Annotated in this window: 43 protein-coding genes and 2 tRNA genes (1 of these 45 running past the window's edge); 33 read left to right on the top strand and 12 right to left on the bottom strand. The window is 70.7% G+C overall.

What is annotated here, in order from left to right:
* From ACFYZ3_RS15115 to ACFYZ3_RS15105, 3 genes are all read right to left on the bottom strand, one after another.
* Nucleotides 1–145: the 5' end (the start) of an ROK family protein gene (locus ACFYZ3_RS15115; protein WP_388516975.1), read on the bottom strand. Its footprint begins 1055 nt before the window's first position; only the first 145 of its 1200 coding nucleotides appear in the window; it begins with the start codon at nucleotides 143–145; its stop codon lies beyond the left edge, outside the window.
* Between the two features lie 424 nt (nucleotides 146–569).
* Nucleotides 570–1211: a superoxide dismutase gene (locus ACFYZ3_RS15110; protein ID WP_003976168.1), complete on the bottom strand. Its 642-nt coding sequence runs from the start codon at nucleotides 1209–1211 to the stop codon at nucleotides 570–572.
* A gap of 154 nt (nucleotides 1212–1365) precedes the next feature.
* Nucleotides 1366–2751, bottom strand: coding sequence for an amino acid permease (locus ACFYZ3_RS15105; RefSeq protein ID WP_388516972.1), 1386 nt, complete (start codon nucleotides 2749–2751; stop codon nucleotides 1366–1368).
* A gap of 384 nt (nucleotides 2752–3135) precedes the next feature.
* On the opposite strand from ACFYZ3_RS15105, the gene ACFYZ3_RS15100 reads away from it, so the two are divergent.
* Nucleotides 3136–3717: a biotin transporter BioY gene (locus ACFYZ3_RS15100; RefSeq protein ID WP_388516969.1), complete on the top strand. Its 582-nt coding sequence runs from the start codon at nucleotides 3136–3138 to the stop codon at nucleotides 3715–3717.
* A 78-nt stretch (nucleotides 3718–3795) separates the two neighbouring features.
* Here the strand turns inward: ACFYZ3_RS15100 and ACFYZ3_RS15095 are convergent, their stop codons facing one another.
* Nucleotides 3796–5241 carry an amino acid permease gene (locus ACFYZ3_RS15095; RefSeq protein WP_388516966.1) on the bottom strand — a complete coding sequence of 482 codons (1446 nt, stop codon included), beginning with the start codon at nucleotides 5239–5241 and terminating at the stop codon, nucleotides 3796–3798.
* 208 nt (nucleotides 5242–5449) lie between these two features.
* On the opposite strand from ACFYZ3_RS15095, the gene ACFYZ3_RS15090 reads away from it, so the two are divergent.
* Nucleotides 5450–5935, top strand: coding sequence for a ribose-5-phosphate isomerase (locus tag ACFYZ3_RS15090; RefSeq protein WP_388516963.1), 486 nt, complete (start codon nucleotides 5450–5452; stop codon nucleotides 5933–5935).
* A 111-nt stretch (nucleotides 5936–6046) separates the two neighbouring features.
* Nucleotides 6047–6889: an Fpg/Nei family DNA glycosylase gene (locus ACFYZ3_RS15085; protein ID WP_388516961.1), complete on the top strand. Its 843-nt coding sequence runs from the start codon at nucleotides 6047–6049 to the stop codon at nucleotides 6887–6889.
* A gap of 10 nt (nucleotides 6890–6899) precedes the next feature.
* On the opposite strand, the gene ACFYZ3_RS15080 is transcribed toward ACFYZ3_RS15085, so the two are convergent.
* Nucleotides 6900–8186: a GNAT family N-acetyltransferase gene (locus tag ACFYZ3_RS15080; protein ID WP_388516958.1), complete on the bottom strand. Its 1287-nt coding sequence runs from the start codon at nucleotides 8184–8186 to the stop codon at nucleotides 6900–6902.
* A 162-nt stretch (nucleotides 8187–8348) separates the two neighbouring features.
* Here ACFYZ3_RS15080 and ACFYZ3_RS15075 point away from each other — a divergent pair, with 162 nt between their 5' ends.
* Together ACFYZ3_RS15075 and ACFYZ3_RS15070 are read left to right on the top strand one after the other, a co-directional pair.
* Nucleotides 8349–9536, top strand: a complete 1188-nt coding sequence (locus tag ACFYZ3_RS15075; protein ID WP_361000453.1) for a PP2C family protein-serine/threonine phosphatase — start codon at nucleotides 8349–8351, stop codon at nucleotides 9534–9536.
* 23 nt (nucleotides 9537–9559) lie between these two features.
* Entirely contained in the window at nucleotides 9560–10036 is a 477-nt protein-coding gene (locus ACFYZ3_RS15070; RefSeq protein WP_388516955.1) for an HD domain-containing protein, read from the top strand.
* Between the two features lie 10 nt (nucleotides 10037–10046).
* Here the strand turns inward: ACFYZ3_RS15070 and ACFYZ3_RS15065 are convergent, their stop codons facing one another.
* Nucleotides 10047–11213 (bottom strand): acyltransferase family protein, encoded by a 1167-nt coding sequence (locus ACFYZ3_RS15065; RefSeq protein WP_388516953.1) that lies wholly within the window; start codon nucleotides 11211–11213, stop codon nucleotides 10047–10049.
* 622 nt (nucleotides 11214–11835) lie between these two features.
* Here ACFYZ3_RS15065 and ACFYZ3_RS15060 point away from each other — a divergent pair.
* Nucleotides 11836–12030 carry a hypothetical protein gene (locus ACFYZ3_RS15060; protein ID WP_003976178.1) on the top strand — a complete coding sequence of 65 codons (195 nt, stop codon included), beginning with the start codon at nucleotides 11836–11838 and terminating at the stop codon, nucleotides 12028–12030.
* A 97-nt stretch (nucleotides 12031–12127) separates the two neighbouring features.
* Here ACFYZ3_RS15060 and ACFYZ3_RS15055 read toward each other — a convergent pair.
* Nucleotides 12128–12198: transfer RNA gene (locus ACFYZ3_RS15055), tRNA-Gly, on the bottom strand.
* 163 nt (nucleotides 12199–12361) lie between these two features.
* Here ACFYZ3_RS15055 and ACFYZ3_RS15050 point away from each other — a divergent pair.
* The 5 genes from ACFYZ3_RS15050 to clpX all read left to right on the top strand — a co-directional run bounded on the left by ACFYZ3_RS15050 (nucleotide 12362) and on the right by clpX (nucleotide 17262).
* Nucleotides 12362–12438, top strand: a tRNA-Pro gene (locus ACFYZ3_RS15050).
* A gap of 192 nt (nucleotides 12439–12630) precedes the next feature.
* Nucleotides 12631–14034, top strand: a complete 1404-nt coding sequence (tig, locus tag ACFYZ3_RS15045; RefSeq protein WP_388516950.1) for a trigger factor — start codon at nucleotides 12631–12633, stop codon at nucleotides 14032–14034.
* Between the two features lie 383 nt (nucleotides 14035–14417).
* A complete protein-coding gene (locus tag ACFYZ3_RS15040) occupies nucleotides 14418–15023 on the top strand; it encodes an ATP-dependent Clp protease proteolytic subunit (protein WP_030186848.1) in 606 nt (201 codons plus the stop codon).
* 50 nt (nucleotides 15024–15073) lie between these two features.
* Entirely contained in the window at nucleotides 15074–15784 is a 711-nt protein-coding gene (locus ACFYZ3_RS15035) for an ATP-dependent Clp protease proteolytic subunit (RefSeq protein WP_361000465.1), read from the top strand.
* A gap of 191 nt (nucleotides 15785–15975) precedes the next feature.
* Nucleotides 15976–17262: an ATP-dependent Clp protease ATP-binding subunit ClpX gene (clpX, locus tag ACFYZ3_RS15030; protein WP_076974314.1), complete on the top strand. Its 1287-nt coding sequence runs from the start codon at nucleotides 15976–15978 to the stop codon at nucleotides 17260–17262.
* A gap of 75 nt (nucleotides 17263–17337) precedes the next feature.
* Here the strand turns inward: clpX and ACFYZ3_RS15025 are convergent, their stop codons facing one another.
* Nucleotides 17338–18345, bottom strand: coding sequence for a hypothetical protein (locus ACFYZ3_RS15025; protein WP_388516947.1), 1008 nt, complete (start codon nucleotides 18343–18345; stop codon nucleotides 17338–17340).
* A 138-nt stretch (nucleotides 18346–18483) separates the two neighbouring features.
* Here ACFYZ3_RS15025 and ACFYZ3_RS15020 point away from each other — a divergent pair, with 138 nt between their 5' ends.
* From ACFYZ3_RS15020 to ACFYZ3_RS14965, 12 genes are all read left to right on the top strand, one after another.
* On the top strand, nucleotides 18484–21108 hold the full coding sequence (locus tag ACFYZ3_RS15020; protein WP_388516944.1) for a valine--tRNA ligase: 2625 nt from the start codon (nucleotides 18484–18486) through the stop codon (nucleotides 21106–21108).
* Nucleotides 21109–21324: 216 nt separating this feature from the next.
* Nucleotides 21325–22848, top strand: coding sequence for a bifunctional folylpolyglutamate synthase/dihydrofolate synthase (locus ACFYZ3_RS15015; RefSeq protein WP_388516941.1), 1524 nt, complete (start codon nucleotides 21325–21327; stop codon nucleotides 22846–22848).
* Nucleotides 22849–22854: 6 nt separating this feature from the next.
* Nucleotides 22855–23211 carry a DUF4233 domain-containing protein gene (locus ACFYZ3_RS15010; RefSeq protein ID WP_115742109.1) on the top strand — a complete coding sequence of 119 codons (357 nt, stop codon included), beginning with the start codon at nucleotides 22855–22857 and terminating at the stop codon, nucleotides 23209–23211.
* Nucleotides 23212–23334: 123 nt separating this feature from the next.
* Nucleotides 23335–23748: a nucleoside-diphosphate kinase gene (gene ndk, locus ACFYZ3_RS15005; RefSeq protein WP_003976187.1), complete on the top strand. Its 414-nt coding sequence runs from the start codon at nucleotides 23335–23337 to the stop codon at nucleotides 23746–23748.
* Between the two features lie 318 nt (nucleotides 23749–24066).
* Entirely contained in the window at nucleotides 24067–25086 is a 1020-nt protein-coding gene (locus ACFYZ3_RS15000; protein ID WP_059302343.1) for a rod shape-determining protein, read from the top strand.
* A gap of 182 nt (nucleotides 25087–25268) precedes the next feature.
* Nucleotides 25269–26312 carry a rod shape-determining protein MreC gene (gene mreC, locus ACFYZ3_RS14995; RefSeq protein ID WP_388516936.1) on the top strand — a complete coding sequence of 348 codons (1044 nt, stop codon included), beginning with the start codon at nucleotides 25269–25271 and terminating at the stop codon, nucleotides 26310–26312.
* 13 nt (nucleotides 26313–26325) lie between these two features.
* Nucleotides 26326–26997: a rod shape-determining protein MreD gene (gene mreD, locus ACFYZ3_RS14990; RefSeq protein WP_388516933.1), complete on the top strand. Its 672-nt coding sequence runs from the start codon at nucleotides 26326–26328 to the stop codon at nucleotides 26995–26997.
* Between the two features lie 52 nt (nucleotides 26998–27049).
* Nucleotides 27050–29359: a penicillin-binding protein 2 gene (gene mrdA, locus ACFYZ3_RS14985; protein WP_388516930.1), complete on the top strand. Its 2310-nt coding sequence runs from the start codon at nucleotides 27050–27052 to the stop codon at nucleotides 29357–29359.
* Nucleotides 29356–30552, top strand: a complete 1197-nt coding sequence (gene rodA / locus ACFYZ3_RS14980; protein WP_388516927.1) for a rod shape-determining protein RodA — start codon at nucleotides 29356–29358, stop codon at nucleotides 30550–30552. Before mrdA ends, rodA begins: the two co-directional genes overlap by 4 nt.
* A gap of 138 nt (nucleotides 30553–30690) precedes the next feature.
* Entirely contained in the window at nucleotides 30691–32640 is a 1950-nt protein-coding gene (locus ACFYZ3_RS14975; protein WP_388516925.1) for a TIGR03960 family B12-binding radical SAM protein, read from the top strand.
* 22 nt (nucleotides 32641–32662) lie between these two features.
* Nucleotides 32663–32848, top strand: coding sequence for a hypothetical protein (locus ACFYZ3_RS14970; RefSeq protein WP_388516922.1), 186 nt, complete (start codon nucleotides 32663–32665; stop codon nucleotides 32846–32848).
* Between the two features lie 320 nt (nucleotides 32849–33168).
* Nucleotides 33169–33957: a class I SAM-dependent methyltransferase gene (locus ACFYZ3_RS14965; RefSeq protein WP_388516919.1), complete on the top strand. Its 789-nt coding sequence runs from the start codon at nucleotides 33169–33171 to the stop codon at nucleotides 33955–33957.
* A 523-nt stretch (nucleotides 33958–34480) separates the two neighbouring features.
* On the opposite strand, the gene ACFYZ3_RS14960 is transcribed toward ACFYZ3_RS14965, so the two are convergent.
* Nucleotides 34481–36043 (bottom strand): recombinase family protein, encoded by a 1563-nt coding sequence (locus ACFYZ3_RS14960; RefSeq protein WP_388517853.1) that lies wholly within the window; start codon nucleotides 36041–36043, stop codon nucleotides 34481–34483.
* Between the two features lie 49 nt (nucleotides 36044–36092).
* Here ACFYZ3_RS14960 and ACFYZ3_RS14955 point away from each other — a divergent pair, with 49 nt between their 5' ends.
* The 8 genes from ACFYZ3_RS14955 to obgE all read left to right on the top strand — a co-directional run bounded on the left by ACFYZ3_RS14955 (nucleotide 36093) and on the right by obgE (nucleotide 47230).
* Complete coding sequence (locus ACFYZ3_RS14955) at nucleotides 36093–36215, top strand: hypothetical protein (protein WP_388516916.1); 123 nt, start codon at nucleotides 36093–36095, stop codon at nucleotides 36213–36215.
* A gap of 234 nt (nucleotides 36216–36449) precedes the next feature.
* Complete coding sequence (locus ACFYZ3_RS14950; protein ID WP_388516914.1) at nucleotides 36450–38399, top strand: trypsin-like serine protease; 1950 nt, start codon at nucleotides 36450–36452, stop codon at nucleotides 38397–38399.
* A 232-nt stretch (nucleotides 38400–38631) separates the two neighbouring features.
* On the top strand, nucleotides 38632–39408 hold the full coding sequence (locus ACFYZ3_RS14945) for a TIGR03936 family radical SAM-associated protein (protein ID WP_388516911.1): 777 nt from the start codon (nucleotides 38632–38634) through the stop codon (nucleotides 39406–39408).
* Between the two features lie 274 nt (nucleotides 39409–39682).
* Nucleotides 39683–43684, top strand: a complete 4002-nt coding sequence (locus ACFYZ3_RS14940; RefSeq protein WP_388516909.1) for a ribonuclease E/G — start codon at nucleotides 39683–39685, stop codon at nucleotides 43682–43684.
* Nucleotides 43685–43832: 148 nt separating this feature from the next.
* A complete protein-coding gene (locus tag ACFYZ3_RS14935) occupies nucleotides 43833–44894 on the top strand; it encodes an iron-containing alcohol dehydrogenase family protein (protein ID WP_388516906.1) in 1062 nt (353 codons plus the stop codon).
* A gap of 199 nt (nucleotides 44895–45093) precedes the next feature.
* Nucleotides 45094–45414 carry a 50S ribosomal protein L21 gene (gene rplU / locus ACFYZ3_RS14930; RefSeq protein ID WP_007449531.1) on the top strand — a complete coding sequence of 107 codons (321 nt, stop codon included), beginning with the start codon at nucleotides 45094–45096 and terminating at the stop codon, nucleotides 45412–45414.
* 14 nt (nucleotides 45415–45428) lie between these two features.
* Nucleotides 45429–45683: a 50S ribosomal protein L27 gene (gene rpmA, locus ACFYZ3_RS14925; RefSeq protein WP_003976205.1), complete on the top strand. Its 255-nt coding sequence runs from the start codon at nucleotides 45429–45431 to the stop codon at nucleotides 45681–45683.
* A 110-nt stretch (nucleotides 45684–45793) separates the two neighbouring features.
* A complete protein-coding gene (gene obgE / locus ACFYZ3_RS14920; protein WP_388516901.1) occupies nucleotides 45794–47230 on the top strand; it encodes a GTPase ObgE in 1437 nt (478 codons plus the stop codon).
* A gap of 64 nt (nucleotides 47231–47294) precedes the next feature.
* On the opposite strand, the gene ACFYZ3_RS14915 is transcribed toward obgE, so the two are convergent.
* The 3 genes from ACFYZ3_RS14915 to ACFYZ3_RS14905 form a co-directional block, all read right to left on the bottom strand.
* Entirely contained in the window at nucleotides 47295–50888 is a 3594-nt protein-coding gene (locus tag ACFYZ3_RS14915) for a CDP-glycerol glycerophosphotransferase family protein (RefSeq protein WP_388516898.1), read from the bottom strand.
* Between the two features lie 23 nt (nucleotides 50889–50911).
* Nucleotides 50912–53143, bottom strand: a complete 2232-nt coding sequence (locus ACFYZ3_RS14910; RefSeq protein ID WP_388516896.1) for a CDP-glycerol glycerophosphotransferase family protein — start codon at nucleotides 53141–53143, stop codon at nucleotides 50912–50914.
* Between the two features lie 257 nt (nucleotides 53144–53400).
* Nucleotides 53401–55509, bottom strand: a complete 2109-nt coding sequence (locus tag ACFYZ3_RS14905) for a hypothetical protein (RefSeq protein WP_388516893.1) — start codon at nucleotides 55507–55509, stop codon at nucleotides 53401–53403.
* 288 nt (nucleotides 55510–55797) lie between these two features.
* On the opposite strand from ACFYZ3_RS14905, the gene proB reads away from it, so the two are divergent.
* Nucleotides 55798–56901: a glutamate 5-kinase gene (proB, locus tag ACFYZ3_RS14900; protein ID WP_388517850.1), complete on the top strand. Its 1104-nt coding sequence runs from the start codon at nucleotides 55798–55800 to the stop codon at nucleotides 56899–56901.
* A gap of 135 nt (nucleotides 56902–57036) precedes the next feature.
* Complete coding sequence (locus ACFYZ3_RS14895; RefSeq protein ID WP_388516890.1) at nucleotides 57037–57567, top strand: hypothetical protein; 531 nt, start codon at nucleotides 57037–57039, stop codon at nucleotides 57565–57567.
* Nucleotides 57568–57671 lie beyond the last annotated feature (104 nt).

Raw genomic sequence — 57671 nt, 5'->3', positions numbered from 1 at the left:
CGGTCAGCCGGGCGATGGTGCTGCGCGCCACGGGCCCGTGCTCCAGCACGGAGCGCAGCACCACACCGGCGGTGGCCCGCCGCCGGTCGCGGTCGGCGCCGCGCGGTACGGGGGAAGCGATCAGGGTTGCCGCGGTACGGGGCATGTGGGTCTCCTCCGGAACGGTCCGACACTGCGCCGTCTGAACGGACGGAGGCGCGCCGGGTCCACCCCGCCCGCCTCACGGATCTGTTGACTCGTTGGCCGGGGGCACCCGTGTGGTGGTGCCCCGTCAGCTCACGCGAGGACGGCGACAGGTGGCAGTGCCCTGGCGTCGCAGGTCGACATAGCGACGCGACGTGAAGTTCCGGGCCTGGGCAACCATGTGTTCGAAGCTAGCAAAACGCCACCGCCCTGCCCAGACGGCGACCGACGGGCGAGACGGAGAGCGCCGTCCGGCGAGACGGAGAGCGCCGCCGGGCACGACAGAAGGCCCCCGCGAGTCACGTCCTCGCGGGGGCCCTCCTCATTCCGCCTGCCGGGTGAAGGTTGAGAAGACGATCACGAGGCAGGGCGACCGGGGGCGACTCTCACGGCGCCAGCAGCAGGGTGTTGGTGCGGGACTTGGCGGCCTCGTAGCGCCTGGCCACGTCCTGCCAGTTGACGACGGCCCACATGGCGTCGATGAAGTCGACCTTCTGGTTCTTGTACTGGAGGTAGAAGGCGTGCTCCCAGGCGTCGAAGACCAGGATCGGGGTGGAGCCCTGGCCGACGTTGCCCTGGTGGTCGTAGATCTGCTCGACGATCAGCCGGCCGCTCAGCGGCTCGTAGGCCAGCACGCCCCAGCCCGAGCCCTGGGTGGTCGCGGCGGCCTTGGTGAGCTGTGCCCGGAAGCCGGCGAAGGAGCCGAAGGACTCGGCGATCGCGTCGGCCAGCTCGCCCACGCCGTCCTTGTCCAGGGGCTCGCCGCCGCCGTCACCGGTCATGTTGTGCCAGTAGATCGAGTGCAGGATGTGGCCGGAGAGGTGGAAGGCCAGGTTCTTCTCCAGGCCGTTGATCGAGCCCCACGTCTCCTTGTCCCGCGCCTCGGCAAGCTGCTCCAGCGTGTCGTTGGCGCCCTTGACGTACGCGGCGTGGTGCTTGTCGTGGTGCAGCTCGATGATCTCGGGACTGATCACGGGAGCCAGCGCGGAGTAGTCGTACGGCAGTTCAGGAAGCGTGTAGACGGACATGGCGGATCCCCTCCGACCTCTTATTGCAAAAGGCTTGCAAGTGCACGCTAGCAGCAAGAGGCGCGGGAGGGGTGGAGGGGCGGACCCGGCGCGCATGAAAGGGCCCCCGCACGCCTTCGTGCGGGGGCCCTGGGGAGATGTGCCGGGCGGGTCGCTATCCGCGAGCCGCGCCCCGCCGCTGCCGGGCGTAGCCGACGGCCGCCAGGACCAGCGTCATCCCGCCCGTCGAGTACAGCTGCACCCGCGTGTCCGGCTCGCGGGCCATCAGGACGAACACCGCGGCCATGCCCGCCAGCGCCACCCAGGTCAGCCACGGGAAGGCCCACATGCGCACGACCAGCTTCTCGGGCGCCTCCTGCTCCAGGCGGCGGCGCAGCCGCAGCTGCGCGGCGGCGATGAAGATCCAGACGACCAGGATGACCGCGCCGATCATGTTCAGCAGCCAGGAGAAGACGTCGTCCGGCCGCCAGTAGCTGAGCAGCACGCAGCCGAAGCCGAAGAGGGAGGAGACCAGCACCGCGACCCGCGGCACCCCGCCCGACACCCGGCCCAGCACCTTCGGTCCCTGGCCCCGCTCGACCAGCGAGTAGCCGATGCGCGAGGCCCCGTAGATGTTGGCGTTCATCGCGCTCAGCAGCGCCACCAGCACCACGATGTTCATGAGCTGCCCCGCGCCCGGGATGCCCAGCTCGTCGAGGGCCGCCACGTACGGGCCCTTTTCGACGACTTCGGGGGAGTCCCACGGGACCAGGGTCACGATGACCGCCATCGAGCCGATGTAGAACAGCGCGATGCGCCACATCGCCGTCCGCACGGCGCTCGCCACGCCCCTGACCGGGTTCTCCGACTCGGCCGCCGCGATGGTGACCGTCTCCAGGCCGCCGTAGGCGAACACCGAGGCGAGCAGGCCGATGATCAGGCCGTTGCCGCCGTTCGGCAGGAAGTCGCCCAGGTGGGAGGTGCCGGGGGAGTCGGTTCCGGGAAGGACCCCGCAGATCGCCAGCACGCCGAGCACCAGGAACAGCGAGATCGCGCCGACCTTGAGCGCGGCGAACCAGAACTCGAACTCGCCGAAGTTCTTCACGGCGGCCAGGTTCGTCCCGCAGAACACCACCATGAACAGCGCCACCCAGGCCCACTCGGGCGTGCCCGGCAGCCAGCCGTGCACGATCTGCGCGGCGCCGATGCCCTCGAGGCCGACGGCCGTGCACAGCAGCACCCAGAACGCCCAGCCCGCCGTGAAACCGGCCCAGGGGCCGATCGCCCGCTCGGCGTGCGCGGAGAAGGAGCCGGAGGAGGGATACGCGGCGGACATCTCGCCCAGCATCCGCATCACCAGCATCACGAGGAGACCGGAGACGGTGTAGGCGACGACGATCGAGGGCCCCGCGGCGGCGATACCGGCGCCGGAGCCGACGAACAGCCCGGCTCCGATCACCCCGCCGAGGGCGATCATCGACAGGTGGCGCTGCTTGAGGCCGTGGGAGAGGGAGGCGTCCGCCGGCTGCCGGGGCGCCTTGGCGGTGGTGCTGTTGGACATGGAGCGGCTCGTCCGATGCGTGGGGGGGCGGGTGGAGGTGGGGGTGGAGTGGAGGGTGGGGGTGGGGCTGGGCAGGGCAAAAGCGCCCACAGTTTCCGGTCTCGCGCCGCCCGGCGACAGCGGCGGCCCACGATGCGGACGGACCGGATACGGAACGCGATCATCCGAATACGGCGTTCCGCCTGCCGGTACGCCCGGGTGACGCCCGCCTCACCCCCTCGGTGACCGGTGTCACCCGAGTCGGTGTGTATCCCGCGTCCTTTGTCGGGAGCCCACCAAGTCCACGAGCGGGCCTTTGTCGAGCGCTGCTGGTGATCGGTCCCGCCCGCTGGGATAGCGTCGCGGTGTCCCGACATGTCCACACCACCCCACCGCGGAGTCCCCATGAGCACCGCTGCCGTCCCCGCCCGATCCGGGCAGGTCCTCGCCGACCTCATCCCCTCCTCCCGAGTCCGGGACGTCGCGCTGGTGGCGGGCGGTGCCGTGCTCACCGGCATCGCGGCCCAGATCGCGGTGCCCGTGCCCGGCTCCCCGGTGCCGGTGACCGGCCAGACCTTCGCGGCACTGCTCGTCGGCACCTCGCTCGGCGCCCGCCGCGGCCTGCTCTCCCTCGCGCTCTACGCCCTGGTCGGCATGGCGGGCGTGCCGTGGTTCGCCGAGGGCGGCTCCGGCACCGCCGCCCCCTCCCTCGGCTACGTCTTCGGCATGCTGCTCGCCGCCACCGTCGTGGGCGCCCTGGCCCGCCGCGGCGCCGACCGTTCGGTGCTGCGCACGGCCGGCACGATGCTGCTCGGCGAGGCGCTCATCTACGCCGTCGGCGTGCCGTACCTGGCCCTCGCCGCCGACATGTCCCTCACCGCCGCGATCGCGGCCGGCCTCACCCCGTTCCTGATCGGCGACGCGCTGAAGGCCGCGCTGGCGATGGGCGTCCTGCCCGCCGCGTGGAAGCTGGTCGACAAGCGGTAACCGGCCGCGGGCCCACGCGAAGAGGCTCGCCGGAGCGCGACAGCGCCCCGGCGAGCCTCTTTCGTTTCCCGGCGGAGGTCAGCCCTTCCCGGCGGCGGCCCTCCGCGTCGCGGTGATCCGCTGCTTGACGAAGGCGACGACGAGGACGAGTGCGGCGACGAGCAGCGACAGCAGCACGGTGCTGCGCCCGTTGTGCTCGGTGTCGGTCAGCATGTAGCCGAGCACGAAGACGATGACCGCGGCGGCCGCCCAGGTCAGGTACGGGTACAGCCACATCCGTACGACCAGCTTCTCCGGCGCCTCGGCCTGGATGATCTTCCGCAGTCGCAGCTGCGAGAAGCAGATGGCCAGCCAGACGAAGAGGGCGACGGCGCCCGAGGAGTTGAGCAGGAAGAGGAAGACCGTGTCGGGGAACTTGTAGTTGAAGAAGACCGCGACGAAGCCGAAGACGACGGACGACAGGATCGCCGTCTGCGGCACCCCGCGCCGGGTGGTCCGGGCGAACGCCTTCGGTGCGTCCCCGCGCCGGCCGAGCGAGAAGGCCATGCGGGAGGCGGTGTAGAGCCCGGAGTTCAGACAGGACAGCACGGACGTCAGCACGATGAAGTTCATGATCTCGCCGGCGTTCGGGATCCCGAGCGAGTCCAGCGCGGCGACGTACGAGCCCTGGTCGACGATCGACTGCGAGTCCCAGGGCAGCAGCGCGACCACGACGAAGATGGACCCGAGGTAGAAGACGGCGATGCGCCAGATGATGCTGTTGGTCGCCTTGGTGACGGCCCGCTGCGGGTCCTCGGACTCACCGGCGGCTAGCGTGGGGATCTCGCTGCCCATGAACGAGAAGACGACGAGCAGTACGCCGGTGAGAATCGCCCCGGCCCCGTGCGGCAGGAACCCGCCGTGTTCGGTCAGATTCCCGAGCCCCGCCTGGTCGCTGTCCACGCCGGGCAGCACCCCGAAGACGGCCAGCCCGCCGACCACGATGAACGCGGCGATGGCGACGACCTTGATCCCGGCGAACCAGAACTCGAACTCGCCGTAGGAGCCGACGGAGGCGAGGTTGGTGGCGGTGAGCACGACCATCACGATCAGCGCCCAGCCCCACTGCGGCACGGCGGGAATCCACCCTTCCAGGATCTTGGCCCCGGCGGTGGCCTCCACGGCCAGCACCACGACCCAGAAGAACCAGTAGAGCCAGCCGATGGAGAACCCGGCCCACGGGCCGAGCGCGCGGTCGGCATGTGCGGAGAACGAGCCCGAGGTCGGGTTGGCGGCCGACATCTCCCCGAGCATCCGCATCACCAGCACCACGAGCGTGCCGACGAGGGCGTACGAGAGGAGGATGCCGGGTCCCGCGGTGGCGATTCCCGAACTGGAACCCACGAACAGCCCGGCTCCGATGACGCCGCCGATGGCGATCATCGACAGATGGCGGTTCTTGAGCCCGGCCTGAAGCCCGGACCCGGTTTGCGAGGGGCCCGCGGGCCCCTCCTCCGGTTTGGTCAAGGTCGGCTGCGAAGTCATGGGGGAGGTCTTCCTTTGCGCCGGTCGAGCACTTTCCCGTACGAGCGGTGTACGAGCCGGACCAGTGAAACGGAGGCGAACGAATTCAGGAACCTTTGAATCCGGATCGTTACTTGAGCTTTCCCTGAGCTTTTAAAGCTTCACAAGTCGTTTTCCCCAGTCGCAACCCGAAGCGTCCACCGCTTGGCGCGCGTGTCACACTCGACGCATGCGCGTGTATCTCGGCTCGGACCATGCGGGCTTCGAACTCAAGAACCACCTCGTCGAGTGGCTCACGGCGGCGGGTCACGAGCCCGTCGACTGCGGTCCGCACATCTACGACGCCCAGGACGACTACCCGCCCTTCTGCCTGCGCGCCGCCGAGCGCACGGCCGCGGACCCCGGCGCCCTCGGCATCGTGATCGGCGGTTCCGGCAACGGCGAGCAGATCGCGGCGAACAAGGTGAAGGGCGTGCGCGCGGCGCTGGCCTGGAGCGAGGAGACGGCGTCGCTCGGCCGCCAGCACAACGACGCCAACGTCGTCGCGGTCGGCGCCCGCATGCACACGCAGGAGGAGGCGACGAAGTTGGTCGAGACCTTCCTCGGCACCCCGTTCTCCGGCGACGAACGCCACATCCGCCGCATCGACATGCTCACGTCCTACGAGACGACGGGCGACCTTCCCCCGGTCCCGTCCCACCACCCGCAGCAGTAGCACCCCCGAACCCCCGGCCCACCCTGCCGCCCCCCCCCGCCGTGTGACGCGCGAGCACCGGGGGGCGGCACCGGCCACGCCGGCCGGGCGTCGGGCGAAAGGACACCGCACGTGCCAGAGGGGCACACGATCCACCGGCTGGCGCAGGACTACACCGCCGCCTTCGCCCGCACGGCAGTCCGCGTCACCAGCCCGCAGGGCAAGTTCGCCGACTCCGCCGCCCTCCTCGACGGCACCGTCCTGACCACCGCCGACGCCCACGGCAAGCACCTGTTCCTCGGCTTCGGCGCAGCGGGGAACGCGGCCGAGTACGCGGCCGAGGACGCCGCCTGGGTCCACATCCACCTGGGCCTCTTCGGCAAGGTCGCCTTCGGCCCGGCCCCCGCGCCCCCGCCCACGGACACCGTCCGCCTCCGCCTGGCCAACGACACCTCCTACGTCGACCTCCGCGGCCCCACCACCTGCGCCCTGATCACGGACCCGGAGAAGCAGGCGATACACGACCGCCTCGGCCCCGACCCCCTGCGCCCGGACGCCGACCCCGCGGCCGCCCACCGCCGGATCTCCCGCAGCCGCACCACCATCGCCGCCCTGCTCATGGACCAGAAGGTCATCGCCGGCGTCGGCAACGTCTACCGTGCCGAGGTCCTCTTCCGCCACGGCATCGACCCGTACCGCCCCGGCAAGGACCTCACCCCCGCCGAGTGGGACACCATCTGGCAGGACCTCACCGCCCTCATGCGCGAGGGGGTGCGGAACAACCGCATCGACACCGTCCGCCCCGAGCACACCCCCGAGGCCATGGGCCGCCCGCCCCGCGTCGACGACCACGGCGGCGAGGTCTACGTCTACCGCCGGGCCAACCAGCCCTGCCACCTGTGCGGCAGTCCCATCAGCACCGCCGACCTCGCCGCCCGCAACCTCTTCTGGTGCCCCACCTGTCAGAAACGGTGAGAGTCCGGACTCAGAACCCGTGCGGCAGCCACGGTGCCACGTCCGACCCGAACGCCACCGACGCCTCCGCCAGCGCCCCGGCCCGCACCTCGCGCACCCGCCCGGCCGCGCCCAGCGAACCCAGCGGCACACCCCCCAGGTACGCCGCGCCCAACTCCCGCACGGACAGCGCCAGATCCGCCCCGTCGGACGTACGCTCGCACGAGGCGCCCTTCGGGTCGCCGCTCAGCCGCCAACGCCCCGCGTTCCAGGGGCAGAAGGCGTCCTCGACCTCGAACACCACGTCCACCGGCGTCTGGTAGGTCCGCGCCGCGAGCGCCGCACCCACGTCCACCAGCCGTACGTACAACGCGTCCCGCAGCTCCGGCCGGCACCGCCGGATGTCCGACACCTGGTGCTGCCACGCCTCGTCCACCGGCCGCCCCCGCACCGCCAGCCGGGAGGTCAGGTCGACGTCGTACAGGAAGCGCCACAACGCCGCCTCGGTCGCCGGGTCGAGACCGGCCAGGTCGTCGAGGACCACCGTGCCCCCGGCCCCCTCGGGACCCCAGGCCGGCCGCACCCGGAAGCGCGCGAACCCGGTGACCTCGCCGTCCCGCCGGGCGAGGACGCACTGCAAGGGCGAGGCACCGTCCCGCCCGCTCTCCGGATCCAGCAGCGCCAGCCGCTCCCAGCCGGGCCGCCGGGCCAGCATCCCCGGCCGCCCCGGCACCAGCCGTGCGTACACCGCCTCGCACGCGTCGAGCACGTCGGCGGGCACCGCGTACCGCAGCCGTACGTCATCCGTGCCCGGCGGCACGGACAACCGGACCCGGCTCGTGTCGATCTCCGCGTTGAGCCCGAAGGTCGCGGCGCCGTACCCGAACCGGCCGTAGATCGCCGGCTCGGAGGCCGTCAGGACCGCCAGCGGCTCGCCCCAGGCCCGTACGTCGTCCAGCTGCCGCCGCATCATCGACGTCAGCACGCCCCGGCGCCGGTGCGTGGCGGCGACGCTCACCATCGTCACGCCCGCCGCGCGCACCCGCGCGCCGCCCGGCACGGTCATCCGGAAGTCGAACGCCCCCGTCGTCCCGACGCACGCCTCGTCCTCCCCCTCGCCCTCCCAGACGCCGATCGACCGGTCCACCCGCGTCAGCTCCCGGAACAGCTCCAGCTCCTCGGCCGGTTCCGGAACCCCGCCGAAGGCCCGGATCAGCGACCCGTACCAGCTGTCCCACTCCTCGCGCCGCAGCACCCGAGGCTCCGTCATCGTCATCGTCGTCGTCACGCCGCCGTCATCACCCGTGGACCGTTCCATACGGCATGCGTACCAGGGCCGCACGAGTCGAGCGAGACAATTTCCGCAGGGTTGCGGCGCGGGAGCCGTTCGTGAAGTTCACTGTGAAGTCCGGCCTCGGACGGGGGACAAGTGGGACCTCCCGTGCCAAGCGGCCGGTCCGATGGATAGGGTCCCGAACTAATGGCAGCAGGACGACAGCGGCGCGCGGAGGCCGATACGTTCGCGGCCCGGTGGAAGAAGCAGTGGCACCGGGCCCGCGTCGGCGTGCGCCGAGCCGCCGTCGACTACTTCCGCGGCGACGGCTCGGACTGGATCGCGCTCGCCGGACTGCTCCTGACGATCCCCGTCATCGCGGCCACCACGATGGCCAACTCGGTGTGGTGCTCGCCCTCCGCGCTCGTCATCCCGATCGTCGCGGGCGGGCTGCTGCTGCGCCCGGCGAGCCTGCTCGGCCTGTACGCCGCGGCGGCCACCGCGCTGATCGTGGAGTCGGTGCAGCTCGGCCCGTACACCGAGGGCCCCTCCCGGGTCACGCCCGGCGTGGTCCTGGTCGTCGCGGCCTGCGGCTTCTTCGGGCTCCTCGTCGCCCAGTTCCGCAGCCGGGTCGGCGTGCCCTGGCGGCGCGGCGGCACCATGCTCTTCGACCTGCGCGAACGCATCCGCGTCCAGAGCAAGCTGCCCAAGCTGCCCAAGGGCTGGCACCGCGAGATGGCGCTGCGCCCGGCCGGCGGCCAGTCCTTCTCCGGCGACTTCGTCGTCGCGGCCCGCACCAACGGCGGCCGGACGCTGGAGGTCGTCCTCACCGACGTCTCCGGCAAGGGCATGGACGCCGCCTCGCGCGCCCTGCTGCTGTCGGGGGCCTTCGGCGGACTGCTGGGCAGCCTGCCCCCGCACGCCTTCCTGCCGGCCGCCAACGGCTACCTCCTCCGCCAGGACTGGGACGAGGGCTTCGCCACCTCCATCCACCTCGTCCTGGACCTCGACTCCGGCGACTACGAGCTGTACTCCGCCGGACACCCGCCGGGCCTCCAGCTCAGCGCGGGCACCGGCCGCTGGGAGGAGAAGTCCGCCGACGGACCGCTGCTCGGCGTGTACGACGGCGCGCAGTTCGACCAGGTGAAGGGCTCGCTGCGGCCCGGAGACGTCCTGATGCTGTTCACGGACGGCCTGGTGGAGACCTCCGACCGGGACATCGCCGAGGGCATCGACCGCCTCACCGGCGAGGCCGACCGCTATGTCGCGGGCGGCTTCCACGGCGCGGCCTGGCACCTGATCGAGGCGGTGGCCAAGGACGTCAACGACGACCGGGCGCTGCTGCTGATCTGCCGGGAGGGCCCGACGGCCCAGTCCGCGCCGGCCACGGACTGAGGCCCGCGCCGCATACTGGGCCCATGCCGCCCACGCCCCACGACTCCGGACCGCCCGCCCCGCCGCTCTCCCTGGCCGAGGTCGAGGCCACGGCCCGCGCCGCCCACGCCGGACAGACCGACAAGGCGGGGCGGCCCTACGCCGAACACCTGCGGGCCGTCGCGGAGGGCGTACGGGTGCGCGGCGGCGACGACGAGCAGATCGCGGCCGCCTGGCTGCACGACGCCGTCGAGGACGACGCGCTGACCGAGCGCTGGCTGGACGAGGCGCCGCTGAGCCGCCGTACCAAGGACATCGTCCTGGCCCTCACCAAGCGGGCGGGGGAGCCGCCCGAGGCCTACGCCGCGCGGATCCTGGCCACCCCCGGCGCGCGGCTGGTCAAGGAGGCGGACCTGGCGCACAACGCCGACCCCGCGAGGCTGGCCGTCCTCGACAGGGCCACCCGCACACGACTGACCGAGAAGTACACGCGGATGCGCGCACTTCTCGGTCAGGGGTGACCCACCGGTTCTAGACGGAGATCCTCTCGCCGCCGGCGTTCGACGCGGCGGGCTCGGTGGACGTCTCGCGTGCCCCGGTACCGGTCCGGTCCCGCTTCTCCCGGCCCCGGGCGGCGTCGCCGGGATCCTGTCGGAAGGCCCAGTCCATTCTCGGTTCGACCACGTACCGCAGGACCCGCTGGACGGGCTTGGTGCACAGCAGGGTGATGACGGCGGCGCCGAGGACGGTGAGCCCGATCTCGCCCAGCGGCCGGTCCAGGAAGGGCTGCTGGAACCAACCGGTGTAGTCGCCCTCCTTCACCAGGAAGCCGTGCAGCAGGTAGCCGTAGATCGTGCCGGCGCCGAGCGCGGTGAACCACATGCGCCGGCCGGGCACCCAGGCGAAGAAGCACGCGGTCAGCACCACGGAGCAGCCGAAGAGCGCGAGGGTCAGGACGGGCCCGGACCACCAGGGGGCGCTCGTGTCCTGCACCGAGGCGTTGCGGTAGAACCAGCCGGTCTCCATGCGCGGCACCGACCACCAGGCGATCACCAGCGCCGCCGCGACCACCGGCACGGACCAGATCCGCACCGAACGGCGCCGCACCAGCCGGAAGTGCTCGGGGCGCAGCAGCAGCCCCAGCACGAAGCACGGCAGGAACTGCAGCACCCGCTGCATGTTCAGGTCGTTGCCGACGGTGGGCGTCACGGAGGCCAGCGCGGCGATGCCGAGGGCGATCGGGAGCGGCCAACGGAGCGTCTGCCAGAGGGGGGTGGTCAGCCGCCACACGAACAGCGCGCACAGGAACCACAGGAGATAGGTGGGGTCCAGCAGGCTGATGTCGTTGCCCGGGTCCTCGCTGACGCGGCGGTGCAGCGCGTAGGCGACCTCGAAGACCACGTAGGGGACGACGACACCGGTGATCAGCCGTTTGACGCGCTTGGGGCTCAGGTCGAAACTGCGCGAGAAGTAGCCGGAGATGACGATGAACGCCGGCATGTGGAACGTGTACAGGACCCGGTAGAGGGTCTCCACGGTCCGGTTCCCGTCCAGGATCTGACCCCAGGCGTGGCCCACACCGACCAGGACGATCGCCAGGTACTTGGCGTTGTCGAAGAACGCGTCGCGCTGCCGGCTCGGGCGGGTGCGTGGGGACGGCGACTTCCGGTCGCCGTCGGATCGCAGCGAGCTAGTCATGCAACCCCCCGCCGAAAAACCGGCGAGTAGTCACAGGACCTCGCTGCTCTGATGGGGGACGAGGCAGCGTAGAACATCTGAGGCACCCTAGCGTTCGCCGTCGCATTCCGTAAAACGCTCGACGTCATTCCTGCATTTCGGGTCTTGGAAACGGGGTGAGTACTGTGCGAGTACCCCGTATTCCGGGAACTCGGCCTCCCCGGACGCGTGACGGACCCCATGCGGAACGCCCTGTTTGTCATGACACATCATGACTGAACAGTGCACTTACGGGCTTCATGGGTGATCCTGTGATCTCCCTGTGATCTCCCTGTGGTGGCGCTGTCGGCGCGCCCGTCGATGTGTCCGCCGCGACAATTCGAAATATCCGCGAACGCGTTGTGTGGGCATGGAAACGAAACGGCCCGAATTCCCCGCAGGAGTGGATCGTCGAAATCATGTGCGGGAGGCGACGGCGGGCCGCGCCCGCGTGCGCGGGGGAGCGTGCCGTTCACGGATCCGGCCGGACGATGTGTCACCTGCCGCATGACGGGGCCCGGTTGGTGGCACGATGGTTCTGGCGGGGGTGTGCGGTGCTGCACCTCCGGGCGGGAGTGCGGACCGACCGAGGGTGTGATCAGTTGTGGCCATTTCACTGTCAGTGGTGCTGCTCTTGGGGATCATCCTGGTGGTGCTGCTGCGGGGAGGCTCGATCAAGGCGGGGCCGGCGGTCGTCGCGGTCCTCTTCGGCTTCTTCCTCGCCTCGACCGGCATGGCGGACGACATCCAACGCTTCCTGGACTCGATAGCGGACACGATCAACTCGATCCAGTTCTAGCCCGCGGCCTCCAGGCCCCCGTGCGGTCCGGGCACCCCCGGGACCGCACAAAGGCCTCCGGCCCGATCCCTGCGGGACCGGGCCGGAGGCCTCTCGGAGCGGGCGACGGGAATCGAACCCGCGTAGCCAGTTTGGAAGACTGGGGCTCTACCATTGAGCTACGCCCGCACAGCACGCGCCGCACGTCGGTGACCGCGGCACTGCACGCATCGTAGCGGGTCGTGCCCCCTCACCGCACACCCCTTCCGGTCCGCGCCGGACCTTCACGGACGCTCGGGAAACTCTGCGGTCCCCGGTGCCTGGCGGCATGTACCCTACGTGTCGCACCAGACGGGGTGTGGCGCAGCTTGGTAGCGCGTCCGCTTTGGGAGCGGAAGGCCGTGGGTTCAAATCCCGCCACCCCGACCACCGACCGATCCGCCGACCGACCACCGAGTGATCGCCGGGTGATCGCCTTTTGGGCCGTGTAGTCGCTGCCGTTACTATGCAAGCTGCACGCCCGTGTGTCATCAGCGTCTGAAGTCTCCGGGCGGCGAAATTTGCCGGACACTCTCTGGTTCCGGCAGAACCCAAGAAGTCAGCCACCAAGGAGACCGAACCGTGAAGAGCGCCGTGGAGACCCTGAACCCGACCCGGGTTCGGCTCACTGTCGAGGTGCCCTTCGAGGAGCTCAAGGACAGCCTCGACGCGGCGTACAAGAAGATCAACCAGCAGGTCACGGTGAAGGGCTTCCGCAAGGGCAAGATCCCGGCCCGGGTCATCGACCAGCGGTTCGGCCGCGGTGCGGTTCTGGAGGAGGCGGTCAACGACGCGCTTCCCAAGTTCTACACCGACGCGGTCAACGAGGCCGAGCTGAACCCGCTCGGCCAGCCCGAGGTCGACATCACGGAGCTGAAGGACGGCGAGACGCTGAACTTCACCGCCGAGGTCGACATCCGCCCCTCCATCGAGATCCCGGACTACTCCGGCATCGAGGTCGAGGTCGACGCCGTCGAGGTCACCGACGAGGACGTCGAGAAGTCGGTGGAGCAGCTGCGCGAGCGCTTCGCCTCGACCTCCCCGGTCGAGCGCGCCGCCGCGGACGGCGACGTGCTCACCATCGACCTGCAGGCCAAGGTCGACGGCGAGGTCCTCGAGGACGGCGTCGCCGACGGTGTGTCCTACACCATCGGCTCCGGCGAGCTGCTGGACGGCATCGACGACGCCGTGAAGGGCCTGGAGGCCGGTGGCGAGGCCACCTTCGCCTCCGAGCTCAAGGGCGGCTCGGCGGCCGGCAAGGAGGCCGAGGTCACCGTCAAGGTCACCCAGGTCGCCGCGCGCGAGCTGCCCGAGCTGGACGACGACTTCGCGCAGCTCGCGTCGGAGTTCGACACGCTGGAGGAGCTGCAGGCCGACAGCCGCAAGCGCCTGGCCAACATGAAGCAGTACGACCAGGCCACGCAGGCCCAGGAGCGCGTCCTGGACAAGCTGCTCGAGCTGGTCGAGGTCCCGGTCCCCGAGAAGCTCCTCGAGGACGAGATCAACACCCGCAAGCACAACCTCGAGCACCACCAGCTCGGCCAGATGGGCCTGGACCTCGAGAAGTACCTCGAGCTCCAGGGCAAGACCGCCGAGGAGTTCGAGACCGAGACCCGCGAGGCCGCGGTCAAGGGCATCAAGACCCAGTTCGTCCTCGACGAGCTGGTCAAGCAGGAGAAGCTCAACGTCAGCCAGGAAGAGCTGACCGAGCACCTCATGCGCCGGGCCGCCTCCTCCGGCATGTCCCCCGACCAGTTCGCCCAGGCCGTCGTCGAGCAGGGCCAGGTGCCGCTCCTCGTCGGCGAGGTCGCCCGCGGCAAGGCCCTGGCCGCCGTGGTCGAGAAGGCCACGGTCAAGGACACCAACGGCGAGATCGTCGACCTGGACGACGAGGAGGACGAGGAGACGGAGGCCACCGAGGCCGCCGCCGAGTCCACCGACGCCGAGAAGGCCGACGACAAGGCCGAGGAGAAGACCGAGGGCTGACCCCCTCGCGTCTCCCCGGACGGACGCAGAACGGGCCCCGGACACATCAGTGCCGGGGCCCGTTCCGCATACGGCTGGACAGCCCCGCCAGGGGCGCGGGGCTGTATCACTGTGCGGCTCCGCCGCGTGGGCGCGACGAGCCACGGACGGCCCGCTGCCCGGGAACCGGCGGATCCGCCACGGCGGTGGGGATCTGCGCACCCCGCGGAGCGCTACGCCCCCGGCGAACACCCGCAGAACCGGGATGGCACCGGAGGGTCACCGCGTTAGGGTCCATGAATACGAGGGCAGGGGAGTCCCCGAAAGCGGCTCCAGCCCCGCAGGGAAACGTGAGACGGCCCGGCGCCGTCGTAAGACGAGCAGGTGGATACGTGACGAATCTGATGCCCTCAGCCGCCGGCGAGCCCTCCATCGGTGGCGGCCTCGGCGACCAGGTCTACAACCGACTGCTCGGCGAGCGGATCATCTTCCTCGGCCAGCCGGTCGACGACGACATTGCCAACAAGATCACCGCACAGCTGCTGCTCCTCGCGTCCGACCCGGACAAGGACATCTTCCTGTACATCAACAGCCCGGGCGGTTCGATCACGGCCGGCATGGCGATCTACGACACCATGCAGTACATCAAGAACGACGTGGTGACGATCGCGATGGGTCTCGCGGCCTCCATGGGACAGTTCCTGCTCAGCGCGGGCACCCCCGGCAAGCGCTTCGCGCTGCCGAACGCCGAGATCCTGATCCACCAGCCCTCCGCCGGCCTGGCCGGTTCGGCCTCGGACATCAAGATCCACGCCGAGCGGCTGCTGCACACCAAGCGGCGCATGGCCGAGCTGACCTCCCAGCACACCGGCCAGACGATCGAGCAGATCACCCGCGACTCGGACCGCGACCGCTGGTTCGACGCCTTCGAGGCCAAGGAGTACGGCCTCATCGACGACGTCATCGCCACGGCCGCCGGCATGCCGGGCGGCGGCGGCACGGGCGCCTGAGCCATCCTCCGCCCCGAGCCGACCGCCTCAGCCCCTTTACAGGAGACACTGTGAACGACTTCCCCGGCAGCGGCCTGTACGACCGCATGAACGCCACGCAGGACATGCACGCCGCCTCCCAGGGCCGCTACACCGGCCCCCAGGCCGAGTCCCGTTACGTCATCCCGCGCTTCGTCGAGCGCACCTCGCAGGGCGTGCGCGAGTACGACCCGTACGCGAAGCTCTTCGAGGAGCGGGTGATCTTCCTCGGGGTCCAGATCGACGACGCCTCCGCCAACGACGTCATGGCGCAGCTGCTGTGCCTGGAGTCGATGGACCCCGACCGTGACATCTCGGTCTACATCAACAGCCCCGGCGGCTCCTTCACCGCGCTCACGGCCATCTACGACACGATGCAGTACGTGAAGCCGGACGTCCAGACGGTCTGCATGGGCCAGGCCGCCTCCGCCGCCGCCGTCCTGCTGGCCGCCGGTACGCCGGGCAAGCGCATGGCGCTGCCGAACGCGCGCGTCCTGATCCACCAGCCGTACAGCGAGACCGGCCGCGGTCAGGTCTCCGACCTGGAGATCGCCGCCAACGAGATCCTCCGGATGCGCTCGCAGCTGGAGGAGATGCTGGCCAAGCACTCCACCACGCCGGTCGAGAAGATCCGCGAGGACATCGAGCGCGACAAGATCCTCACGGCCGAGGACGCGCTGAGCTACGGCCTGATCGACCAGATCATCACCACCCGGAAGATGGACAACTCCTCTCTCCGCTAGGCGGGAGGCTGTATCGTCTGCCGCTCCTTGGCACGGTTTGACGCGATTCACGTCAAAGGGAACCGTGCCAAGGGGGGCCCGGACGAGGGGCCCGGCAAGGTACCGTCGGACATAAGGCAGCACCAGGAGTCCGCCCGCCGTTGACGTGACGTCGACGTCCGGGAGTCTCCCAGGCGAAGGGGAAGCACACCGTGGCACGCATCGGTGACGGCGGCGATCTGCTCAAGTGCTCGTTCTGCGGGAAGAGCCAGAAGCAGGTCAAGAAGCTCATCGCAGGGCCCGGTGTGTACATCTGCGACGAGTGCATCGACCTCTGCAACGAGATCATCGAGGAGGAGCTGGCCGAGACCAGCGAGGTGCGCTGGGAGGAGCTCCCGAAGCCTCGCGAGATCTACGAGTTCCTCGAGAGCTACGTGGTCGGCCAGGAGGCGGCCAAGAAGGCCCTCTCCGTCGCGGTGTACAACCACTACAAGCGGGTCCAGGCCGGCGAGAACGGCGGCGCCCAAGGCCGCGAGGACGCCATCGAGTTGGCGAAGTCCAACATCCTCCTGCTGGGCCCCACGGGCTCCGGCAAGACCCTCCTCGCCCAGACCCTCGCCCGCATGCTGAACGTCCCGTTCGCGATCGCCGACGCCACGGCGCTCACCGAGGCGGGGTACGTCGGCGAGGACGTCGAGAACATCCTGCTGAAGCTGATCCAGGCTGCGGACTACGACGTCAAGAAGGCCGAGACCGGGATCATCTACATCGACGAGATCGACAAGGTCGCGCGGAAGAGTGAAAACCCCTCCATCACCCGCGACGTGTCGGGCGAGGGCGTCCAGCAGGCCCTGCTGAAGATCCTGGAGGGCACCACCGCCTCGGTCCCGCCGCAGGGCGGCCGCAAGCACCCGCACCAGGAGTTCATCCAGATCGACACGACGAACGTGCTGTTCATCGTGGGCGGTGCCTTCGCGGGCCTGGAGAAGATCATCGAGGGCCGGGCCGGCGCCAAGGGCATCGGCTTCGGCGCGACGATCCGCTCCAAGCGGGAGATCGAGTCCAAGGACCAGTTCGAGCAGGTCATGCCGGAGGACCTGGTCAAGTTCGGCATGATTCCCGAGTTCATCGGCCGTCTTCCCGTCATCACCTCCGTCCACAACCTCGACCGCGAGGCGCTCCTCCAGATCCTGGTCGAGCCGCGCAACGCCCTCGTCAAGCAGTACGAGCGCCTCTTCGAACTCGACGGTGTGGAGCTGGACTTCGAGCGCGAGGCCCTGGAGGCCATCGCCGACCAGGCCATCCTCCGCCAGACCGGCGCCCGCGGCCTGCGCGCCATCATGGAGGAGGTCCTCCAGGGCGTGATGTACGAGGTCCCGTCCCGCAAGGACGTGGCCCGCGTCGTCATCACCGCCGACGTGGTCCTCTCCAACGTCAACCCGACGCTGATCCCCCGGGATTCGCGGGGCCGGGGTCCGGGCGAGCAGAAGACGGCGTAGCCGGTCAGGCACCACGCACGGGAGGGGCCCGGTCGGATTCGACCGGGCCCCTCCCGCGTTGCCGTTCGACGCGCGTCAGGACTTGACGCGGACCTCGTCCCGCAGCTTCGAGGTGATGTCGATCGCCTTCTCCTTGCCGACCCCGGTACCGGCATTGTCGCCCGGGGAGACCATGGCGATCGTGCTGTAGTCGGCCCAGGCGCAGAACCAGTCGGTCGACTCCTTCTTGGTGAGCGCGTTGGTGGCCTTGGTCGACTGGCACTTGGCGACCGTGCCGTCGATCTCGACCTCCTCGGGCTCGCCGACCAGCTCGGCGTTCTGCATGCCGCCGGTGTCGCTGGTGGAGCTGTCCTTGACTTCCTTCTGGATGTTGGCGAAGAACTTGTCCAGGGTCGCCTGGGGGTCGTCGATCTTGCCGTAACCGCCCACCATGGTGAAGCCCTTGGCGGTCAGCAGCTCCGACTTGTCGGGCAGCGTGGACGGGTCCTCGGGGTCGTAACCGCTGAGGTCGGCGGTCGACCACTGCCCGATCACGGCGGTGCCGTCCTTGACGCCGCTCTTCTCCATGTCCTTCGCGGTGTCGGAGTCACCGCTCTCCTGGCCCTGGACCTTCGTGTACTCGCCGAGCGCCTTCGCCGGCGTCGTCAGCTTGTGCGCGCCGTCGTCCTCCAGGCCGCCCGCGCCACCGCCGCCGCCGATCACGAAGTAGACCCCCACGCCGATCGCCGCCACGACGGCGACCGCGCCGATGATCAGACCGGCCTTCTTCTTGCCGCTGCCGCCCGGAGCCGGGGGCTGGGGCATGCCGTAGGGCTGCTGACCGTAGGGCGGCTGCTGGCCGTACGGGGGCTGCTGGCCGTAGCCGGGCTGCTGGCCGTACGGCGGCGCCTGCGGGGGGACGCCGCCCTGCTGGGGCTGCTGCGGGTAGCCGTAGCCCGGCTGCTGCGGGGGAGGCGTCTGCTGGGGGTAGCCGTAGCCGGGCTGGGGAGCCTGCGGCGGCTGCTGACCGTACGGGCCCGGCTGGCCGTACGGTCCGGGCTGCTGGGGCTGCCCGCCGTACGGGCCCGGCTGGTTGTGACTCATTCCTGGGTTCCCCCTCAGATGCTTTACGTGGTTCTGACATCCTGACTCAGACCTGGCGTGCGCAGGTCACCGGGGGCCGCACCGTTACAGAAGAAACGCGTTTCGGGACAGCGCCGTGACGCCCGTAAACTGACCCCCGTGACCGAGAACTCTCAGCAGCCGCAGCCCGCACCCAGCACCGAACTGCCGACCCAGTACACGCCGGCCGAGGTAGAGGGGCAGCTGTACGAGCGCTGGGTGGAACGGGGTTACTTCGAGGCCGACGCCAAGAGCGACAAGCCGCCGTACACCGTCGTCATCCCGCCGCCGAACGTCACGGGCAGCCTGCACCTCGGGCACGCCTTCGAGCACACGCTCATCGACGCCCTGACCCGCCGCAAGCGCATGCAGGGCTTCGAGACGCTGTGGCAGCCCGGCATGGACCACGCCGGCATCGCCACCCAGAACGTCGTCGAGCGGGAGCTGGGCAAGGAGGGCAAGTCCCGGCACGACCTCGGCCGGGAGGCCTTCGTCGAGCGTGTCTGGCAGTGGAAGAGCGAGTCCGGAGGGCAGATTTCCGGCCAGATGCGCCGCCTCGGCGACGCGGTCGCCTGGTCGCGCGAGCGCTTCACGATGGACGAGGGCCTCTCCCAGGCCGTCCAGACCATCTTCAAGCGGCTCTACGACGACGAGCTGATCTACCGAGCCGAGCGCATCATCAACTGGTGCCCGCGCTGTCTGACCGCGATCTCCGACATCGAGGTCGAGTACCAGGACGACGACGGCGAGCTGGTCTCCATGAAGTACGGGGAGGGCGACGAGACCATCGTCGTCGCCACCACCCGCGCGGAGACGATGCTCGGCGACACCGCCGTCGCCGTCCACCCCGAGGACGAGCGCTACAAGCACCTGGTCGGCAAGCTCATCAAGCTGCCGCTGACCGACCGCTCCATCCCGGTCGTCGCCGACGAGCACGTCGACCCCGAGTTCGGCACCGGCGCCGTCAAGGTGACGCCCGCCCACGACCCGAACGACTTCGAGATCGGCCAGCGGCACGGCCTGCCCTCCATCGCCGTGATGGACGAGCACGCCGTCATCACCGCCCACGGCCCCTTCCAGGGCCAGGACCGGCTCGAGGCCCGCTCCGCCATCGTCGCCGCGCTGCGCGCCGAGGGCCGGATCGTCGCCGAGAAGCGGCCCTACGTCCACAGCGTCGGCCACTGCTCGCGCTGCAAGACCACCATCGAGCCGCGCCTGTCCATGCAGTGGTGGGTCAAGGTCGGCCCGCTGGCGAAGGCCGCCGGTGACGCGGTCCACGACGGCAAGGTCAAGATCCACCCGCAGGAGATGGAGAAGCGGTACTTCGACTGGGTCGACAACCTCCACGACTGGTGCATCTCGCGCCAGCTGTGGTGGGGCCACCGCATCCCCGTCTGGTACGGCCCCGAGGGCGAGGTCGTCTGCGTCGGACCCGGCGAGGAGCCGCCGAGCGGCGAGGGCTGGTACCAGGACTCCGACGTCCTGGACACCTGGTTCTCCTCCGGCCTGTGGCCGTTCTCCACGCTCGGCTGGCCCGAGCAGACCGAGTCGCTCGCGAAGTTCTACCCGAACTCGGTCCTGGTCACCGGCTACGACATCCTCTTCTTCTGGGTCGCCCGGATGATGATGTTCGGCCTCTACGCGATGGACGGCACCCCGCCGTTCCACACCATCGCCCTGCACGGCATGGTCCGTGACCAGAACGGCAAGAAGATGTCCAAGTCCTTCGGGAACGTGGTCAACCCGCTGGACTGGATGGACAAGTACGGCTCCGACGCCCTGCGCTTCACCCTCGCGCGCGGCGCCAACCCGGGCGTCGACGTGCCGATCGGCGAGGACTGGGTCCAGGGCTCCCGCAACTTCGCCAACAAGATCTGGAACGCCACCCGCTTCGCGCTGATGAACGGCGCGACGGTCCAGGGCCCGCTGCCGGACGCGTCGAGGATGTCCTCGACCGACCGGTGGATCCTCTCCCGGCTGAACTCGGTCGTCGCCGAGGTCGACGCGTACTACGAGGACTACCAGTTCGCGAAGCTCTCCGACGCCCTGTTCCACTTCGCCTGGGACGAGGTCTTCGACTGGTACGTCGAGCTGTCCAAGACCACCTTCCAGGCGGGCGGCGAGGCCGCCGAGGTCTCCAAGCGCGTCCTGGGCGAGGTCCTGGACGTGACGCTGCGTCTCCTCCACCCGGTCGTGCCCTTCGTCACGGAGACGCTGTGGACGACGCTCACGGGTGGCGAGTCGGTCGTCATCGCCGAGTGGCCGACCGACTCCGGCTTCCGGGACGCCGACGCCGAGCGGGAGATCGAGACCGTCCAGTCCGTCATCACCGAGGTCCGGCGCTTCCGTGCCGACCAGGGGCTCCAGCCCGGCCAGCGGGTCCCGGCCCGGCTCACCCTCGCGGGCAGCGCGCTCGCGGCCCACGAGGCGGCCGTCCGGCAGCTGCTGCGGCTCCAGCCGGAGGGTGACGCCTTCACGGCGACGGCCACGCTGCCGGTCGCGGGCGTCGAGGTGGCCCTCGACCTCTCCGGCGTCATCGACTTCGCCGCGGAGCGCAAGCGCCTGGCGAAGGACCTCGCCGCCGCCGAGAAGGAGAAGGCCCAGGCGAACGCCAAGCTCGGCAACGAGGCGTTCCTCGCCAAGGCGCCGGACCACGTCGTGGACAAGATCCGCGGCCGCCTGACCAAGGCGGACGAGGACATCGCCCGCATCACCGCCCAGCTGGAAAAGCTGCCGGAGGCGTAGCCAACCCAGGGGCGCGGGGAACTGCGCGACCAGCCACGACGGCGCTGCACTCGCCGTTGAACCCAAGCAGCCCCTCTCCGTGGGCGGCCAAGGGGCGGGTCGCGCAGCCCGGCGCTGAGCGGGGGCCCCCATCGCCCCAGCGGCACGACTGCCCGCGGCTGGGGGGGGGCGCGACTGCCCGCGGTTACGCGGCACGGGGTACGTAGACTGGTCCCCGTGAGCGACATCCCCGGCGAGAACGACCAGCCCGACCCCTCCGACCCCGCCAACGACTTCGACGAGATCATCGCGGCGGAGACCACCCGCGACCCCGACCTCGCCGTCATCGAGGCCGGCAGCCGCACCCTGCGCACCCAGGGCGGCCCCCCGGAGGCCGACGTCCCCGGGCGCCCCGAGGACCCCGAGGTGGACGCGGCCCTGCGCGCCGTCGAGACGGAGCTGGCGACCCGCTGGGGCGAGACCAAGCTGGAGCCGTCCGTCACCAGGATCGCCGCGCTGATGGACGTACTGGGCGAGCCGCAGCGCTCGTACCCCTCCATCCACATCACCGGGACCAACGGCAAGACCTCCACCGCCCGCATGATCGAGGCCCTGCTCGGCGCCTTCGACCTGCGCACCGGGCGGTACACCTCGCCGCACGTGCAGTCGATCACCGAGCGGATCAGCCTGGACGGGGCGCCGATCTCCGCCGAGCGGTTCGTCGAGACGTACGAGGACGTCAAGCCGTACGTCGAGATGGTCGACGGCCAGCAGGAGTACCGGCTGTCGTTCTTCGAGGTGCTGACCGGCATGGCGTACGCCGCCTTCGCCGACGCACCCGTGGACGTGGCCGTCGTCGAGGTCGGGATGGGCGGCTCCTGGGACGCCACCAACGTCATCGACGGGGACGTCGCCGTCGTCACCCCCATCGACCTGGACCACACCGACCGGCTCGGCGGCACGCCCGGCGAGATCGCGGTCGAGAAGTCCGGGATCATCAAGCAGGACGCCACCGTGATCCTGGCCCAGCAGCCGGTGGACGCGGCGCAGGTGATGCTGAAGAAGGCCGTCGACGTCAACGCCACCGTGGCCCGCGAGGGGCTGGAGTTCGGCGTCGTCGCCCGCGAGGTCGCCGTCGGCGGGCAGCTGGTCACCCTGCGCGGGCTCGGCGGCGAGTACACCGAGGTCTACCTGCCGCTGCACGGCGCCCACCAGGCGCACAACGCGGCGGTGGCGCTGGCCGCCGTCGAGGCGTTCTTCGGTGTCGGCGCGCAGCGCCCCGAGTCGCTGGACATCGACACGGTCCGCAAGGCCTTCGCCTCCGTCGCCTCGCCGGGGCGGATGGAGGTGGTGCGGCGCTCGCCGACCGTGGTGCTGGACGCCGCGCACAACCCGGCCGGCGCCCGGGTCACCGCCGAGGCGGTGGGGGAGGCCTTCCAGTTCAGCCGCCTCATCGGGGTGGTCGGCGCCAGCGCCGACAAGAACGTGCGGGGGCTCCTTGAAGCCTTCGAGCCGGTCTTCGCCGAGGTCGTCGTCACCCAGAACTCCAGCCACCGCGCGATGGACGCCGACGAGCTGGCCGCGGTCGCCGTCGAGGTCTTCGGCGACGACCGCGTCCAGGTCGAGCCGCGGCTGCCGGACGCCCTGGAGGCCGCGATCACGCTGGCCGAGGAGGAGGGCGAGTTCGCGGGCGGCGGTGTGCTCGTCACCGGTTCCGTCATCACCGTCGGCGAGGCCCGACTGCTCCTGAGGAGGGGCTGAGAAACCGTGCGTACGCTCTGTGCTTCGACGCTGATCGGCGAGTTCTTCGTGATCGGCTTCGCCGGACTGGTCGCCATGAAGGACCCGGACCTGTCGGTGGGGACGGTGTGGACGGTCAGCGGCATCGCGATGGTCCTCAGCGTGCTGCTGTGCGGGGTCATCACCCGGCCCGGCGGGATCGCCCTCGGCTGGGCGCTGCAGATCGCGCTGATCGCCTCCGGTTTCGTGGTGCCGACCATGTTCTTCCTCGGCGCGATCTTCGCCGCCCTGTGGTGGGCCTCCGTGCACTACGGGCGGAAGATCGACGAGGCGAAGGCGAGGTTCGCCGCCCAGGCCGAGGCGTCCGCACCCGACCCCGCCTGAGTGCGGGACGCGGCCGACGGGCCCGGTATGCCTGACGCTGCGTGACGGATGCCGCGACACGCCCGGTAATCTCAGTCATCACCCGCACGACCGCACATGTCGAACATCTCCAAGGGAGCCCTCGTGACCCAGCGCAGCCTCGTCCTCCTCAAGCCCGACGCCGTCCGTCGTGGCCTGACCGGCGAGATCATCAGCCGTATCGAGCGCAAGGCCGGCTGGCAGATCACCGCGCTGGAACTGCGCACCCTGGACACCGAGACGCTGGAGCAGCACTACGGCGAGCACAAGGGCAAGCCGTTCTACGAGCCGCTGGTCGAGTTCATGGCCTCCGGGCCGGTCGTGGCGATGGTCGTCGAGGGCGAGCGGGTCATCGAGGGCGTGCGCGCGCTGGCCGGTCCGACCGACCCGATCGCCGCCGCCCCGGGCTCCATCCGCGGGGACTACGGTGTGATCGTCCGCGAGAACCTGATCCACGCCTCCGACTCCGAGGAGTCCGCCGAGCGCGAGCTGAAGATCTTCTTCCCGGGCCGGGTCTGATCCTTCTTCGGGACACGCCGGAACGTCTTTTTTCTGACGCCATGTCAGTCGAATGGACCGGGCGGAGCCGGGGCGGTCGCGTAAAAGCGACCGCCCTGTGGCATATGCGCGCCTGATCGGGGGAACGGATCCCACCGTTGGCCCGTCTCCACAAGCGAGGCGGTGCGCCATCTGCTGACAATGGCGAAGACCCTCGCGCAGTGTTCGCGAAAGCGCGTCTACGATGGAAGCCTCCACGCGTCACTGCACCCACTTCGCCTACCTGAAAAGCCCTCAAAAGCTCCTGGGAAGGCCAGTCGAATCCTGATGGGGAACTCAATGTCGTTCATCGGCCGTGACATGGCTGTCGACCTCGGGACCGCCAACACGCTGGTGTACGTCAGGGGTCGCGGGATCGTACTCAACGAGCCGTCCGTCGTCGCGATCAACACCAACACCGGTGGCATCCTCGCGGTCGGCGCCGAAGCGAAGAAGATGATCGGGCGCACGCCCGGCAACATCGTTGCCGTGCGCCCGCTGAAGGACGGCGTCATCGCCGACTTCGAGATCACCGAGCGGATGCTGCGCTACTTCATCCTGAAGATCCACAAGCGGCGGTATCTGGCTCGTCCGCGGGTCGTCGTCTGTGTGCCCTCCGGCATCACCGGCGTCGAGCGCCGCGCCGTCATCGAGGCGTCGTCCCAGGCCGGCGCCCGACAGGTGCACATCATCGAGGAGCCCATGGCCGCGGCCATCGGCTCCGGCCTGCCGGTCCACGAGGCCACGGGCAACATGGTGGTGGACATCGGCGGCGGCACCACGGAGGTCGCGGTCATCTCGCTCGGCGGCATCGTCACCGCCCAGTCCATCCGCGTCGCGGGTGACGAGCTGGACAACGCGATCATCCAGCACGTGAAGAAGGAGTACAGCCTTCTGCTGGGTGAGCGCACGGCCGAACAGATCAAGATCACGATCGGTTCGGCGTACGACCTCGACTCCGACGAGCACACCGAAATCCGCGGCCGGGACCTCGTCTCCGGGCTGCCCAAGACCGTCGTCATCTCCGCCGGCGAAGTGCGCAAGGCGATCGAAGAGCCGGTCAACGCCATCGTCGACGCCGTCAAGACCACCCTCGACAAGTGTCCGCCGGAGCTGTCCGGCGACATCATGGACCGGGGCATCGTCCTGACCGGTGGCGGTGCGCTGCTGCGCGGGCTCGACGAACGGCTGCGCCGGGAGACCGGGATGCCCATCCACATCGCCGAGGACCCGCTGGACAGCGTGGCGCTCGGCAGCGGCAAGTGCGTCGAGGAGTTCGAGGCGCTCCAGCAGGTGCTGGACGCCTCGCCCCGCAGATGACGTAACACTTCGGTTCCGCCGTACGAGACGATCTCCTCTCGTGCGGCGGATCGTTGATATAGAGGGTTGCGGTACCGGATGCGCGTGAAGCGCCCGACGTACCGAATCAGCTGAATTCCTGAACACCGCCACGTACATTCCGAGATTCCCGAATTTCGACGAGGAAGGCACGGCCGCCGCACGTGAGGGACACGAAAGAGAGCCGGCTGCTCCTGGTGCTGCTGATCGCCATCGCGTTCGCACTGATCACGGTGGACATCCGCGGCGGGGAGGACTCACCGGTCGACGGAGCCCGGCAGGCCGCGGCCAACGTCTTCGGTCCGATCGAGAACGGGGTCTCCTCCGCGGTCGACCCGGTCGGCAACGCGGTCTCCGCGATCCGCGACTCCGGCGACCGGCACGACCGGCTCGCGCAGCTGGAGACGGAGAACGCCGCCCTCAAGGCGAAGCTCGGCAGCGACGAGCGCGGCCGCAGCCGGCTGAAGCAGTTCGACAAGATGCTCGGGCTGGCCGGCGCCGGGCAGTACGGCATCAAGGGCGCCCAGGTCATCGCCATAGGAGCGGCCCAGGGCTTCTCCTGGACCATCACCATCGACGCCGGTGCCAACGACGGCGTCAAGCGCGACATGACCGTCCTCAACGGCGACGGCCTCGTCGGACGCGTGACCACCGTCGGCCCGAACACCGCCACCGTGCTGCTCGCCAACGACCCGGACTTCACCGTCGGCACCCGGATGGAGTCCGGCGACGAACTCGGCTTCGCCTCCGGCCAGGGCAGCCGCCCCCTGCGCGTCGAACTCCTCAACGGCAAGGCCGACGTCAAGAAGGGCGACCGCCTCGTCACCTTCGGCTCCCAGGCCGACAAGCCCTTCGTGCCCGGCGTGCCCGTCGGCACCATCACCCGCGTCGACCCCAACGGCGGCGACCTGACCCGCATCCTCGACGTCACGCCGTTCGTCAGCTTCACCAAGCTCGACATCGTCGGCGTCGTCGTCCAGGCCCCGTCGAAGGACCCGCGCGACACGGTGCTCCCGGAGAAGAAGCAGTCCAAGCCCACGCCGACCGTGACGGTCACCGTCACCCCCGGGGCCGACCCCGAGGGCCAGGCCCAGAACGACGAGGCCGGTCAGAACGACGCGACCGGTCAGAACGACGCGACCGGTCAGAACGACGCGACCGGCCAGAACGACCAGACAGAGCAGCAGAACGAGCAGCCCGAGCCGTAGGAGCCTTCACCCCATGCGCGTCAACCGGATCCTGCTGTCCGTCGCCCTCGTCGTCGTCGCCCTGGTGGTCCAGGTGAGCGTCCTCGCCCGCCTCCACCTGCCCGGCGCCGTCCCCGACCTGCTGCTGCTCACCGTCCTCGGCCTCGCCCTGGTCTACGGCCATGTCGGCGGCGCCCTCGTCGGCTTCGGCGCCGGACTCCTCGCCGACCTCGCCCCGCCCGCCGACCACGCCGCCGGCCGCTACGCCCTCGTGCTCTGCGTCATCGGCTACCTCGCCGGACTCGCCAGACCGGACAACGGACGGCTCCGCTCGGCCACCGGCCCCATGGTCGTCGTGGTCGCCGCCGCCGTCGGCACCACCCTGCTCTACGCGGGCGTCGGCGCCCTCGTCGGCGACACCGCCGCCCGCCACGTAGGCCTGCCCAGCCTGCTGTTCACGGCCGCCCTGTACGACCTGCTGCTCGCGCCCTTCGTCGTCCCCGGCATCATGGCGCTCGCCCGGCGCGCCGAGCACGACCCGCTGGCCGACACCAACTCCGCCGCCCAGAGCCCCGACATCTCCTCCGGCTGGCTCTCCGGAGGCACCGGCCTGCGCATCGGCAGACAGCGCAACGCCCTGCGGGTGAAGACGGCCCGCGCCCGCGTGGCCCGCGCCGGACGCATCAAGGGGGTCAAGCGGCTGTGACGACGCGGCAGCATTCCAGCAGCGCACACTTCGTGAGGGGGAGCCAGAACCAGTGACCAATATCCCCGAGACCGGCCGCAGCACCCGCGTCCAGACCCGGCTCGTCGTCATCCAGATCCTCGTCCTCTCCCTCCTCGCCACCCTCGGCGGCCGCCTCTGGTACCTCCAGATCCGCCAGGGCGACGAGTACGCCGAGGAGGCCTCCGGCAACCACGTCCAGCAGGTCGTCCAGCCCGCCACCCGCGGCTCGATCCTGGACGCCCGAGGTGTCGCCCTCGCCGACAACGAGACCCGCCTCGTCGTCTCCGCCTCCCGCACCGACCTGCTGAAGATGAAGGACGACGGCAAGGCCGTCCTCACCAAGCTCGCCGGTGTCCTCGGCATGAAGCCCCAGGACGTCATCGACAAGGTCCGGCTCTGCGACGCCGAGACCCCGCAGCCCTGCTGGAACGGCTCGCCCTACCAGCCGATCCCCGTCACCGACGAGGCCACCGTCAAGCAGGCCCTGCAGATCCGCGAACGCGCCGAGGACTTCCCCGGCATCACCGCCGAACCCATGGCCGTACGCCGCTACGCCGCCCCCGGCAAGTCCAACACCGCCCAGGTCCTCGGCTACCTCTCGCCGGTCACCGACGAGGAACTGCAGAAGGCCCAGGACACCGACTCGCCCTACCTGCGCTCCGACCAGGTCGGCCGCTCCGGCCTGGAGCGCCAGTACGACAAGGCACTGCGCGGCAAGGCCGGCGTCACCCGCTACGAGGTCGACAACCTCGGCCGCGTCATCGGCGAGGCCGAGTCCGACCCGGGCACCCCCGGCTCCAACCTCGTCACCAGCATCGACGCCCGCGTCCAGCGGGTCGCCGAGTACGAGCTGAACGAGGCGATGAAGGCCGCCCGCAAGGAGATGGACCGCAACACCAACCGGACCTACGAGGCCGACGCCGGAGCCGTCGTCGTGATGGAGGCCAAGACCGGCCGCGTCGTCGCCATGGCCTCCAACCCCGACTACGACCCCAACGCCTGGGTCGGCGGCATCTCCGCCAAGGACTACAGGAAGCTCACCGGCAAGGACTCCAACTACCCGCTGCTCAACCGCGCCACCCAGGGCCAGGCCGCCCCGGGCTCCATCTTCAAGGTCGTCTCCTCGGCCGCCGCGGTCGAGGCCGGCTACGACTTCGACGGCAACTACGACTGCTCCAGCGCCTACAACGTCGGCGGCCAGGTCTTCAAGAACTTCGAGTCGGCCAACGAAGGCATGATCACCATCGGCCGCGCCCTGGAGCTCTCCTGCGACACCGTCTTCTACCGCCTGTCCCACCAGGAGTGGAAGAAGGACGGCGGGATGAACCCCAAGAACCCCAACGACTACTTCTACAAGGCCGCGCACCAGTTCGGCCTCGGCGACAAGACCGGCATCGACCTCCCCAACGAGGTCACCGGCCGCGTCCCCGACCGCCAGTGGAAGCAGGACTACTGGGAGGCCAACAAGGACGCCTGGTGCAAGTCCGGCAAGAAGGACGGCTCCTACGTCGAGAAGATCGCGTTCGAGAACTGCCACAGCGGCAACAAGATGCGCGCCGGTGACTCCATCAACTACTCCATCGGCCAGGGCGACACCCTCGTCACCCCCATCCAGATGGCCACCATCTACGCGGCCATCTCCAACGGCGGCACCCTCTACGACCCGAGCATCGGCAAGGCCGTCGTCAGCCCCGACGGCAAGACCGTCCGCGAGATCGAGCCCACGGCCCACGGCAAGCTGCCCATAAGCAAGACCACGCTGGCCAAGATGGACGAGGCCCTCGCCGGCGTCGCCAGCCGCGGCACCGCCGCCTGGCGGTTCGCCCAGGTCGGCTGGCCGCAGGACAAGATCCCGATGCACGCCAAGACCGGTACCGCCGAGGTCTACGGCAAGCAGACCACGTCCTGGTTCGCGACGTACACCAAGGACTACTCGATCGTCATGACGATCTCCCAGGGCGGCACCGGCTCCGGCGCCTCCGGCCCGGCCGTCCGCAACATCTACGACGCGCTGTACGGCGTCTCGGACGACGGCGACATCGACCCGAAGAAGGCGCTGCTGCCCAAGCCGCAGGCGAGCCTCCCGAAGATCAAGACGGACGGCACGATCCTGTCGCCGAAGATGCCGAAGGACATCGTCAAGGAGCTCCAGCCCGACGAGAAGGCATCCCCGGACCAGGAGTACGCCCCCGTCGAGGAGGGCGACCAGCCCGCCACCACCCCCAACCAGAACGGGGACAACCGCGACACCCGGCGCCACCGACGCCGAGGCGGCGCGCGCGGCTCCGGGCGCGGCGCCCGGCCGGGCGGCAGGGGAAGAAGCCGGAGGGCACGCGCATGACCGGCAACAGCTTCCACGTCTCCGGCTACGGTCCCGACAAGGGCGGCTGGACCCGCCTCTTCGCCCGGGACTCCCTGGCCCGGCGGCTCGACTGGCCGATACTGCTGGCCGCCGTAGCGCTCTCCCTCATGGGCTCGCTGCTCGTCTACTCCGCGACCCGCAACCGCACCGAACTCAACCAGGGCGACCAGTACTACTTCCTCACCCGGCACCTGCTGAACACCGGCATCGGGCTCGCCCTGATGGTCGCCACCGTCTGGCTCGGCCACCGCGCCCTGCGCACCGCCGTGCCGCTCCTGTACGGCTTCTCGGTGTTCCTGATCCTGCTGGTGCTCACCCCGCTCGGCTCGACCATCAACGGTGCCCACTCCTGGATCAAGCTCCCCGGCGGCTTCTCCCTCCAGCCCTCGGAGTTCGTGAAGATCACGATCATCCTGGGCATGGCGATGCTGCTGGCCGCACGCGTCGACGCGGGGGACCGGCCGCACCCCGACCACCGCACCGTGCTCCAGGCCCTGGGCCTGGCCACCGTGCCGATGCTCATCGTGATGCTCATGCCCGACCTCGGGTCGGTCATGGTCATGGTCATCATCGTGCTCGGCATCCTGCTCGCCTCCGGCGCCAGCAACCGCTGGATCTTCGGCCTGCTCGGCGCCGGCACCGCGGGCGCGCTCGCCGTCTGGCAGCTCGGCATCCTGGACGACTACCAGATCGCCCGCTTCGCCGCCTTCGCCAACCCCGCCCTCGACCCCGCCGGCGTCGGCTACAACACCAACCAGGCCCGCATCGCCATCGGCTCCGGCGGACTCACCGGCTCCGGCCTCTTCGAGGGGTCCCAGACCACCGGGCGCTTCGTCCCCGAGCAGCAGACCGACTTCGTCTTCACCGTCGCCGGCGAGGAACTGGGCTTCCTCGGCGCGGGCCTCATCATCGCCCTGCTCGGCGTGGTCCTCTGGCGCGCCTGCCGCATCGCCCGCAGCACCCCCGACCTGTACGGCACGGTCGTCGCCGCCGGGATCGTCGCCTGGTTCGCCTTCCAGACCTTCGAGAACGTCGGCATGACCCTCGGCATCATGCCGGTCACCGGTCTGCCCCTGCCCTTCGTCTCCTACGGCGGCTCCTCCATGTTCGCCGTGTGGATAGCGGTAGGGCTGCTCCAGTCGATCACCGTGCAGAGACCGATGTCGGCGTAGCACGGGCACCCGGGGCGGGAGCGGTACGGCGCCGGGGGCGGGAGCGGTACGGCGCCCGGGGGGTGAGCGGTAAGGCGGACCGGTCCGGCCGGGTTAGGCTGGATGGTCCCCCTTGCCAGCACACAAAGGTCCCGTGAGATGCCTGCCGAAGCCTCCCCGGCCGCCGAGTCCGTGTTTCCGCAGCTCGAAGCCCTGCTCCCGCATGTGCAGAAGCCGATCCAGTACGTCGGCGGAGAGCTGAACTCCACGGTCAAGGAGTGGGCATCCTGCGACGTCCGCTGGGCCCTGATGTACCCCGACGCCTACGAGGTCGGCCTGCCCAACCAGGGCGTCATGATCCTCTACGAGGTGCTCAACGAGCAGCAGGGCGTCCTCGCCGAGCGCACCTACAGCGTCTGGCCGGACCTCGAGGAGCTGATGCGGGAGCACTCCGTCCCGCAGTTCACCGTCGACAGCCACCGCCCGGTCGGCGCCTTCGACGTCTTCGGCCTCTCCTTCTCCACGGAGCTGGGCTACACCAACATGCTCACCGCCCTGGACCTGGCGGGCATCCCGCTGGAGGCGAAGGACCGCGGCATCGACGACCCGATCGTCCTGGCCGGCGGCCACGCGGCCTTCAACCCCGAGCCGATCGCGGACTTCATCGACTGCGCGGTCATCGGCGACGGCGAACAGGCCGTTTTGGAAGTCACCGCGATCATCCGCGCCTGGAAGGCCGAGGGCCGCCCCGGCGGCCGCGAGGAACTCCTCCTCCGCCTGTCGAAGACCGGCGGCGTCTACGTCCCCGCCTTCTACGACGTCGAGTACCTCCCCGACGGCCGCATCGCCCGCGTCGTACCCAACCGCTCCGGTGTCCCGTGGCGCGTCAGCAAGCACACCGTCATGGACCTCGACGAGTGGCCCTACCCCAAGCAGCCCCTCGTCCCGCTCGCGGAGACCGTCCACGAGCGCATGTCCGTGGAGATCTTCCGCGGCTGCACCCGCGGCTGCCGCTTCTGCCAGGCCGGCATGATCACCCGCCCGGTGCGCGAGCGCTCCATCACCGGCATCGGCGAGATGGTCGACAAGGGCCTCAAGGCGACGGGCTTCGAGGAGGTCGGCCTGCTCTCCCTCTCCTCCGCCGACCACACGGAGATCGCCGACGTCGCCAAGGGCCTCGCCGACCGGTACGAGGAGGACAAGATCGGCCTGTCCCTCCCCTCCACCCGTGTCGACGCCTTCAACATCGACCTGGCCAACGAGCTGACCCGCAACGGCCGCCGCTCCGGCCTCACCTTCGCCCCCGAGGGCGGCTCGGAGCGCATCCGCAAGGTCATCAACAAGATGGTCTCGGAGGACGACCTCATCCGCACCGTCGCGACCGCCTACGGCAACGGCTGGCGCCAGGTGAAGCTGTACTTCATGTGCGGCCTGCCCACCGAGACCGACGACGACGTCCTCCAGATCGCCGACATGGCCACCCGGGTCATCGCCAAGGGCCGCGAGGTCTCCGGCTCCGGCGACATCCGCTGCACGGTCTCCATCGGCGGCTTCGTCCCCAAGCCCCACACCCCCTTCCAGTGGGCGCCGCAGCTCTCCGCCGAGGAGACCGACGCCCGCCTCCAGAAGCTCCGCGACAAGATCCGCGGCGACAAGAAGTACGGCCGCTCCATCGGCTTCCGCTACCACGACGGCAAGCCCGGCATCGTCGAGGGCCTCCTCTCCCGCGGCGACCGCCGCCTCGGCGCCGTCATCCGCGCCGTCTACGACGACGGCGGCCGCTTCGACGGCTGGCGCGAGCACTTCTCCTACGACCGCTGGATGGCCTGCGCCGACAAGGCCCTGGAGCCGACCGGCGTCGACGTCGACTGGTACACCACCCGCGAGCGCGGCTACGAGGAGGTCCTGCCCTGGGACCACCTCGACTCCGGCCTCGACAAGGAGTGGCTCTGGGAGGACTGGCAGGACGCCCTCGACGAGACCGAGGTCGACGACTGCCGCTGGACCCCGTGCTTCGACTGCGGCGTCTGCCCCCAGTTCGACACATGGCCACAAACGGGCCCGACGGGCAAGAAGCTGCTGCCGCTGACGGTCAAGAAGTCCGGCTGACCAGCGGAAACGGGGCTGGGGGATGAGCGATCCGCTTCACCGCATCGCTGACGCTATGGCTGACATCACAGAGGCGGATGCGGTGGCGGCGCTGACCTCGCTCGGCTTGCAGAAACATCGGCATCAGCCGGTGCAGAAGGCGCTGAGAACGCCGCTGCCGCCGCCTGGCGCCTCTTCGGACGTCTCGTCGGACGTGGAGTGGGTGTGAGGGCCGGAGCGCGGCCTGCGGTGATCTGACGGCACGATCAGTCGGTCATGTGGTCCTGCCCGCGGGGCGGGGGGAGACGCCACCCCAACGCGCGCTTGTCGGCTGCGGCCCCCATCGCGGCCGATGGGACGCCGGTGGAGTGGGGACCTGCGTGGGTGCGGTGCGTCGCGCTTTCCACGAAATCCGGTGGAGACTCAGCGGCCGGAAGTGGTTGGGTCCTGCTCAATGCTTCGCTGACACGGCCCGGCACAGTGCGAGGCGCAAAGTCTGAATCGCAGGCGCGGTCTAGCCCGTGTGTCGTCGAGTGATGGGGTATCGCGGTGGCTGGTTATGGGGCGCTTTCCGACGTATACGAGTGGCTGATCGGGGACGACAAGTTGGCCCCCGCCATGGCAGCCGCGGTGTATTTCAGCGATGTCGTGGGCTCTCTGCCGCCCAACGGGCGCGTCCTCGACTGCGCGTGTGGAACCGGCCAGCTCGCTGTCGGTCTCGCGGGTCTTGGCCTTGACGTGGTCGCTGCGGACGCCAGCAGCGGGATGGTTCGCCGGACCGAGAAGGCCGCCGACGAGCAGGGTGTCTCGCTTCGAGCACTCCGCGCGAGCTGGGACGAGCTGCCCGACCACCTGGAGGACTCAACGTTCGATCTGGTGTTCTGCGTCGGCAACTCGCTCGGGCACGCCAAGGGCGCAGCCGGGCGCCTGACCGCACTGAAAGCGATGGCGCGGCTGCTGATTCCGGGCGGACGCCTTGTGCTCCACTCACGCAACTGGGAGCTCGTGCGCTCCGCCGGCTCACGGGTAGACGTCCGCGATCGACTCATCCGCCGCAACGACCGCGATGCGGTCGTCAGCTACTACTGGCAGATCGAGCAGCGCTGGGAACAGGAACACTTCCTCGAGATCGTGGTCGCCCAGATCGAGCCGGACGGGGCGGTGCGAGCCTGCTCGGAGCGGTTGTCCATCTGGCCCTACCGGTACGAGGACCTCGTGGCGCAGTTGCGCAGTGTCGGGCTCACGGTGCAGTCCACCACCTTCGACCCCGAGAGCGATGAATACCTGGTGGTCGCCGGCCGCGACCAGGCGCGAGGCACGTCTGAGCCGGTCCGCTGATCCGCCTTTCGACGTTGTCGTTGCCGACCTGCCGGCTCGCCACCGCCTGGAAGTCGGTGACATAGCGCTGGAAGCGGTTCGACTGGAGGCTGTCACCGCCGTCCACGGCGAGGCTGGCTGTCTGGACGGCGGGTTCGAGTTCGCCGTTGAGTAGCTGGCTCTGGGCGAGCACCATGCGGCAGAACCCTAGTGTGCGCGTACTTCGGGTCGGTGCTGTCCACGGCTCGTTGTGCCTGCTCGACGCTGAGCAGCGGGAGGACTTCGTGTCGGAAGTAGTGGCGTAAGGCGCGGTGGCCGCCTCCGTACTCGAAGTCGAGCTTCCGGCCACACACCGGGTGCCGCTCTCATCGCTGCCGGAGTCGCTGCGAACGACGAAGCGATGCCTCTGATCGACAGCGAGATTGTGATTGTGGGTGAGGACGGTGCGGAAGAACCGTTTGACCCTGCTACATGGTTCGAGTAACCGACGAAGCCGCCTCCCTCAGATGCAGGAAAGGCGGCTTCGTTCCTGTGCGGGCTGGGATCACAAGGCCTGCGCGAAGTCGTCCTCTCGGATCACGAGTCGCGCGCGTACGTCCTCCGGGATCAGTAGGCGGAGGTGCACCTTCGGGGCTCGGACCTTCGGCACCTTCGTGCGGGTCACCTCGCAGCGGATCCCGACCCGGTACAGGTCCGCGGACATGGCCTCCATGCCGCCTTCCTGCCAGTGCTCACGGAACGTCTTGCCGCCGTGGACGTTGACCCATCGATCCTTCGCCGTCTCGGGGTCGATCGCTTCGAGCTCACCGATGAGCTTGTCCAACGTCGCTTCCGCCTGCTCCTTCGTGAACCGCGTCTTCGTGTACCGGCCCCCGGGTTCGAGATCCTTCATGTACAGCGCGATGGTCTCTTGAAGACGCTTGATCTCCTTGCGGGCCTCAGCCCCCTCGGCGTACTGGCGGACCTGCACCGGGAAGTCTCCGAGGACCTTGAGTACGTCCTGCACCAGGCGCTCGTAGACCCGCTCGGGGTTGGGCGCTCCGAGTCCGCCGCTCTTGCAGTTGCGGCACCGCAGGTACTGGTACGTCCCGTGCGTGTTGTTCGTGATCTGCACGGTCATGTTCGTCTTGCAGTCGGCGCACAGCAGGACTCCGAGGAACTGCGTCGCACCGCCGACACGGCGCGGCGGCTGGCTTTTCTTGCGCTTGTCGAGGGCGGCGCCGAGGGTCTCGAACTCCTTCTCAGTAAAGAGGGGAGGGGCGACTTTGATCGGCCTGCCGTCCTTGCCGAGGAGCGGCTTCGATCGTCGCTGCCCGCCGTTCTTGTCCTCTTCTACCCGGTAGCCGAGGAGCGCGGGGTTGCGCAGGCGTCGGTGGAGCGTTGCCACGGTGAGCCCGTGGGTCATCAGGCCGGACCGCTTCAAGCAGCGCACCATGAACCCGGCGGAGCGTCCCCGGAGCGCCATGCGTCGGGCCCAGTGCAGGGCTTTGGCCGCCTCGGGATCGATGACGAGAACGACCTTCCCCGTGTCGTCCTCGTCCGTGACGTAGCCGTACGCCGGCTTCCCGATGATCCAGTCTTCCTGCGACTTCGCGTAGTCCCACAGGCTCGCGACGCGGGTCGAGGTGTTGGCCGCCTCGATCTCGGCGATGCCACCGATGATCGTGACCATGATCTCTCCGGCGGTCGTCGTGAGGTCGAGGCTGTCGTTCTTCGAGACCAGGTTCTTCCCGCGCTTCAGGCTCCACTCGATCATCGTCGAGAGATCGGAGAGACGACGTACGAAGCGGTCGAGCTTCCAGAACAAGAGCTCGTCGAACTCGGGGGAGCGGTTGTTCAGCCACTCCCCGAGCTCCTTCCGCTTCCACGGCGGAACCTTCGTCGCCGACACGTTCAGGTCTGAGGCGACACCGACGACTCGGCAGCCTCGCTCCCTCGCCAGGATGCGGAGATCGAGCTCCTGCCGTACCGGCGACGTCGTGTCGTCTGTCAGTACGGACAAGCGGATGGATAAGAGCGCCCGGGGTGCGTCCTGGGGGAGTAGGGCCTCAGCCCGTTTGAGCTCCTCCAACAGGGCAAGGTCGGCCTCGGTCCACTCGGCTTCCACGCTGTAGGCCGCTCGGTCTGCCGCGAGTCGGCGCTGTCCTCGTTTCCTCATGTCAGACAGCGTGGCGCAGTTTGCGGACGGTCTTAAGCGCTTTTCCATATGCCCGGCGATGGACACCGAGATTCAGGTCGGCCCGACCGGCAGGAAGCTGCTGCCGTTGACCGTGAAGTGACGCAGGTCACGACGTGTTCGTGACATACGGTCAGTTTGCCTGGCTTCGAACCCGTGGACGAGATCATGAAGCGTCGTCTTGGATGTTGGAGGGGTGCGGGTACGGGGTTCTTCTTGTGAACCTGGGGTGGACGGACTGTGCGTTTCGACGGATCCGGGTGCCCTTCGACAAGTGAAAAGCAGTCGGCGGACCGCAGCCTTCAGCCCGTAAGGCCGGACGATCCCTAGGACTGCGATGAACGCACGTGGCAAGATCGGTACACCTCCGAACCGCCTCAGACGGGGCGCATCCCGGCGTGCCGCCGGGGTCAGGGCCGCGGCGCTGCTCGGCGTGGCGCCGCTGCTGTTCCTGGCCGCCGCGCCGACGCACGCGGTGGTCGGTCAGCCCGACGGCGGGGCCGACTACGGCTTCACCGCCCGGCTCCTGGTCGGCGACCACCAGCGGGGCTGCTCGGGCTCGCTGGTCACCCCCGAGTGGGTACTCACGGCGGCCAGTTGCTTCGTCGACAACCCCGCATCCGACCTGTCGCTGCCGGCCGGGCCGCCCCCGCTGAAGACCGTCGCGACCGTGGGCGACGGCCAGGCCCGTACCGTGGTGGAGCTCCGTCCGCACGGTGAGCGCGACCTCGTGCTGGCCCGTCTCGCGCAGCCCGTGCGGGGTGTGGCGCCCGTTCCGGTGGCCGCCGCCGCGCCCGCCGCCGGGCAGGAACTGACCGTCGCGGGACACGGCCGCACGGCGAGTGAGTGGGTGCCGCTCGAAAGGCACACCGGGACGTTCTCCGTCACGGCCGTCGACGGCGGCGACCTCACCCTCGCCGGGAAGGACGGCGCGTCGGTCTGCCAGGGCGATGCCGGTGGTCCCGCCGTGGGCACGGTGGACGGCAGGCTCGCGCTGGTCGCGGTCAGCAGCCGCTCCAACCAGGTGGGCTGCTTCGGCAACGAGGCCCCGGAGGGGACCGCCGCCAGTGCGGTCAGCACTCGCGTCGACGACGTCCGGGACTGGATCACCGCCACCGCCCGGTCCACCCCGAGGGCCGACTTCAACGGTGACGGCCGCAGCGACGTGGGCGTGCTCTACGACAACGGCGCCACCACCAGCGGGGGCTTCGGCACCACGCTCTGGTCGCTGACCAGCGCGGAGTCCGGCTTCGCCGCGCCGCAGCGCCGGTGGGACAGTGCGGACTTCGGCAGCTGGAACGCGAGCCGCTCGAAGACGTTCGCCGGTGACTTCGACGGCGACGGCCGCAGCGACATCGGCGTGCTCTACGACAACGGCGCGCGACCGGACGGCACCGGCAACCGCACCGCGCTGTGGACGTTCACCAACACCGGTACCGGCTTCGCCGATCCGGTGCGGGTGTGGGACAGCCTGGACGGCGGCAGCTGGACGTGGAGCCGCTCCGAGCCGGTCGTCGGCGACTTCGACGGTGACGGCCGCGACGACGTCGGCGTGCTGTACGACAACGGCGTACGCGCGGACGGCGGCGGCAACCGCACGACGCTGTGGACGCTGAGGAGCACGGGCTCCGGCTTCGCCAAGCCGGTCGTGGCATGGGACAGCGCGACCGGCGGCAGCTGGTCCGGGGACAAGTCGAAGCCGGTCGCCGGTGACTTCGACGGTGACGGCCGCGGTGACGTCGGTGTGCTGTACGACTACGGTGCGCGGGCGGACGGTACGGGCAACCGCACCGGCCTGTGGACGCTGAGGAGCACGGGTTCCGGCTTCGCCAAGCCGGTGAAGGTCTGGGACAGCGGCGACGGCGCCGGCAGCTGGACCTGGAGCAGCTCCGAGCTGGTCTCCGGTGACTTCGACGGCGACGGCCGCGGTGACGTCGGCGTGCTGTACGACAACGGCGTACGCGCGGACGGCGGCGGCAACCGCACGACGCTGTGGACGCTGAGGAGCACGGGCTCCGGCTTCGCGAAGCCGGTCACGGGCTGGGACAGCGCGGTCAGCGGCAGCTGGTCCTGGAGCAGGTCGAAGCCGGTCGCGGGCGATTTCGACGGTGACGGCCGCGGTGACGTCGGTGTGCTGTACGACTACGGTGCGCGGGCGGACGGTACGGGCAACCGCACCGGCCTGTGGACGCTGAGCAGCACGGGTTCCGGCTTCGCCAAGCCGGTGAAGGTGTGGGACAGCGCCGACGGCGGCAGCTGGACCTGGTCGCGGAGCGACCTCGCCTGAGCGACGCGTGCCCTGAACCGAACCGCCACGACGGTCGGACGCCGGACGGCGTCCCGTCGTGGCGGTTCGCGTACCGGCGGGAACCCGCAGCGGCCGGAACGCGTACTCTAGAGGAGAGGGCCGGGCGCCACGCCCCCGTCGAGGTGAGGGTGATGCCCGTCCCGCCGGCCGTACACAAGGAGAAGTTCCCCTGGGCAAGCGACAGCCCGTAGGCCCGCCGCCCGTTCCCGCGGTGCAGCGCATTCGACTGCGCTACACCAAGCGCGGCCGCCTCCGGTTCACCAGCCACCGTGACTTCCAGCGCGCCTTCGAGCGTGCGCTGCGCCGCGCCGAGGTGCCGATGGCGTACTCGGCGGGGTTCACCCCGCACCCGAAGGTGTCGTACGCCAATGCCGCACCCACCGGCACGGGCAGTGAGGCGGAGTACCTGGAGATCGCGCTCACCGAAGCGCGTGATCCGGAGCGGTTGAGGCTGCTCCTCGACGAGTCGCTGCCCACCGGGCTCGACGTCGTCGACGCGGTCGAGGCCCGGACCTCCGGGCTCGCCGACCGGCTGACGGCCTCCGTGTGGGAGCTGCGGCTGGACGGCGTGGAGTCCGCCGAGGCCGAAGCCGCCGTCGCGGCGTTCAACGCGGCCCCCGCGGTGGAGGTCCAGCGCCGTACGAAGAACGGTGTCCGCACCTTCGACACCCGCTCCGCCGTCGCGCACCTGGAGAGCCTCACCACGCACGGTTCACCGGCTGATAGGCCGACCGACCGGCCCTGTGCGATACTGCGGCTGGTTGTTCGGCACGTGACGCCTGCCGTACGACCCGACGACGTCCTGTCCGGTCTTCGCGCCGTGGCCGACCTGGCGCCGCCGGTCCCCGCAGCGGTGACCAGGCTGGCGCAGGGGCTGTTCGATGAAGAGACCGGTGCGGTGACCGACCCGCTCGCGCCCGACCGCGAGGCAGAAGCGCCCGAGCCGCATCCGGCCGCCGCTTCCGCCGCCGCGAAGGCGCCGGCGTAAGGAAGGTTCCGCGTAGGGACGGACGTCGTAGCGCCGCCCTCGAACTCGGGAGCCACCTGGGTCGGGCAGCGCACCGACCACAAGACTTTCGCCAGGCCGTGCACGACAAGGGGTACGGAACCGGCGAGACAAGACACGGATGAGCTTCCGAGCGGCGCCCGCGCCCCGGACGGCGGCGACCGCGCACCGCGCGAGCCGCGGACGTCACCGGCGGTCGACATGTCGATGCCGGACCAGGCGCGGCGCCCGGGAGCCTGACGGGAGAAACCCCCGCATGCTCGAACCGACCGAACCCACCGAGTCGTCGACCACTTCGACGGACTCAGAATCGAACACCCCCAGCGACACCCTGCCGCCGCGCCGTCGGCGCAGGGCCGCGTCCCGCCCGGCGGGTCCGCCGTCCGGCGGTTCCGAGGCGCCGGCGGAGACCGTCGCGCCGGCCGAGGCGGCCCCCGCCGAGGTGGCCGAGGCCTCCGAGTCGGCGCCGGAGCCCGCGGCACCCGCCCGGCCGCGGCGCCGTGCGGTACGTCGTGCCTCCGCGCCCGCCGGGGCTCCCGAGGCCGTGGAGGCGGCCGAGACCGTCGTGTCCGCGGCCCCCGCCGCCGAGACGCCGGCGTCGGCCGAGGAGACCACGGAGCCCGTTGAGGCCACCGAGAGTGCCGCGCCCAAGGGGCGTACCCGCCGTCGTGCCACGCGCAGCGTGACCTCGGCCAGCGAGCCGACGGCCGCCGAGCCGACGGCCGCCGAGCCGACCGTCACCGAGTCTGCCGCCGCCGCGGCCCCGGAGCCCGCCGAGGCCGAGACGGAGGAAGCGGAGAAGACCGAGGCCGAGGCCGAGGCCGAGAGTGCCGCGCCCAAGGGGCGTACCCGGCGTCGTGCCACGCGCCGCGTGTCCGCCCCGGCCGAAGCGAGCGAGTCCGAGGCCGCCGCCCCCGAGCCCGCGAAGGCCGCGGACACCGCGCCCGCCCGGGCCGCGGAGGCCGCCGAGCCCGCCGAGTCCGGCGAGGACGCCGCGCCGCGTCGTGCGCGCCGCCGGTCCACCCGCAAGGCCGCCACCGGTTTCGCCGCCCCCGCGCAGACCGCCGCCGCGGCGTCCGACGAGGCGGAGGCGCCCAAGCGCCCGTCGCGTCCCGCGGTCGCCGTGTTCCAGGCGCCCGTGTTCGCCGAGCCGCAGTTCCAGACGCCCGAGCGGGCCGCGGCCGAGGCCGCCGCCGAAGCGGCCGGTGCCGAGCCGGCGAAGCCGGTCGAGGAGAGCGCGGAGGCCGCTCCCGAGGAGCAGTCCGCCGCCTCCCGCCGTCGTCGCAAGCGCCGGGGTGCCGCCGCCGAGGAGGCCGCCGAGGAGCGGGCCACGGCCGCCGTCACCGAGAACGAGCCCGCGGCCGAGACCCAGTCCCAGTCCCAGGCCGACGCCGGGTCCGAGGCCGAGTCCGAGGCCGACGAGTCGGGCGACGAGCACGACGACGCCGACGGCTACGAGGAGTCCGGTTCGCGCCGCCGTCGTCGCCGGGGCGGCCGTCGCCGTCGCCGGGGCGACTCCGCCGACGGCGACCTGACCGACGGCGAGGGCGAGCACACCGCCGCCGACCAGGCCGATCAGGACGCTGCGGACACCGCCGAGCAGGCGGACGAGGACGCCGACGAGAGCGAGGAGGCCGCCGGCGAGAGCGGCGGTTCCAGCAGCAGCCGGCGCCGCCGTCGCCGTCGCCGCCGGGCCGGGGACGGCTCGGGAGAGGCCGACTCCGCCACCGACGACCCCGAGCGCACCGTCGTCAAGGTGCGCGAGCCGCGGCCGGCGCGGGAGAAGAGCGAGCCGTCCGACGAGGTGCAGTCCATTAAGGGCTCGACCCGTCTGGAGGCCAAGAAGCAGCGCCGCCGGGAGGGCCGCGAGCAGGGCCGCCGGCGCGTGCCGATCATCACCGAGGCCGAGTTCCTGGCCCGGCGCGAGGCCGTCGAGCGCGTCATGGTCGTCCGCCAGCACGGCGAGCGCACCCAGATCGGCGTCCTGGAGGACGGGGTGCTCGTCGAGCACTACGTCAACAAGGAGCAGGCCACCTCGTACGTCGGCAACGTCTACCTCGGCAAGGTGCAGAACGTGCTGCCGTCGATGGAGGCCGCCTTCATCGACATCGGCAAGGGCCGCAACGCCGTCCTGTACGCCGGTGAGGTCAACTTCGAGGCGCTGGGCATGGCCAACGGCCCGCGGCGCATCGAGTCCGCCCTCAAGTCCGGCCAGCCGGTCCTGGTGCAGGTCACCAAGGACCCGATCGGTCACAAGGGCGCCCGCCTGACCAGCCAGGTCTCGCTGCCCGGCCGCTACCTGGTCTACGTGCCCGAGGGCTCGATGACCGGTATCAGCCGCAAGCTGCCCGACACCGAGCGGTCCCGGCTGAAGTCGATCCTGAAGAAGATCGTCCCCGAGGACGCGGGCGTCATCGTGCGCACCGCCGCCGAGGGCGCCAGCGAGGACGAGCTGCGCCGCGACGTCGAGCGGCTCCAGGCGCAGTGGGAGGACATCCAGAAGAAGGCGAAGAGCGGCGGCAGCTCGAACGCGCCCTCGCTGCTCTACGGCGAGCCGGACATGACCGTCCGGGTCGTGCGCGACATCTTCAACGAGGACTTCTCCAAGGTCGTCGTCAGCGGCGACGAGGCCTGGCAGACCATCCACGGCTACGTGTCCCACGTGGCGCCGGACCTCGCCGAGCGGCTGTCCAGGTGGACCAGCGAGGTCGACGTCTTCGCCACGTACCGGATCGACGAGCAGCTCGCCAAGGCGCTGGACCGCAAGGTCTGGCTGCCCAGCGGCGGTTCGCTGGTGATCGACCGGACCGAGGCGATGGTCGTCGTCGACGTCAACACCGGCAAGTTCACCGGTCAGGGCGGCAACCTCGAGGAGACGGTCACCAGGAACAACCTGGAGGCGGCCGAGGAGATCGTGCGCCAGCTCAGGCTGCGCGACCTCGGCGGCATCATCGTCATCGACTTCATCGACATGGTGCTCGAGTCCAACCGGGACCTGGTGCTGCGGCGCCTGCTGGAGTGCCTGGGCCGGGACCGGACCAAGCACCAGGTCGCCGAGGTGACCTCGCTGGGTCTGGTGCAGATGACCCGCAAGCGGGTCGGCCAGGGCCTGCTGGAGTCCTTCTCCGAGACCTGCGTCCACTGCAACGGCCGCGGTGTCATCGTCCACCTCGACCAGCCGACGTCCGCCGCGGGCGGCGGCGGTGGCAAGCGTCGCAAGCGGGCCCGCGCCGGTGGCGAGCAGCCGCACGAGCACGAGGCCGTCGCCGGGGTCGAGACCGGCCCCACGGCGGAGCAGGAGGCGGACACCGAGTCCGAGTCCGAGGTGGCCGCCGAGGTGGCCGAGCCGGTCGCCCTCCCGGCGCCCGACTTCAGTGCGGACGAGGAGCTGTACAGCAGCGCCGCGGAGGCCGAGGCGGCCGCCACGCGCGGCCGTGGCCGGCGTCGCGCGAGCCGTCGGGCGTCCGCCCCGGCGGGTGCGCCCAGGGCGGCGAAGGGCGAGGCCGCCAAGGCAGCGGCCGCACCCGCCGAGGTGCCGACGGCGCAGGACGTCACGGTGCGGGAGGAGGTCGAGCGTCCCGTGCGGCGCGAGCCCGCCGCCGAGGTGCTGGCCGAGCCCGCCGCCGTCGAGGACGCCGTCTCCGGCGCCCCCGCCCCGGCCGCTCCGGCCGAGACCGCGGCGCCCGCGCCGGAGGAGGCCGCGCCCAAGGGCCGTACCCGCCGCCGGGCCACCCGGAAGGTGTCCGCACCGGCCGGTTCGCCCGAGGGGGCCGAGGCCGCCGTACTGACGGTCCCGGAGACCACCGCGGTGTCCGAGCAGCCCGCGCCGGAGCCCGAGCAGGCACCGGAGGCGGCCCCGGCCGCCGCCGAGCCGGCCGAGAGCGCCGCCCCGGCCCGTCCGCGCCGCCGCGCGGTGCGCAAGCCCACCACGTCCACCGCGTCCGAGGAGGCGGCCGTCGTGGTCGTCCCGTCGGCCCCGGCTCAGGAGGCACCGGACGCTCAGCCCGAGGCCGAGGAGGCCGCCCCGGCCAAGAAGGCGGCGGCCCGCAAGACGGCCAAGAAGGCGACGGCGAAGAAGGCCGCCACCAAGAAGACCGCGGCCAAGAAGACGACGACCGCGAAGAAGGCCACGGCCAAGAAGGCGGCCAAGACGACGACCGCCAAGAAGGCCACGGCCAAGAAGACGGCGTCGAAGAAGACCGCGGCGGCCGCCCAGCAGGCGCCGTCCTCGGTCTCGGCCGCCACCGACGAGGGCTGATCCGGCACCTGCCCGGTCCGGCACCTGTCGCAAGACGTGTGGCCCCGGCCGAACGGATTCCGTTCGGCCGGGGCCACACGTTTCCCCGGCCGCTCCCGCGCGCATCATCAACGACAGCCGGGGCGCCCCGGCGAGGAGAGGAGACCACGTGCCGGTACTGACGAGGCTCATCCCCTCGCCGCTCGTCGTGGACGTCCGGCCGGGCGCCCTGGACGACCTGGCGAGCGTCCTGGCGGACCAGCGGATCTCGCAGTCCGGGAAGCTGGCCGTGGCGATCTCCGACGGCTCGGGGGCGCGGCTGCGCCGGCGGCTGGAGCCGTCGCTGCCCGGCGCCGACTGGTTCGAGGTCGGCGGCGGCACGATCGACGACGCGGTGCGGCTGGCCGACGGCATGAAGTCGGGCCGCTACGACGCGGTCGTCGGTCTCGGCGGCGGCAAGGTCATCGACTGCGCCAAGTTCGCCGCCGCCCGCGTGGGTCTGCCCATGGTCGCCGTGGCGACCAACCTGTCCCACGACGGCATCTGCTCGCCGGTCTCGATCCTCGACAACGACGCGGGCCGCGGCTCCTACGGCGTGCCGACGCCCATCGCGCTCGTCGTCGACCTCGCGGTGATCCGGGAGGCACCGATCCGGTTCGTGCGCTCCGGGATCGGCGACGCCGTCTCCAACATCTCCGCGGTCGCCGACTGGGAGCTGTCCCACCGGGTGAACGGCGAGAAGGTCGACGGTCTCGCCGCCGCCCTCGCCCGGCAGGCCGGCGAGGCCGTGCTGCGCCACCCGGGCGGCTGCGGCGACGACGGGTTCCTGACCGTGCTGACCGAGGGCCTGGTGCTGTCCGGGATCGCCATGACCATCGCCGGGCACACCCGCCCCTCGTCCGGCGCCTGCCACGAGATCAGCCACGCCCTCGACCTGCTGTATCCCCGGCGCGCGGCCAGCCACGGCGAGCAGGTGGGCATCGGCGCGGCCTTCGCGACGTATCTGCGCGGCGACCGGGAGGGCTCGCTGCTGATGGCGGACACGCTGCGCCGGCACGGGCTGCCCGTGGTGGCCCGGGAGATCGGGTTCGGCGACGAGGAGTTCGTGCGGGCCGTGGGGTTCGCGCCGCAGACCAGGCCCGGCCGGTACACGATCCTGGAGCACCTCGACCTGACGCCCGCGCGGGCGGCGGAGGCGTACGCCGAGTACGTCGCGGCGGTCTCCGGTTGACGCCGGGGGCCCGGTTTGACCCCTGTCGTGCGGCCCCGTAATCTTGACCGTCGGCGTGTCGACTGACGCGTCACATCCCCGTAAACCTCTTTCCTTCCGGGTGCGGGCCCTCGCGGGCCCCGGCCGGGAGAGGCTGTCCGTGTGTCACCGGGTGGCTGGACTGCGGGGGTGCCGTTCCGAGCGAGAGAGTGAGATCCGCGTGTACGCCATCGTGCGCAGCGGTGGTCGCCAGCACAAGGTTGCTGTCGGCGACATCGTTGAGGTTGACAAGATTTCCACCGCCCAGGTCGGCGACACGGTCGAGCTCTCGACCCTGCTCGTCGTCGACGGCGACGCTGTGACCAGCGACCCGTGGGTGCTGGCCGGCATCAAGGTCCAGGCCGAGGTCGTGGACCACCACAAGGGCCAGAAGATCGACATTCTGCGCTACAAGAACAAGACCGGCTACCGCCGTCGTCAGGGCCACCGCCAGCAGTACACGGCGATCAAGGTCACTGAGATCCCCGCGGCTGCGAAGTAAGGGACTGAGGAGACATGGCACACAAGAAGGGCGCATCGTCCACCCGGAACGGTCGCGACTCGAATGCCCAGCGGCTCGGCGTGAAGCGCTTCGGCGGTCAGGCCGTCAACGCGGGTGAGATCCTGGTCCGCCAGCGTGGCACCCACTTCCACCCGGGCGCCGGCGTCGGCCGTGGCGGCGACGACACGCTGTTCGCCCTGCAGGCCGGTGCGGTGCAGTTCGGCACCCACCGTGGCCGCAAGGTCGTGAACATCGTCCCGGTCGCCTGACCGGACACTTTCGCGAGGCGGGCCTCACTTCCCCCACGGGAAGTGGGTCCGCCTTTCGCGTGTTACCCAAGAGACATCCCCGCAGTAGGCAGTAACTGGAGGCACATCCCATGACCACCTTCGTGGACCGCGTCGAACTGCACGTCGCCGCGGGTAACGGAGGCCACGGCTGTGCCTCCGTCCACCGTGAGAAGTTCAAGCCGCTCGGCGGCCCGGACGGCGGCAACGGCGGCCGTGGCGGCGACGTGATCCTCACCGTGGACCAGTCGGTGACCACGCTCCTCGACTACCACCACTCCCCGCACCGCAAGGCCACCAACGGCAAGCCCGGCGAGGGCGGCAACCGCTCCGGCAAGGACGGCCAGGACCTGGTCCTGCCCGTGCCCGACGGCACCGTGGTCCTCGACGGCGCGGGCAACGTGCTCGCCGACCTGGTCGGCCACGGCACCTCCTACGTCGCCGCGCAGGGCGGCCGGGGCGGCCTCGGCAACGCGGCGCTGGCCTCCGCGCGCCGCAAGGCCCCCGGCTTCGCGCTGCTCGGTGTGCCCGGTGACCTCCAGGACATCCACCTGGAGCTGAAGACCGTCGCCGACGTCGCGCTGGTCGGCTACCCGAGCGCCGGCAAGTCCTCGCTGATCTCCGTACTGAGCGCGGCCAAGCCGAAGATCGCCGACTACCCCTTCACGACGCTCGTCCCGAACCTGGGCGTGGTGACGGCGGGCGAGACCGTGTACACCGTCGCGGACGTCCCCGGTCTCATCCCCGGCGCCAGCCAGGGCAAGGGCCTGGGCCTGGAGTTCCTGCGGCACGTGGAGCGGTGCAGCGTGCTGGTGCACGTCCTGGACACGGCGACGCTGGAGTCCGAGCGCGACCCGCTCTCCGACCTGGACGTCATCGAGGCCGAGCTGCGCGAGTACGGCGGCCTGGACAACCGGCCGCGGATCGTCGTCCTCAACAAGATCGACGTGCCCGACGGCAAGGACCTCGCCGAGATGGTCCGCCCGGACCTTCAGGCGCGCGGCTACCGGGTCTTCGAGGTGTCGGCCGTGGCCCACATGGGGCTCAAGGAGCTGTCCTTCGCGCTGGCCGAGCTGGTCGCCACGGCCCGCGCCGCCCGCCCGAAGGAGGAGGCCACCCGGATCGTCATCCGGCCCAAGGCCGTGGACGACGCGGGCTTCACCGTCACCCGCGAGGAGGACGGCCTGTTCCGGGTGCGCGGCGAGAAGCCGGAACGCTGGGTGCGCCAGACCGACTTCAACAACGACGAGGCCGTCGGCTACCTCTCCGACCGGCTCAACCGCCTCGGCGTCGAGGAGAAGCTGATGAAGGCGGGCGCCCGCAACGGCGACGGCGTGGCCATCGGCCCCGAGGACAACGCGGTCGTCTTCGACTGGGAGCCCTCGGTCACGGCGGGCGCCGAGATGCTCGGCCGCCGCGGCGAGGACCACCGCTTCGAGGCGCCCCGCCCGGCCGCCCAGCGGCGCCGGGACCGGGACGCCGAACGGGACGAGGCCCAGCAGGAGTTCGACGGCTTCGAGCCGTTCTAGGCGGCTTCGGGCAGGCGGCACCGGGCTGAGTTCCGGGCGCCTGCCCCCTCCGCCGCAGCGGGCGTCAGACCTCCCGCGCCTGCTCCAGCATCAGGTCCACGACGCGTGCCGCGGCCCTGCCGTCGTCGAGCTCGCAGAACAGCTCCTGGAAGCGCCGGTAGCGGTCCGCGTACTCGGCCGACACCTTGTCCAGGTCGCCCAGCGCGCTCACCAGCTCCTCCGAGGTGCGGATCAGCGGACCCGGCGCGTCGTTCTCGAAGTCGAAGTAGAAGCCGCGCAGCTTGTCCCGGTAGTGCTCCAGGTCGTACGTGAAGAACAGCATGGGCCGCTTCAGGTGCGCGTAGTCGAACATCACCGAGGAGTAGTCCGTCACCAGCACGTCGGCGGCGAGATACAGGTCCGCGATGTCGGGATACTCCGAGACGTCGTACACGAAGCCGTTGCCCGCGCCGGGAATGCTGTCCACGACGTTGGAGTGCCGGCGGATCAGCAGCACGTGGTCGTCACCCAGCCGCGCGCGGGCGTCCTCGACGTCGATGCGCAGGTCGAACTTGAACTGCCCCCGCCGGTGCGACAGGTCGTCCCGCCAGGTCGGCGCGTAGAGGATCACCCGCTTGTCGGCCGGCACGCCGAGCCGCTCCTTGATCTCCCGGGCACGCTCGGCGAGGTCCGGCGCGTAGAGGTAGTCGTTGCGCGGGTACCCGGTCTCGATGATCTTCCCGTCGAAGCCCATGGCGCGCTTGAGGATCGGCGTGCTGAAGCGGTTGGAGGAGACCAGCATCGTCCAGTTGCGGGCCTCCTGGATCAGCCGCTCGTGGTACTGGGGGTCGAACTTCGGCGCCTCGATGTCCAGGCCGATCTTCTTCAGCATGGTGCCGTGCCACGTCTGCACGATCACCTGCCCCGGGCGACGCTCCATCCAGTGCGGCAGGTGCGCGTTGGTGACGATGTAGCGGCAGCGGGCCAGCGCCTCGTACCACTCGGTGCTCCAGAACCGCACCTTGCGCGCGGTGTCGGGCAGGTCCACCTGACCGTCCCGGACCAGCCACAGGTACTCGAGGTCGGACCCCCGGCGCAGCAGCTCCTCGTGCATCGCGCGCGGCGAGTCCGAGTACTGCTTGCCGTTGTAGCTGATGAACAGCACCGCGTCCCGCAGCGGCTTGGTCCGGCCCGCTTCGTACACGTCCTTGCGCAGCCGCTCCTGACGGTAGGCGCCGCGCTCCAGGACGGACAGGTCGGACGGGCAGTGCAGCTGCGGGAAGTTGTACCAACGGGACTCGAACTCGTACTCCCGGTCCTTGGCGGCGCCGAGCACGGGGAAGTCGTCCACGGCGAGCCGGTCGACGAGGAAGGGTATGTCGCTGCCGTCGGGGGCGCGCAGGAAGAAGTTCCAGCGCCCGCTCTTGAGCGGCAGCGTTCCCTCGGGACCGGACATGGACGCCGGGGTGAACTCGGCGGCGAACGAACCGTCCGGTGAGGTCCGCAGGGCCACGGTCTTCTCGTCGAACCGGTCCCGGGCCTTCACGACGAAGTCAGCCCCGTCGATGTCGGCGGCACTCACGCCTTCCACGACGTAGCGGTCACCGGTCCAGCGCACCGACGTGATCTTCGCCTGGAGCGGGCGGCCGGAGAACTTCAGATAGCCGTTGTGCCCCGAGACCAGGGCTATCTCGTTGCGGTCGGCGTTGTCCGCGAGGGACGCCGGCAGTCGCATCTCCCCGTCCGCGAGTCCTTCACGGACCACGGTGGAGAAACGGCGCTCGCTCCCGTCGGGAGCCACCGCGACCAGCTGGGTGCTCCAGTTGCGCCGGGAGGCGGCCGCGGGGTCGGCACCGCCGGCGGCGTTCTCCTCCTTCACGACGTCCTGGTGCTCAGGCAGCAGGGCGACGTCCCGCATCGGCACCCGCACCGTGAACGGGGTGTGCGCGCCGTCGGCCGTGCTCAGCGTGACGGGGTAGTGCAGCCGCTCGCCGCTCTTCTTGTTGGTGACGCGCAGCGAGACAGTCTCTCCCGCGTCCAGCGGCACGCGGATCTCACCGTCGATCTCGATGTCCGCGCCGACCGCCCGATGGCCCGTGATCAGCGCGCGCACCCGCTCCACGGTGAGCCGCAGCGCCCCGTTGACCGGGGTGGGCAGCAGCCGGAAGTTGTCGTCCAGCCACTGGTAGGGCGGGTGGTTGGCCCGCGTCGGGCCCTTCACCTGGACCGCGCGCTTGCGCAGCAGACCGGCGGTGGCGATGCCGATGCCGACCCGCCAGGTGCCCTCCTCCCACTGGGAGCCCCTGCGCAGCTTGAGCGGGTCGAGGTCCGCCTCCCAGCCCGACCAGTCGTAGTTGGTGTGCTTGCGGCCGGACAGCGACGTGGCCTCCGGGACGTAGGCGTTGCGCAGCGGCAGGACCGTGGCCCTGCGGGAGCCGTCCTTCTTCAGCACGAGGATCTTGGCCGCGCTGCGCCTTCCGGCCTGGTCGATCTGGTCGATCCAGGCGTGTCCGGCCAGCCGCAGCCGTCCGTCCTCCCAGCGGATGTCCTGGAGGGGGGCGTGGAGCTTGAGGTCGGGATCGATACGGCGCGCCTTCTTCGGCAGCCGGGTGGCGGCCGTTTCCAGACCGGGGTAGTCGACGTACTTGCGGTGGAAGCCGGTGATCTTCACGGCGTCACCGCGCCGTTCCGCCTGGAGCAGGTCCACGAGCTCGTCCAGCGCGTGTCTGCGGACGAGCAGCCACTTGATGCGGGCGGTCGCCGGGAGCTCCATGACCACGCGCGGGTCGACCTGGTCCAGGTAGTTGTTGATCACGCGCAGGAACTCGGCGCGGAACTCCGCGTCACCGTCCGGCAGGACGTTCAGGAAGATCCGGAGGTCACCGGTGAGAGCGGTGCTGTCGTACGCGTTCTTCAGCTCGGCGCTCGTCTCGCCGGGCTGGGAGGCGAAGAACCGGCTGACGGACTCCACGGCCGCGGCACGGTCCCGCACGGCCTTCGGCTCGGTCCGGCGCTGGGTGATGGAGGGGGCGGCCTCGCCCTCGCGCAGTCGCCAGTAGTACGTGGGCTCGCTGATGATGTCCACGGCTTCGGCGAGGAACTGCGCCGGGAGGATCACCGGGACGTCCTCGTACAGCACGCCTTCCGGGAAGGAGAGGTCGTGCTTCTCCCAGAACGAACGGCGGAACACCTTGTTGCAGGCTATTCGGTCGGTCAGCAGCTTCCTGTTCCGCGATATGTGGGTCCGCCTGACCGCGCCGCCGGCGAGGATGCGGTGCATGGGGGACTGCCAGATCTTGGTGCTGTTGATGTGCTGGACGTTGCCCGTGACGAAATCCGAGCCGCTCTCGTCGAGACTGTCCACCATGAGCCGGTAGGCGTTCGGCGGGATCATGTCGTCGCTGTCCACGAAGGCGACGTACTCCGACTCGGGCGCCAGCCGTGTCATTCCCGTGTTGCGCGCCGCGCCGAGGCCGGCGTTCTCCTTGCGGATCAGTTTGAAACGGGGGTCGCGGGTCTCGTATGCGGCGGCGATCGAGGCCGAGTCGTCCGGTGAACCGTCGTCCACCATCAGTACCTCGATGTCGCGGAAGGTCTGCGCGGCCAGGGAATCCAGGCAGGCGGGGAGATACCGCTCCACGTTGTAGATCGGGACGATGACACTGAGCCGAGGGGCCATGCTGGGTGCGGTTCCTTCCGTGGTCAGGCCCGCTCGACAGGTTCGAGCGCCTGGGTGGGTGTCGGGGCGTGGGAACGGTCGTCGAACGGGACGACAGGCAGCAGGCTCTCCTCGCCCAGGAAGACTCGTCGTACGACCCGTTCGGCCGCATGACCGTCGTCGAACTCGCAGAAGCGCCTGCGGAAGCCGTCCCGGCGCTTGGTCGCCTCCGGGGTGTCGTACGACCCCGAGGCGAGCAGCGCCAGCAGCTCCCCCTGCGTGGTGGCCACCGCGCCGGGCGGTTCCTGGAGCAGGTCGAAGTAGGTGCCGCGTACCGCGGAGTAGACGTCCCAGTCGGGGACGTAGCTGATGATCGGGCGGTCCAGCACCGCGTAGTCGAACATCGCCGAGGAGTAGTCCGTGATCAGGGCGTCGGCCGCGAGGTACAGGTCCTCCACCCGGGCGTGCCCGGAGACGTCCACGATGCGGCCGGTGCGGCGCAGCTCGGTGATCTGCGGGGAGTTGCCGTAGAAGTAGTGACCGCGCACCAGCAGCGTCACGTCCGGACCGAGTTCGCGGGCGAACCGGGCCAGGTGCATCGGCGGGACGAAGCCCGGTTGGTGCTCGCGGTGCGTCGGCATGTACAGGAACGCCTTGACACCGTCGGCCAGCCCCAGCTCGGCGCGGGCCGCGCGCACGTCCTCGGCCGTGGCGTTGACCAGGACGTCGTTGCGCGGGTAGCCGGTCTCCAAGGTGGTGTAGGAGCAGGGGTAGACCCGCTCCCAGATCACGGTCGAGAACCGGTTGGAGCTGAGGCTGTAGTCCCAGCGGTCGCACCGCTCCAGGAGCTTCTCGAAGTCCATGTCGGTGGAGGCCGGATACTTCTGCTGGTCCAGGCCCATGGTCTTCAGCGGGGTGCCGTGGTGGGTCTGGACGTGGATCTGGCCCTCGCGCTTGACCACAGAGTCCGCGAAGTTCACGTTGTTCACGAGGTACTTGGCGCGGGCCACCGCCGCCCAGTACTCGCGCGAGCCCACGCGCACCACCCGTACGCCCTCGGGCACCTGGTCCGCGTGCTCGGCGCGGACCGCCCAGACGCGGCGCAGATGCGGGGCCCGGCGCGCCAGTTCGGCGTCGATGGCGGCCGGGTTGCAGGAGACGCCGCGGCTCCAGTAGGCGGAGAACAGCACCAGGTTGTCGTCGAGCGGAAGCCTGAGCTGCGACTGGTAGAGGGCGCGCATCGCGCCGCGCTTGGACCGGTTGACCGCGGTGCGGACGCTCTTCTTGACCCGCCGGCGCACCTTCACCGCGGCGAGGGCGCTCACCAGGGTGGAGTAGGCGTCGCGCTCCAGCATCGCGTACTTGTGGCCGCGGCCGCCGCCCGGCCGGGTGAAGCCCTTCGGCACGCGGGCGCGGTAGTCGGCCGCGGCGCGGTGGAAGAACTCCGCCCGCGCCTCCCGCGGCAGCCGGCCCGGACGCTCCAGGACGGTCAGGTAGTGGTCGGCCATCTTGCGGAACAACGGGCCGCGCCATTCGGCGAGTTCCTCGTGCGCGTCGACGTAGTCGAAGACCCGCTGGTACTGGTCGAAGACGTCGAAGTGCTTGCGGCTGACCGTCTTGAGGATGTTGCCGCCCTCACGCCGCTGCCGGTAGTAGACGCAGACCCGGTCCAGCACGGCGATCCGCTCGGCGCTGATCAGGGAGCAGAATGTCCAGGGCGCGTCCTCGTAGTAGCCGGGCGGGAAGGTGAGTCCCGTGCGGGCGATGAAGTCCCGCCGGTACGCCTTGTTCCAGACGATCTGGAGCAGGTCCAGCAGTTGCGGACGGTCGGCGAGGGAGAAGACGTCCGGGCCGGTGTGTGCGAGCAGGTCCGCCAACTGATTGCGGTTGACCTTGCCGTTCCAGTAGGTGCGGGCGTAGTCGTAGACGAGCACCTCGGGGTCGTCCGTCGCGTCGAGACGGTCCGCTATCGCCGCGAGCGCCCCCTCGGACAAGGTGTCGTCACTGTCCAGGAACAGCACGTAGTCGCCCTGCGCCTTTTCCAACCCGGCGTTTCGGGCACGGCCCAGCCCCACATTCTCCGTGAGATGTGTCACCTGGATACGCGCGTCGCGTTTCGCGTATTCGTCGAGAATGGCCCCCGAACCGTCCGGTGAGAAGTCGTCGACCGCGATGATCTCGAAATCCACGAAGTTCTGTCCGAGCACCGAATCGAGACATTCGGGCAGATAGCCCTGCACCTTGTGCACCGGGACGATGAGGGAGAACCTGGGCATTCCTGCAACCTGTTCGAAGGGGAAAGCTGTCCGTGTGTTGCCGCGTACCGTATCGGGAGAGTCTGTGATTTGCGGCCAAGCGTAACGGTCCTGTTGGAGGGGTATGCCCGATCTTGCCCCAACAGCTCTTATGAGTATCCACACATGTGCCCCGAACGCCCACAGGGTGGTTTCAAGTTCTTCTCATGTTCCCCGGATCCACCGGTCTACTCCTGCCCGGCCGTCCGGGCCCGTCCGCCCGGACGGCCGCTCTGCCCTCAACGCCGCCCGCGCAGCGCGCTCGCGTCGGTTCCGAGCCGGGGACCAGGGACGGAGAGGTCCGCGGCGAGGCGCTCGGCCCGGCGGGCGCGGTGGTCGCCGGCCGCCGCGCACAGGTCCCGCACCGCACCGGCGAAGCGCTCCCGGGACGGCGGCTCGGCCGGACCCAGCAGACGCAGGGCCAACGCGGCACGTTCCTGGGCCAGTTCGTCCCGCTCCGGACTGCGCACCGCCGCCAGCAGCGCCGGCACCCCGGACGCGTCCGGCGCCAGCACGGTCGCCGCCGCCACCGTCGGGAACGACTTGCGGAACACGTCCTCGGCCAGCGCGCTGGTGTTGGCCACCGCGTACGGCTTGCCGCTCGCCAGGAAGTCGCTGATCACGCTCGACACGTCGCTGATCAGCAGGTCGGCCCGGTTGAAGCAGGCGTACAGCGGCGGGCGGGCGTCCGTGACGACCTGGTGCTCCCACGCGGGCAGCGACGCCCAGTACGCCTCCTCCCACGCGGCCGCCGCCCGCCGCACGGCCCCCGCCCGCCCGGGCTCCGGCTCCGGCTGCCGCAGCATCCGCTCCGCCTGGTCCGCCGCCGACCGGAAGCCGGCCGCGGTGAGCCGGTCCAGCTCCGCCGCCCGCCGGGCCAGGACGGTGGCCGCCGACACGTCGGGACGCGGACCGCCGCGCTCCCGGTTCGCCGCCCGCACCAGCTCCCGGATGCGCAGATCGGCGGCCCGGGCCCGCGGGTCCACCGACCCCGTCAGCGGATGCGGCTTGTACAGCAGCCGTACGCCCGCATCCGCGAGCAGGGCCCGCACCAGGTTCTCCCCGGCCTCGACCACCGACGTGTTGCCGGGATTGCCGTCCCAGCCCTCCCAGGTCGGCGCGTACAGGACGGTCGTGAACGCCCCCGGCGCGGGCGGCCCCGCGTACGGCCGTACGGCGTCCAGCTGCGGGCGGCCGATCTCCACCACGTCCTTGTCCTCGACGCCGACCTCCGCCAGCGCGTACCGCTCGCGCGCCGCGGGGCCCGCCACCCACACCTCGTCGTACGCCTTCGCGTACGGGTTGCACGAGGACAGCTTGTCGCTCTCCCCGTGATTGACGAAGGCGTGCTTGATCGTCGGGATGCGCAGGACCTGAGAGGTCTTGCCGGAGTTGGACGGGTGGAGCAGGACACGGAGCGTCGAGTGCTCCAGGCGCATCAGCGTGGACACCTTCGGCAGGCACACCACCGGGATGTCGGTCGCCGCGATCCGCTGCACCATGTGCCGCTCCCGCAGCACGATCACCGGCCGCCCCTCCAGCCGCGCCAGCGGCTCCAGCCACATGTTCGCCTGGTACGCCGAGGACGCCCCGCCCGAGAAGTACAGGCCGACCGTCGGCCGGTACCGGGCGAGCCACGCGTCGAACCAGTCGAGCACCTCCTGCTCACCGGCGGGCCTGCGCCCCGGCAGCAGCCGCAACAACAGCGCGCCCAGACCCGTCAGCGCCGCCCCCAGCGACAGCGCGAGCCCGGCCACCCCGTACACCGGCGCGTCGGTCGCCGCCGTCGCCAGCAGCCCGGCCGTCGCGGGCAACCCGAAGACCGCCAGCCGGGGCCCCGGGCGGCGCAGCAGCACCGGGGGCGCCGGGGTCAGCCGCAGCGCCGAGGCGTCGATGTTCCGGGTCACCACGGGCAGCGTCCGGGTGCGCCGGACCAGGACGGACACCGCCTGGATCGACCAGTGCAGCGCGTAGAGGACGAGCAGCCCGGCGACGAGCGGCGCGTAGACGCCCTCCCGGTGCTGTTCGCCCAGGCGCAGCAGGCCCACCACGAGCAGCAGGTCACGCAGCACGTGCCGGACCGTGACATCGGCGTGCGACTTGGCGAACAGCGACACCATGCCCCGCTGCCACCGGTACAGCACCCCCTCGGCGGCCAGTGAACCGGCGCTCCCCGCGAGCAGCAGTGGCACGTGCGGCAACAGGGCGCCCACGGCCTGTGCGGCGAAGGCGGCCGCCAGCACGGCCAGGACCAGCAGCTTCACGGCGATCCGCCGCCCGGGCAGGCGAGGGAGACGGCGGCGGGACAGGGATAGGGGCACTGCGGTCGCTCCAGGCTCGTCGCGCATCGGACAACCGGGTTAACGCGGGGTGACCGCCCGACGACACGCGCGTGTTGTCCCGGCCCCTCCCGGCGCGGCGGGGAAACCGACGGCGGCGGGGTGCGGACGCGGTGCCGACCGTGGCGGGGTGGTGTGCGTGCGCGGCGAGGACGTGGCGTGGTCCGCGGCCGTTGTCCGCAGCGTGAACTGCGGTGCGGCGTGCGTTCCCCTTCGCGTAGATTGCCTGGCGGGCGCAGGGATCGGCGCGTGTCGACGGGAGAGGCGGACGGGGCCGTGGCAGGGGCAAGGCAGGCCGTGGGCGAGGCCCGCAGGATCGTGGTCAAGGTCGGTTCCTCCTCGCTGACCACCGCCGCGGGCGGGCTGGACGCCGACCGGGTCGACGCGCTCGTCGACGTGCTCGCCAAGGTGCGCGGCGCCGACAAGGAGGTCGTCCTCGTCTCCTCCGGTGCCATCGCCGCCGGGCTGGCCCCCCTCGGCCTGCGTCGCCGCCCCCGGGACCTGGCCCGCCAGCAGGCCGCCGCCAGCGTCGGCCAGGGACTGCTGGTCGCCCGCTACACCGCGTCCTTCGCCCGCTACGGCGTCCGCGTCGGCCAGGTGCTGCTGACCAGCGACGACATGAGCCGCCGCGCCCACCACCGCAACGCCTCCCGCACCCTGGACAAGCTGCTCGCGATGGGCGCCTTCCCGATCGTCAACGAGAACGACACCGTCGCCACCGACGAGATCCGCTTCGGCGACAACGACCGCCTCGCCGCCCTCGTCGCCCACCTCGTCCGCGCCGACCTCCTGGTGCTGCTGTCCGACGTCGACGGCGTCTACGACGGCGACCCGAGCAGACCGGGCACCTCCCGGCTGGCCGAGGTGCGGGACATGGCCGACCTCGCGGGCGTCGACATCGGCAGCGCGGGCAAGGCCGGGGTCGGCACCGGCGGCATGGTCACCAAGGTCGAGGCGGCCCGGATCGCCGCCGCCGCAGGCATCCCCGTGGTGCTGACCAGCGCCGTCCACGCGGCCGACGCCCTGACCGGCGGCGACACCGGCACGTACTTCCACGCCACCGGCCGGCGCTCCGCCGACCGGCTGCTGTGGCTCCAGCACGCCTCCGCCCCGCAGGGCGCGCTCGTCCTCGACGACGGGGCGGTGCGCGCGGTCGTCGAGGGCCGCAAGTCGCTGCTGCCGGCCGGGATCGCGGGCGTGGAGGGCGACTTCGCCGCGGGCGACCCGGTGGAGCTGCGGGACGGCTCGGGCCGGGCGGTGGCCCGTGGGCTGGTCAACTTCGACGCCAAGGAGATGCCCCGGCTGATCGGCCGCTCCACCCGGGAACTGGCGCGCGAACTCGGACCCGCGTACGAACGTGAGGTCGTACACAGGGACGATCTGGTGATCCTGCACCCGTAATGGGTCGAAACGTCCCCGAATCGGTGGTGGACGTTCCGCAAAACCGCCCCGCGATCTCGCGCGGCCTGCTCAACTTTCCTCAGGGACAAGTCCGGCCGACCACCGGGCCGAGCCGTGTGCGTGAAGGAGGCCGTCGTGAGCGGAGTACGCCCTGGGACGGCGGCGCCCCGCGGTGGTACCGCCTCCCGCGGCGGTGCGGGCGCCCGCAGCGGCACGGGCGCGCGCCCCGGCGGCGCCCGGGGCGCGAACCGGGCGGGCGGCGAGGAGCGCGCCCTGACCAGCGTCGCCGCCGGTGACCGGTTCCACGGCGAGGAGCCCGAGCACACCCCGCGCCTGTGGCACGTCACGCTCAGCGTCTCCGGCGCCCGCGCCCCGCTCACCGAGGTGCGCCGGGCGCTCGAACAGCTCGCGCACGACCACCCCTTCCTGCTGACCAGCCGGTACGCCGACGACCACGCGGAGATCCGGTACTGGGAGGAGGCCCGCGACCTGCACGACGCCGCCGCCGTCGCCCTGCGCCTGTGGGGCGAACACCGGCAGACCGCGGGACTGCCGCCCTGGGAGATCGTCGGCCTGGAGGTCATCGACCGGGCCACCTACCACCAGCGCATCGCCGCCGGGTACGGACCGGCACCCGCGACGCCGGTCGGCGTGCACCCGTTCTAGGACGGGACGGGGTCTACCAGCCGCCGGTGCCGATTTCGGTGCGGGTGGTGAGGCCGCCGTTGCCGGTGCCCTTGTAGAGGTAGAGCTTTCCGGTTTCGCCGGTG

Source organism: Streptomyces sp. NPDC001599 (assembly GCF_042893535.1).
Taxonomy (GTDB): Bacteria; Actinomycetota; Actinomycetes; order Streptomycetales; family Streptomycetaceae; genus Streptomyces.
The sequence above is the reverse complement of the archived record's forward strand: the minus strand, read 5'-3'. Positions and strand labels throughout refer to the sequence as shown.

Bases quoted from the DNA above. Each gene is read 5' to 3' on its own strand.
- ACFYZ3_RS15100 (WP_388516969.1), top strand. From the start codon at position 3,136: ATGAGCACCGCTGCCGTCCCCGCCCGATCCGGGCAGGTCCTCGCCGAC.
- rodA (WP_388516927.1), top strand. From the start codon at position 29,356: ATGACCGGCAACAGCTTCCACGTCTCCGGCTACGGTCCCGACAAGGGC.
- ACFYZ3_RS14970 (WP_388516922.1), top strand. From the start codon at position 32,663: ATGAGCGATCCGCTTCACCGCATCGCTGACGCTATGGCTGACATCACA.
- rpmA (WP_003976205.1), top strand. From the start codon at position 45,429: ATGGCACACAAGAAGGGCGCATCGTCCACCCGGAACGGTCGCGACTCG.
- ACFYZ3_RS15090 (WP_388516963.1), top strand. From the start codon at position 5,450: ATGCGCGTGTATCTCGGCTCGGACCATGCGGGCTTCGAACTCAAGAAC.
- ACFYZ3_RS15105 (WP_388516972.1), bottom strand. From the start codon at position 2,751: ATGTCCAACAGCACCACCGCCAAGGCGCCCCGGCAGCCGGCGGACGCC.
- ACFYZ3_RS15040 (WP_030186848.1), top strand. From the start codon at position 14,418: ATGCCCTCAGCCGCCGGCGAGCCCTCCATCGGTGGCGGCCTCGGCGAC.
- ACFYZ3_RS15110 (WP_003976168.1), bottom strand. From the start codon at position 1,211: ATGTCCGTCTACACGCTTCCTGAACTGCCGTACGACTACTCCGCGCTG.
- ACFYZ3_RS14905 (WP_388516893.1), bottom strand. From the start codon at position 55,509: ATGCGCGACGAGCCTGGAGCGACCGCAGTGCCCCTATCCCTGTCCCGC.
- ACFYZ3_RS14910 (WP_388516896.1), bottom strand. From the start codon at position 53,143: ATGCCCAGGTTCTCCCTCATCGTCCCGGTGCACAAGGTGCAGGGCTAT.
- ACFYZ3_RS15075 (WP_361000453.1), top strand. From the start codon at position 8,349: ATGGCAGCAGGACGACAGCGGCGCGCGGAGGCCGATACGTTCGCGGCC.
- ACFYZ3_RS15095 (WP_388516966.1), bottom strand. From the start codon at position 5,241: ATGACTTCGCAGCCGACCTTGACCAAACCGGAGGAGGGGCCCGCGGGC.
- mreD (WP_388516933.1), top strand. From the start codon at position 26,326: ATGCGCGTCAACCGGATCCTGCTGTCCGTCGCCCTCGTCGTCGTCGCC.
- ACFYZ3_RS15065 (WP_388516953.1), bottom strand. From the start codon at position 11,213: ATGACTAGCTCGCTGCGATCCGACGGCGACCGGAAGTCGCCGTCCCCA.
- ACFYZ3_RS14950 (WP_388516914.1), top strand. From the start codon at position 36,450: ATGAACGCACGTGGCAAGATCGGTACACCTCCGAACCGCCTCAGACGG.
- ACFYZ3_RS15070 (WP_388516955.1), top strand. From the start codon at position 9,560: ATGCCGCCCACGCCCCACGACTCCGGACCGCCCGCCCCGCCGCTCTCC.
- ACFYZ3_RS15000 (WP_059302343.1), top strand. From the start codon at position 24,067: ATGTCGTTCATCGGCCGTGACATGGCTGTCGACCTCGGGACCGCCAAC.
- ACFYZ3_RS15080 (WP_388516958.1), bottom strand. From the start codon at position 8,186: ATGGAACGGTCCACGGGTGATGACGGCGGCGTGACGACGACGATGACG.
- ACFYZ3_RS14975 (WP_388516925.1), top strand. From the start codon at position 30,691: ATGCCTGCCGAAGCCTCCCCGGCCGCCGAGTCCGTGTTTCCGCAGCTC.
- obgE (WP_388516901.1), top strand. From the start codon at position 45,794: ATGACCACCTTCGTGGACCGCGTCGAACTGCACGTCGCCGCGGGTAAC.
- ACFYZ3_RS15025 (WP_388516947.1), bottom strand. From the start codon at position 18,345: ATGAGTCACAACCAGCCGGGCCCGTACGGCGGGCAGCCCCAGCAGCCC.
- ACFYZ3_RS14915 (WP_388516898.1), bottom strand. From the start codon at position 50,888: ATGGCCCCTCGGCTCAGTGTCATCGTCCCGATCTACAACGTGGAGCGG.
- ACFYZ3_RS14955 (WP_388516916.1), top strand. From the start codon at position 36,093: ATGTCAGACAGCGTGGCGCAGTTTGCGGACGGTCTTAAGCGCTTTTCC.
- ACFYZ3_RS14940 (WP_388516909.1), top strand. From the start codon at position 39,683: ATGCTCGAACCGACCGAACCCACCGAGTCGTCGACCACTTCGACGGAC.